The following is a 57,671-nucleotide window of genomic DNA, read 5'->3' as shown; positions in this document are numbered from 1 at the left end:
GTTGCGGCGAGCGACGGAGAACAGGTAGGTGACCCCGACGATGGTGACGAAAAGGTCCACCGGGAAGCCCTTGAAGATCTCGTCCTCGGTGAGGCCGAGCGAGACGGTGCCGACGGCGAAGGTGGCGACGAAGGCGAGGATGCCCAGGTTGATCGGCAGAATGGTGCCGACCACGAACATGACCAGCAGCGCGCCTATGGAGATCACTTCAGTAGACATCATTGTCCTTGGTGCGGTGGGGACAGGATGGCGCGCCCCGAGGGCGCGAGGTTACCCCGGGGCGGAGGAGTACGAACAGGCCCCGGGTGCGGAAGCCGTTCCGGTTCAGGCTGCTTGCGGTCGTCCTGGTTCCGGTACGTAGATACGGGCATCGGCGAGCAGGCGTGCCGCCCGCTGTACGGTGACCCGGCCGGGCAGGCCGTCCTTCAGGTCCGAGCAGCGGACCGCGATCACGCCGGCGGGGGTGCCCAGGCGAAGCCACTCGCCGGTCGGGCCGCCCGCGGCCCGGGAGACCACGGAGTCCTCCAGCAGACTCGCGGCCGCGACCGCGACGGCGGAAGTCAGGCCGATCGCGGAGTGCGGGGCGTTCATGGTGAGCATGCGCACCGAGATGTCGTACTCCTGGGCGGCGATGCGTTCGCCGAGCGTTGTGGTGTACGGCACCGGCCGGCCGACCAGTCCCACCTTGGGGACCGCGTCGCCAGGTTCCTCGCCCGGGTTGAGCAGGCCCATCAGCGGTGCGGCGGCATGGCGGACGGTGCGCAGCCATGGTGCGTCCGCACGCATCCGCTCCAGGGTCTCGGAGCCGGTGCGTGCCGCACTGGTGGCATCGACGAGGACGACCGGTGCCCCGGCGTCCACCATGCTCACCAGAACCGGGTTCGCGGCACCGACCCGCAGCTCCTGCGCGGCCGACCCGGCGGGCAGCAGGGAGCCGGTGGTGCGGCCGGCCGGGTCGCGGAAGGTGAGCCCGACCGCGACCCCACCGGCCCGGGTGCCCGGTACGGTCTGCTCGCCGAAGTCGTGCGCCACACCACCGGTCGTGTCCACGAGCCCTTCGAGCACCGCGCCGGTGTTCAAATTGCGCATCACCACACGCGTCCGGTCCCCGGTGATCGGTACCAGGCCCTTCGCGACCGCATACAGGGCGACGCCGGTGGCGCAGTTGCCGCAGTTGCTCGTCCACTCCACCGACCCGGTGCCGATGCCGACTTGGGCGAAGAGGTAATCGATGTCCGTGCCGGGCTCGGGCGAGGCGCTGACGATCGCGGCCTTGGAGGTGGTGGGGGTGGCCCCGCCGACCCCGTCGAGTTCCACCGGGTCGGTGGCACCGTAGGCGGCGACCAGCAGTTTCTCCAGTTCGCCGAGCTCGGCGGGGACATGGACCTGGTGGAACAGCCAGCACTTACTGGTGCCGCCGCGGACCAGGGTCGCGGGAGTGTGCACGTCTGAGGCTCTTTCTCGATCAACGCGGGGAAAAAGGGCCGGAGAACGGTTGCGGGCGTGTTGCCAAACGGTGAACCGCTCCGGCGAATGCGAAGACCTTCGCAGAGGTGTGACTTGGGCACAATGGCAGTCAACTTCACTCAGGTTTAGCTGAGCTAAAGTCAGTGCCATGTTGAACGTGCGCCATCTCCTCCTGCTCACCGAGGCTGCCGAACGCGGCTCTCTCACCGCCGCGGCGGAGGCGATGGGCATGACCACCTCCGCGGCCTCCCAGCAGATGTCCCTGCTGGAGCGGGCGGCCGGGCAGCCACTGATAGAGCGGCTGTCCCGTGGTATCCGTCCCACCCCGGCCGGCGCCGCACTGGCCGAACGCGGGCAGGCCATCCGCCGCGAGCTGCGCGCCGCCCAGGCCGATCTGGAATCGTTCGCCGACCTCGACCAGGGCACACTGCGGCTCGGTTCGTTCCCCACCGCGAGTGCTTCGCTCCTGCCGCTCGCACTCACCCGTTTCCGCCGCAGTCATTCCGGGGTCCGCATCGAGGTGCGCGCGGGGGTCCTGGCCGAGCTGTGCGAGATGCTGCACACCGGCGAGGTGGAGCAGGCGCTGCTGTGGGACTACGGCTGGAACCGCATCGAAGACCCGGCGCTGGCCCTCACCCATCTGCTCGACGACCCCACGGTGCTGGTCGTCCCGGCGGACTCACCCCTGCGCGCCCATCCTTCCGTGCGCCTGAGCGACCTCGCCGACCAGGAATGGATCATCCGAGCCGACAACCACCCTGTCGCCGACGTACTGCGCCGCAGTTGCCGCCAGGCCGGGTTCGAGCCGCGCATCGCCTACGCTTCGCACGACTACCAAGAGGCTCAGGCCATGGTGGCCGCCGGGCTCGGCATCGCGCTCGCGCCCCGGCTCGCCCTCACCAGCCGCCGCAGCGACGTCCGCCTGCTGCCCTTCGCGTCCGACGTGCCGGCGCCCACGCGCCGCATCCTGCTCGCTCACGCCCAGGCCAGGCCCATCACTCCGCCCGCCCAGGCGATGGTCCGCGTCCTGCGTGTCGTGGCGCAGCGGTTCGCCTCCTCGGGCCTGCACCGCGCGCAGCTCGGAGCGGTCCGCCGGGGCTGAAGGGGTCCACACCGCGGTCGTGGTAACTGCGGACGACGAGGTCGGCTTCGTCAGGGATCAGCCGGCCCTTGTGCTCTCCCTTGCGGCCCAGCCGTAGGCGATGCGGCTCTGGGCAATGCCGTTCTGCGTCTCCGATCATTGCCCTCGCGCTGACGCCCCTCCGCCTGACCTTCGGCAGCGTGAGGCTCATGCGGCGCCCGTTTCGGCAATCGCCTGGGGCCTCTGTCACGGCGGAGACCGGCGAGCAGCCGAAGGTGTCGGTACGCACGGCCACCCCGGCCGGCTCAGGCGTTCCCGGACCACCTCCTACTCCTACGAACGGTGGCCGAAGAGACGGGCGCCACGCTCTGAGCGGTGCCCGCTCAGTCCTGGTGCGGCATGCGTGCTCCGACCCGGGCGGCGGTCTCGCGCAGCCAGATGTGGGCAGCGTCATGGGTGTGAACGGGGTGCCACCACAGTGCTTCCCGCAGGGGTACGGCTTCGTAGGGCGGCTCCACCACCCGGACGGCGGCGACCGAGGCGAGCAGGCAGGCCAGGCGGGCCTGGACCATGGCGATCCGCCGGGTGCCGGCGACGAGGAGGGGCAGCAGCTGGAAGCTGTCGACGGAGACCTCGACGCGTGGTTCGATGCCGAGCATGCCGAGCTGGCGGACCGCGGGTGCGTCATACGTCCGCTGGTATGTCACCCAGGGCAGCCGGGCCAGGTCCTGCTGGGTGAGCCGGTCGTCGATGCTCGGGTGGTCCGTCGCCACCAGGAACACCCAGCGATCGTCGTAGAGGTCGGTGACGGGGAAGTCGCTGATGACGCCGTGCGGCATGAACAGGCCGTCGGTGGCACTCAGCAGTGTGGCGGTGTCGTCCACCACGGCCGGCGGGGTCTGGGTGAAGCGCAGCCGGATGCCGGGGGCCTCCTCGTGCACCACACGGGCCAGCTCGGTGCCGAAGACCGCCACGGCGTAGTCGGACGCCACCAGCTTGAACTCGCGGCTTTCCTTTGCCGGGTCGAAGTCGGCCTGGCTGGCGAAGAGGCGTTCGAGCACGTCGTAGGCGGTGGACGTGCGGTCCAGAAGGACCTGACCGAGGGCCGTGAGCTCGTAGTGACCGCCGACCCGGGCCAGCAGGTCGTCGTCGAAGTGGCGACGCAGCCGGGCCAGGGCGGCACTCATGGCGGGCTGGCTGAGGCCGACGCGCTGCCCGGCGTACGTAACGTTGCGCTCCTCCAGCAGGGCGCGGAGCGCGACGACGAGGTTGAGGTCGAGGCGGGCCAGGTTCACGGGACTCCTCTTGCAGTACGGCGCAGATCCAGTATCAGTACGGCGCAAGCCCAGTTTCGGTACGGCGCACATCCAGGTGCTATTCGCGGGGTGGATGACTCTCATCCATGGAATCAATTTCCATGATCGCGGACGCGGAGTCCAGAGTAGTCACACCGCAAGCAGGAGGACATGTCCGTGAAACCTGAACCCACGTCCGCGCTCTTCGCCGGACCCTTCGCCCTCGCGACTCTCTCGGCCCCGGACGGGCCTGCCTTCCCCGCCCTCGTCACGCCCGACAGCCAGGCTCTCGATCTCCGGGCCGCCTTCGGCGACGACCGGCTGACCGTCCGCGGCCTGCTGGACCACTGGGAGACGACCCTGCCCCGGCTGCGCATGCTGGCGGCCGACGCCGGCCTCGGCCGCACGCCGCTCACGGAACTTCGCGTGCACGCACCGGTCCAGCCCCGCCAGGTATTCCAGTCGGGCGCCAACTACCGCCAGCACGTCATCGACCTGCATGTGGCCCACCGCGCCCCCGGCGACGACCGGCCCGAGGAGGAGCGGCGCGCCGAGGCCGCCGAGATCATGGACCGGCGGGCGGCCGAGGATCTGCCCTACGTGTTCATCGGGCTGCCGAGCGCGATCACGGGTCCGTACGACGACGTGACCCTGCCCGCCTGGGCCGAAAAGCCGGACTGGGAGCTGGAGTTGGCGGTGGTGATCGGCCGGACCGCCCATCGGATATCGGCGGAGGAGGCTCCGGAGTACATCGCCGGATACACGATCGCCAACGACCTCACCGACCGGGCGACCGTCTTCCGCCGGGACATGCCGCAGATCGGCACCGACTGGCTGCGCAGCAAGAACGCGCCGGGCTTCACCCCGCTCGGCCCCTGGATCGTGCCCACCGAGTCCATCCCGAACCCCGATGACCTGCACCTCACGCTCAAGCTCAACGGCGAGACCATGCAGGACGAGTCCACCAAGGACATGATCTTCAAGGCCGCGCGCATGGTGTCGTACGCCTCGCAGACAGCCCAACTGCTGCCCGGTGACCTGGTGTTGACCGGAAGCCCCGCGGGCAACGGCATGCACTGGGGGCGCCTGCTGCGCGACGGCGACGTCATGGACGGGTCGATCACCGGGCTCGGTGCGCAGCGCACTCGCTGTGTGGCGGAGGCGGCGTCGTGACCGCCCTGGACCGCACCGACCCGGAAGGCTCGATCGCCCGGGCCGCCAAGGCGTACTCCAACTGGGGCCGTTGGGGCGAGGGCGACGTTCTGGGCACTCTGAACTTCCTCGACGAGGCCAAGCGCAGGGAGGGGGCCGCGCTCGTACGACGAGGCGTCAGCTTCTCCCTCTCCCAGCGGTTCGACATGGACGGTCCGCAGCAGGGCTGGCGGCGGCGCACCAATCCGGTGCACACCATGCTGGACACCGGTACGGACGCCGCACTCGGCAACCAGGGCTTCCCGCACGGCCTCGGTGGCGCCGACGACGTGATCGCCATGCCGTTGCAGTGCTCGACGCAGTGGGACGGGCTCGGGCACATCTTCGACCACGGCAGGGCCTGGAACGGACGGTCCGCCGAGAAGGTCGTCACCTCCGAAGGCGACCTGGTCACCGGCATCGAGCACATGGCCCCGCACGTCGCCGGGCGCGGGGTGCTGCTGGATGTCGGCCGGATCGTGGGGGAGAACGGCGAACTCCCCGACGCGTTCGCCATCACCGAGGAACACCTGGCCGCGACGATCGAGGCGCACGGCGTGCGCATCGGACGCGGGGACATCGTCGTGGTCCGCACCGGGCAGCTGACGCGCGCCCGGCGCGAGGGCTGGGGCGATTACGCGGGCGGCCCCGCGCCCGGACTCTCCTTCACCTCGGCCGGATGGCTGCACCGCACCGAGATCGCCGCGATCGCCACCGACACCTGGGGCTTCGAAGTGCGGCCCAACGAGTTCGAGCACGCCTTCCAGCCCCTGCACCAGGTCGCCATCCCCAACATGGGCCTGCTCATCGGCGAGATGTGGGACCTCGACGCACTCGCCGCCGACTGCGCGGCCGACGGCAGGTACGAGTTCTGGCTCACCGCCGCGCCCCTCCCCATCACCGGTGCCGTCGGCTCTCCCGTCAATCCGATCGCCGTCAAGTAGCCCGAGGAACAAGGGAGTTGAGTTACCCCATGACACATGCCCCTACCGTCCTCGTCGTCGGCGGCGGCGCGGCCGGCAACGCCGTCACGGTCCTGCTGCGCCGCGCCGGCCTCGCAGTGGATCTGATCGAGGCGAAGGACGACTGGAACGCCACGGCCGGGTCCGGCATCACCCTCCAGGGCAACGCCCTGCGCGTACTGCGCGAACTCGGCGTGTGGGAGCAGGTGGAGGCATCCGGCTACGGCTTCGGCTCCGTCGGCATCACCGCGCCCGACGGCACCGTCCTGCACGTCGCCGAGGACCTGCGTACCGGCGGCGACGACCTGCCCGCCACCGTCGGCATGCAGCGCCCGCAGCTCCAGCGCATCCTGATCGACGCGGTCCGCGCGAGCGGGGCCCGGGTACGTCTGGGCACCCGGGCCGAGTCCTTGGAGCAGGACGCCGACGGTGTGACCGTGCGCTTCAGCGACGGCACCGAGGGGCGCTACGACCTGGTGATCGCCGCCGACGGCCTCGGCTCCACCACCCGGGCCGCGATCGGCATCACCACCAAGCCCGAGCCGACCGGCATGGCCATCTGGCGCATCGCCGCCCCTCGTCCGGCCGGTGTGACCCGCACCGACCTCTCCTACGGCGGCCCGGCGTACATCGCCGGCTACTGCCCCACCAGCGAGACCACGGTGTACGCGTACGTCGTCGAGGCCAACCGCGACCGCGCGTCGATCCCACCGGACACGTACGCCGACGAGATGCGGCGCCTCGCCGCCGCCTACGGTGGCTTCTGGCCGGAGATCACCACGCACATCACCGACCCGGCGGAGGTCAACTACACCTGGTTCGACCGGATGCTGGTGGAGGGCTCCTGGCACCGCGGCCGGGTTGTCCTCGTCGGCGACGCCGCCCACTGCTGTCCGCCCACCCTGGCCCAGGGCGCCGCCCTGTCCCTGGAGGACGCGTGGGTGCTCGCGCAGTTGCTGACCGGTACCGAGGTCTGGGACGACGCCCTCTTCGAGACGTACTACGAGCGGCGGATCGCCCGCGTCCGCCCGGTCGTGGAGGCGTCCGTGCGGATCGGGCAGTGGCAGCTCGACGGAGTGCGCGACGCCGACGTGCCCGGCCTGATGGGGCGCACGATGACGATGCTGCGGGAGCTGCCGTGAGTACGCCCACCACCTCCACCACGCCCACGATCGACGTGCACGCGCACGTGCTGCTGCCCGAGGTGGAGGCGCTGGTGGACGGCCTGCCGGGGCTGGCCGAGGCGCGGGCGCTCGACGCCCGGCGCAACGGGCCCGCGGCTCTCGCCGTCAACGGCGCCATGGTGCGCGAGCGCATTCCCCGGCTCACCGACACCGGCGTGCGTCTCGCCGCGATGGACGCCCAGGGCGTCGACATCCAGCTGGTCAGCCCGTCCCCGTCGCACTACCACTACTGGGCGGACGAGGAGACGGCCGAGAAGCTGTACCGACTGGCCAACGAGGCGACCGCCGCGCACTGTTCGGCCGCTCCCGACCGGCTTCGCGGCTTGGGATTCGTCCCGCTCCAGCACCCCGGGCAGACGGTACGCGCCCTCGAACACGCCCTGGCGCAGGGCCTGATCGGGGTCGAGGTCTCCAGCCACGCCCCGGACCGGGAACTGTCCGACCCCGCCTACGAGCCCTTCTGGACGCGGGCCGAGGCCACAGGCGCGCTCGTCTTCCTGCACCCCTTCGGCTGCACCCTGGACGAGCGCCTCGACCAGTGGTACCTGTCCAACACCGTCGGCCAGCCCACCGAGAACGCCGTCGCGCTCTCGCATCTCATCTTCTCCGGGGTTCTCGACCGGCACCCCGGGCTGAAGGTGATCGCGGCGCACGGCGGCGGCTATCTGCCCACCCACATCGGCCGCTCCGACCACGCCTGGTCCACCCGCTCCGACGCGGGCGCCGGCTGCGCGCACCTGCCCAGCAGCTACCTCAAGCGGCTGTACTTCGACTCGCTGGTCCACGACCCGTATGTACTACGGGAGTTGGTGCGGGTCGCGGGCGCGGACCGGGTGCTGCTCGGCTCCGACTTTCCCTTCGACATGGGCGCCGAGGACCCGCTCGGCGCGCTGCGCGCCGCGCGCCTGCCCGAGGCCGACTTCGACGCCGTACGCGGCGGCAACGCGGCCGCCCTCCTGAGGAAGGACTGATCCACCATGAGCGGACGCCTGCTCACCCACCTCCGGCACGTCGACCTGGCCGTGCCCGACTACGACAAGCAACTCGACTTCTACTCCGGCGTCTGGGGCCTCACCAAGGTCGCCGAGGACTCCGGCATCTCCTTCCTGGCCGCCGAGGGCTCCCCGGAGCAGTACGTCGTACGGCTGCGCAAGGCCGACGAGAAGCGCCTCGACCTCGTCTCGTACGGCGCCGCGTCCCCCGCCGACGTGGACACGCTCGCCGAGCAACTCCTCGCGGGCGGAGTGCAGTTGATATCGCGGCCGGGGACGGTGGACACCCCCGGCGGCGGCTACGGCTTCCGTTTCTTCGATGTCGACGGCCGCACCATCGAGGTCTCCGCCGACGTCGAGGTCCGCCGGCACCGCAAGATCGAGGAGAAGGAGGCCATCCCGGTCAAGCTCTCCCACGTCGTCCTCAACTCCCCGGACCTGAACCGTACTCGGGAGTGGTACGAGCGCCACCTCGGCTTCGCCCTCTCCGACACCCTGTCCTCACCGCACATGGGCGAGGTCATGCACTTCATGCGGATCTCCAACCAGCACCACTCGATGGCGATCGCGCAGGGCCCGCACACCGCCCTGCACCACGTCTCCTTCGAGATGCGCGGCCTGGACGAGTACATGCGCGGCTCAGGGCGCGTCATGCGGGCCGGGTACCGCAAGATCTGGGGCCCGGGTCGCCACATGGCGGGCGACAACACCTTCACGTACTTCCTCGACCCGCACGGCAACACCATCGAGTACACCACCGAGCTGGAGGAGCTGGACGAGGACACCTGGCACCCGCACGTCTACGACTTCTCCCAGCCCGAGGTCACCGACCAGTGGGGCACCGCCAACCCCATGAACGAGCTGATCGCCAAGGAGTCCTTCAACGATCCGGACCGCGGCGTGTTCGTCGCCCCGCCGGTCTGACCCCCGCCCTGAGCTCCGGGGGCGCGGCGGCCCTGCCCATGCCCTGACGCAGCCATCCGCGCCCCCGGTCACCCTCCGTGCCAGGAGAACACACCCATGCGTTTCGCAGCCTACGAACACCAGCACCAGCCCCGCGTCGGCGTCGTCGAAGAGGACGGCACCCTCTACCCCGTACCGGGCGTCGGATCGCTCACCGAACTGATCGCCTCCGGCGACGGGCTGCGGTCACTGCTCGTCCGGGGTGCCGCCGCACTCGACGTACCGCCCGGCCCCCACGTCTCGCAGGTGCGGCTGCTGCCACCCCTGCGCCCCACATCCGTACGGGACTTCGTCACCTTCGAGGAACACGTCGAGGGCGTGCGCCGCTCCGTGGACGGCGCCGTCGGCGTACCCGAGCAGTGGTACGAGGCGCCGACCTTCTACTTCACCAACCCCCACGCGATCTACGGCCCGCACGACGGGATTCCCATGCCGCCCGGGTCGCAGGTGCTGGACTTCGAGCTCGAAGTGGGCGCGGTGATCGGCCGAGAGGGCCGCGACCTCACCCCCGAGCAGGCCCGTAACCACATCATCGGCTACACGATCTTCAACGACTGGTCCGCCCGCGACCTGCAGTCCGCGGAGATGAAGGTCGGCCTCGGCCCGTGCAAGGGCAAGGACACTGCCACCACGCTCGGCCCGTATCTCGTGACCGCCGACGAACTGGAGCCGTACCGGGACACCGACGGCTTCCTGCGCCTGGCCCTGACCGCCGAGATCAACGGCGAGGTGGTCGGCACGGACCTGCTGTCCAACATGAGCTGGACCTTCGAGGAGATGACCGCCTACGCCTCCCGAGGCACCCGCGTCGTCCCCGGCGACGTACTCGGCTCCGGCACCTGCGGCAACGGCGGCTGCCTCGCCGAACTCTGGGGCGTACACGGCGAGCAGACCCCGCCGCCGCTGAAGCCCGGCGACACCGTCACGCTCACCGTCGAGGGGATCGGCACCGTCTCCAGCACCGTGGTGCCCGGGCCGGAGCCGGTGAACATCCCCGCCGCCCGGCGGCGTTCCCGGGAGCGGCCATGAGTGAGCCGTCCCCCGAGCGGCTGCTCGGCAAGGTGATCGTGGTCACCGGCGCGGCCCGCGGCCAGGGCGCCGCCGAGGCCGAGGCACTGACCCGCCAGGGCGCCCGGGTGATCGCCACCGATGTGACCGAGGCGCCCGGCTGCCGGCCACTCGACGTCACCAGCGAGCGGGCCTGGGCGGAACTCGCCGACCACCTGCGAGACACCCACGGACACGTGCACGGGCTCGTCAACAACGCGGGCATCACCTGGCGGGCCCGGCTCGACGACGTGCGCGCCGAGGACATGGCCCGCGTCCACGCGGTCAACGTCATCGGCCCCCTCCTCGGCATCCAGCACCTCTCGCCCCTGATGCCCGCGGGCGCCTCGATCGTGAACATCGGTTCGTCCGCCGCGCTGACCGCCCACTATCCGGTCGCCTACACCGCCAGCAAATGGGCCCTGCGGGGCCTGGCGAAAACCGCATCGATGGAACTCGGGCCGCGCGGCATCCGCGTCAACACCATCCATCCCGGCTTCATCGAGACCGAGATGACCGCGTCGGCCGCCCCCGCCTTCCGGGAGGCCAACCTCCGCGAGACACCACTGGGCCGTACCGGAACCGTCGACGACATCACACCACTCGTCACCTTCCTGCTGAGCGACGACGCCTCCTTCATCACGGGAGCCGACATCCCGGTCGACGGCGGATACACCACGCACGCCGGCGCCAAATCCGTCTCCGACGCCCTCCGGCATCACACAACAGCGGAGGCCGCACCAGCACCGATGCCCGGCAGGCCGTCGTAGGCCGTAGGCCGCAGGCTGTCAGCTGCATCTGGCGTGGCATCGCCTCCTGACGCAAGCCGGTCTCTCGCCCCCAGCCCGGACGCCTCAAGCCTCCGCCGACTGGACGCGCGGCTGCGGCACCTCCGGCGTCCCTGTCGGCAAAGCCGCGCTCAGCCCCCACTTCTCGGTCCTGCGCGCCGTCGGCCTGGTCGAACAGCGCGATCAGGGACTCAAACGGAAAAGGGCAGTGCCTCCCCTCGGGGAAGGCATCGCCCTTGAACGTTGTGCAGCTCAGGCCGCTGCGACGCTGCGCTGCAGGAGGTCGGCGGCCCGGTACAGCCTCGACCAGCGACTGCAGCTCCCCCTCCACCGCCACCGACGCACCCGGTATCTCTGTGGCCCGGCCGCATCTGACCCGGAAGACCTTCAGGCTGCTCATGTTTCTCCCCGACTGCACCGCGCTCACTGGGAAGGGACAATCAACACCCGGAGGTGTTTATTCGGCCGGCTCCGCAGCCAACGAGTGCGACGCCGTCCTTGCTGCGACGGCCGTGATCTGGAGCGCCAGCAGGTACTGGGCCTCCGAGGTCGCCCAGAGGTCGCCCGCACCGGCTCACTTCCCCTCGCGCGGAGAGCACGGTGCGGGGCTTGGCTTTGTTCGTGAGTCGTGAAGTCAGTTGTTCATCGGCTTGGGAGGCACCCAGATCCACTGTCGGTCCGTGTTCACGAGTTTTGACGGCGGTGGGGTGCTTGCCAGGACAACGTCGCGGTGTTCTCGGGGGAAGGTCCTGGTCATGCCGCAGATGCCGAAGGTCGCGCCGCACGTGGCCGGCTTGGGTCGCCCCCGCCGTACTCATCTGGCGTTGCAGCCGTCCACGGCCCTGGCATGCGGCACGGCGGCGCCTGCGTGACCCTCTGAGCGCGCCCGCGCGCCTGGCCCCTCGCACAAGCGCCGCCCGCCCGGAGCGTTCAGCTGCCGACGCGCGTGTAGGTGAGGAACACCGCGCCGCTTTTGAGGACGGTGTGGTCTGCGAGTGTCCAGGTGCGTGGGTCGAAGGCGGCCTTGCGGGAGAACAGCGGGATCCCGTCGCCGATGGTCAGCGGGCCGACTTTGAGGATGAGCGTGTCGATCTCGGCGTACAGGGAGCCCGCGAGATCGGCGCCGCCCAGTAGCCAGATGTCCTTGCCGTCCTGTTGCTTGAGTTCGCGCACGGTCGCCACCGGGTCGTCGGCGACCAATTCGACGGCCGGGTCCGGGCTCTCGGTCAGGGTCCGGGAAAATACCAGGTGACGCAGGTGGGGATAGGCGTCGGTGATGCCGGCCGCAAGACCGATCTCGTAGCTGCGCCGCCCCTCCAGCACAGTGTCGAAGTGCGTGCCCTCCGCCGTGACGGACAGTGCCTGCCGGGCCTGGACGGGCAGCGTCTCCGGGTACTCGGCCACGAGGTGCTGGATGTAGTCCTCCGGTATGGGCCAGAAGCCGTTGGGACCGGTGGGGTCCCCGCCGTCCGGGCCCGCGATGAAGCCATCGAGGGTGGTAGCGATGTAGTGGACGAGTCTGCGCACGCCGGATCCCTTCCGTTGGTCACGCTGTCGCGGTGCGACCCGGGCCGCCGGGTGGTGTGCCAAGGTGCGAGGCCGCTGAGTGATCATGGCAGCCGTCCGACCGACGCGAGCACCGTACCGTCAAATTTCGTGAAACATTCGTCCGCGGGCCAGGGCTCACCTGCTGCCCGAACCAGCCGACAAACGCTGCCACTTGCAGTGGACAAAGCCAGGGGCAGGACGGCGGAGGCGGATCCGTTCGGCTCACCTCCGCTCAAACGGAGGTGAGCCGACGACTCATAGCGGCGCTTTCATCTTGGCGGGTGTCGACAAACGACCGAGGGGTTGCTGCGGCCCTGACCAGGTTGTTCGGAAGGGAGTTCGAGCTATATGAGGTCAGGGGGGAGAACTTCCATGTCTGCGACGGCACGGAGTTTTTGGAGCCCGAAGCATCGGAGGGAAAGGCGTGTGGATGCACAGGTCCGCTCTCCGGGCGGAAGGCGAAGGCGAAAGCCGGCCGTGGGCCACGGCCGGACGTTCTCCTGATGTTCTCGCTCTCTGACGCCCCCGAGTTAGGCGTATTTGCTCTAGCTTCCTCGTCGTGGGAGTTTGTCGCAGAATTGCCCTCCGTGCTGGCCGTGTTGCGTACGGGGGCAGCACGATTCACGCTTCGCATGGACCTGATCGAATTCGCTCCCTCTTCAGGAGTCGAAGTGAGCTATTGACGGCCTGCGATGCTGTTTCAGAAGGCTGTTGAAGCGCGTCGCGGACTGGATACCGTGCGTTCGAGGCTGCTCCGACAGCTGCCCCTCGGATGACGTCCGAGGGACAGTACGCCGGGATCGTCGGCTCACATCTGGAGAGGCAGACGCATCTGCGGCGGATTCTCCGGGCTAGCTTCTGTCCGCGGAGGGCGACACCTCCTTACACGGCTCTGCCCGAAGACCCTGGGCAAGGCAGCGACGGGCCCGCCTGTGGTGGTGTCGTAGCCTCTCGTGCGCCGGGCCGTTCACGCGCGCGCCGTACGGTGGCGGAGTGAACCTGTTCAAGGCCGGTGACAAAGACCTCGATCTGACCAACGGCGGCACCAAAGTATTCATCGACGTCCTGACGCTCGCTGTCTCCGACCTCGTCGAGGACCCGTGGGACTATCGCTTCGCGGGACTGCTATCACTCCAGGATCAGAACGTCATGGGTCGTGGGGGCGTCGGCTTCGACCTTCGGGACATCGACTGGGGAGCGACACCCCAGCAGCGCGCCCGGTCCAAGCAATTCGTCCTGCGCGCCGCCAACCTCGCACTGACCCGTCACCGGTGGTACGAGCTGGACTACGACCCGCCGTACGCGGAGGGCTACCTTCGGCGGTTCATCGACATGATGGCCTCGTTCACACCGCCTGCAGAACCTCGTCCGGACTCGCTGTTTCCCTGCGAGGACGACGACTGGCCGCACGCCGCGATCGCCTCGTGCGTGCGCCACAGAGTCCTGAGCGCGTTGCCCATGTGGAACGGCTGCATCTTCTGCAGCTGAACGAGAAGTATGCAAACTTTGTTGGGGCCCAACGGACCGGCCGGACCGGCATAGGAACGAGACAGCAGCTATCGAGCGCCTTCGCTTCACGCCCGGGGCATGGGGGTGCTGCCGATCCGGCGCCATGGTTTGTTGTACTGCCTGCCGCAGCTGCGGCACTCGGCCCGGAACAGGCCGGCGCCCGGACCCATCCGGTCGCTCGGTTCGGCAGGGTATGCGGCGTTGTGGATCTTCGCGACGAGCCGTGGGACGGCACAGGTGCAGGCACGGGCGGCCGGGGCCTCGACGAAGGCGGTCCGGTAGCCGTCGATCGGCCGGTGCCTCTTCTTCGTGTTCACCGCGTTCTCGAACCGCCGCTGGTCAGTCTTGCTGGGGAAGATCAGAAGGAGCCCGGCCAGGAGAAGGAATGCCTCGCCCTGGACGCGTTCCGGCGCCGGGTCAAAGACGGCGACTGGGACGCCGCTCTCGTCGACGTGGGGGACGCCGCCGGCATACCGGGGGTCGCCAGTGCTCCAGCCCACGGTCGCGGTGACATTGTGCTCGTCGGCCAGTTTCACCAGGGCCTGGTTGACACCGCGGCGGAACCCGATGGCGATCTCCCGCAGCCTGCCGGCCTGGAGGGCGCGGGCAGCGTGCTCGGCCTCGGTGGCCTCCTCCAGGGCCCTGGCTCGGGTGACGGCGTTCCTGGCCCTGATCTTCTCCCGCTTCTTCTCCTTCTCCCGTTCCAGCGCGGCCAGGCGGAGCTCGTCGAGGTGTCGCCGCTGTTCCTCCTCGGCGAGGTGGGTGTCTTCGGCCGTGATGTAATGCGGCGCCGTCCACACCACGGCCAGCGCACGTTGCGGGTACCGCAGCGGGGTCCGCGGCGTGTGGAGAACGATCCTGTGAGTGAACGCCCAGGTCAGGAACTGGGTCAGGGTAGCTGGGACTGCTTCCCAGCCGCGCTCGTCGAACCGCACCAGGCCCTCGGCGACGGCGAGGTGATCCGCGCCGTCCGGCCGGGTCAGACGCACAGAGGGGACGGCGCCGAGCCACGACGGGCGGGGCCGGTCGCTGAACCAGATCGAGGTGACGCCGTCGGCGCGCATCTTCTGGGCGCGGGCGGTGACGTCGGTGTCGGTGATCGGCGCGAGCTGGGCTTCGAGCGCCGTTTTCCACGTTCCGACGGGGGCGCTGGCCAGCACGTCCGCGCGCCAGGCGCCGTTGGGACCGCGGGCTTCGAGCTCGGCGTGTGCGCCGGCGTCTCTCGCGGCGTTCGCCAGCTCCAGCTTGAGCAGGTGGTGGGCGACCGACTCCAGAGCGAGCATGCAGGTCGGAGCGCCCGGTGCGTGGGCGAAAAACCGTAACCCCGTGCGGGAGGTCTTCGCGTGCATTGCGTGGCCGCACTCGTCGCATGTCAGCGGCGCGGGCGGCCGGGTCTTCCACACCGCTTCCCAGGTACGTCCGCAACCGAGATCGGGCAGATGCGCGAAAACGGTCCCCCACTGCGCGTGCACGGCCCGGAACGCCATCAGCCCCCCTGCTCCAACGGTGAGGTGCCCAGTGTGCCGCAGGCCCCTGACAACGCATCAGGCGGCGGTCGGTGGACCGGGCCGGGCGGGGGCAGCATCGGCCGGACGCCGTCCCGCCGCCAGCCGCGTTCAGGTCCGCCTACGCCGCGGTAGCGTCATCGAGCGCCCGCTCGTTCATCCACGACTGGGCGGCAGCAAGGTCGGCGTGCCGACGAACTGGTACGCGTCGCTGTCCCATTCCCCCAGCACGCGCCGGGAACGCCCCGAGGCCGCGCCGGGACGCCTACCTGCCGGACAACCGCCGTCTCCGTCACAAGCAGCATCCGTCTCGTGCTGGCCCCTGCATCATGTGGTTGGACACTTCACCCCACTGACAGGGAGAACCATGCTCGACTTTCATGAGTTGGCGCCGGACGGCGATCGCCACCACGTGGGGGTTGATGCCGAGGCGCTGGGACTCTCCAGCGTGGAGCCTCCCCGTACATGGCGCTATGCGGCTTGTCCAACCTGCGCCATGGCTCTTTCAGCACAGCGCCGACCAGTTCAGCCACCGTCGCCTTGAACGCCGCCCATGCCCGCTCCGAGAAGTCCACCCTCGCGCACGCCCGGCAAAGGCCCCGGTCCCGAGCGAAGTTGGCGGGGGTTGCTGCCACACCGGGTCCAGAACGGTTCCGCCGGCAGCTTCGATCCCTGGCCGAAACTGAACCCACGACCGCGCGCTTCTCGACGGCAACTCCTCACCACTCACACCCTGCATAACTGCTTATGGGGTCATGAAAGCGGGCAATGCGGGCGCGCTTGCGGCCGGTGCGCAGAACCACAACCGGCCGCACTGCTTGTGCCGGCACTTGCCACCACCCGGACTACCGCCAGTGCCAGGCCAATAGTCTGACCGGCATGAGTGACGGCATAGCGTGGATGGGCGCACACCATCACACCCCTTCATCGGCCGTGCCCGGCATGCTCGGCGGCATCTCGCTGACCCTGGCCCGAGGCGTGGAGACGGACGAGTTCCTCATCAACCTGGGCGCCGACCTCGACGCGCTAGCCGCGCGCACCCCGGGCAGGGAGCTGCGCGCACCGGCAGGGCAGCCGGGCCAGCCCTCCCCCCACCTCAACCGCTCCATGTACGGCACGTGCGGTGAGTGGACGTACGTGCTGGAGGACTGGGGCATGGCAACCTGGGCGACCGGCTACCAAGGCAAGGTCGAGTCGATGCTTCCCTGCGAGGGCGAAGAGATCCTCTGCCTGACCGCCAACCGTTTCAGCCCCCCGGCCCTGATCATCCATGCGTCCGATGCCTGCGCGTATCGGGCTGACTTCGGCACCGACACCGGGCAGGGCTCGGCCGTCGATGCCTCCCTCAGCGCCGCGGGCGCGGTGTTCCCGTCGATGCCTGAGGCCAGTGAGGGCGAAGTCGTCGCGTACTTCGAGGAGCATGGCGGGCGCCTGCCCGAGCTGGTGTTCACCGCAGTGGGCGCCTACACGGGCGTGGCCATCGACCAGGACGCCGTGAAGGCCGGTGACCTTCCCGGCGTCCTCATTGCCCCGGCCTGACCGTCTGCCGCGCACCCGAGACTGGCCCCGACCCTGATTGCAGGGTGGGGGCCAATGCCGTTGCGGCCAGGGGTGTTACTCCGCGGCTAGCTTGTAGAGCACCGGCTGACCGCCGCCGATGCCGTACGTGCAGATGCCGCCGTCATCCATCCGCGTGTCCAGTCAGTACGCATCCTTGTCCATGATCCGCATGTCCCGCATGAACGTCGCGAAGTGGTTGCCCATGGATTCCTGGTTGTGCATGCCGAAGATGGCCGACCGGCCGCACACCTCGCTGAACGTGGGGTCGGTGCCGTTCAAGGAGAACAGGTGGACCATGCTGTCGTGCTTCTTGGCGTAGGTGCCAATACACGCCGCACCCGTCGGCGTGGTCCCGCCCGGGAGGAGGGTGGGGTTCAGGCCGCCCTCAGCGGACGACATGCCGCCGCTGTTGTAGGAGGAGGCGAACGCGAACTCGTCACAGTTCAGCGTGTCGGCCGCGTCCACCAGGGCGGAGGCAGCGAGCAGTGGCCTGGATCGCGCCGTCCATGCGGATATAGATCGGCACCGACCTGACATCGCACTCGGTGAACCGGGTAGCGAGGATGCTCTCGAAGTCGGTGTTACACCACTCCACCCCGGCCGTCGCCGCCGGCCCCGCGGCCTTCGCCCCGCTCTTGGGCGCCTTGTGACTCGTCGCCGACCATCACGCTGGACCACTACGCGCACTTCATGCCGGAGGCAGGGAACAGGGGACGGGGTGCCATCGACATCCTGTTCGGTGGTGGGGAGGGCGGCGTGGTCGCCCGCAGCCGAAACTCCCCAGGAACTCCCCAGGAATTCCCCAGGGGGTTCAGGGCGGATCGCCAGGTCGGAGGGACTTGTCGGTCCGTCTTGATTCCTAAGGCCAGGTAGGCGTATAGCCTGGGGAAATGCTGACAGAAGTCATTGCGACTCGTTATGTGACTCCCTTGAGGGAGGGTGGGTCGCTCCCCGGGATCGTTGAAGGGGACGATCTTGGGACGTATGTTATGTGCTTCCCCGGGCAACGCCGCTGACCTGCGGTTCTGGCCGTTAGCAGCCCGCTGAGCTGCGGCAATGCCTCTTGCGGAGGCTTTCAGGTTCGTGCGCGTCTATGCGGCCGGAACTCCCCACGGACTCCCCAGAGGGGGCCGTTCTCCCCGGAAACTCTCCAAAGGGCCGGGGCCGTTGGGAGTGGCCCTCATCCGGGGGGCGCTGCAGAGACGGCCCCGCGTCCGGTTGGGCGAGAGGGGCGCGTGGCCATGGACCGCGGGGCAGTGAGGCGTGACCTACCCAGTGTCCGCGAGCAGGCAAGCCGTGGGGTTTGCGAACCGATTCGGCGAACCCTTGGCGCCTGCGAGCATGTCCTCGGTCACGTCGGTCTCCTGCACATAGGTGTCTGGTCGGTATCGCCGTCTTTTGATCACGAAGGGCCCATTCCGCTCTTCTCGTCGTCGGTGCTCCTTGGGTGGCTCGAGTTTTCGGCCGCCCGCCTCGAAGGAACCGGCTTGGTGCTGCACTGCGCGAAGTGAGGGGCCCTCGCATGGCGTGGTACGCCGGCCGGGGGAAGCCGGAAATTGTCGGGATGGGAGATCGTGGTACTCACGGCGCAGGCTTGATGCCAGTCCCTGGTGATTGAGTGCGACCGGGGCTTCGGGTGGTGTGCGTGAGCGAGATGGGGGTTCTTCCAGCCTCTGCGGTATGTCGGGCTTCGGCGCAGAAACCCGTCGCCGGGGTCGGCGCCGCGGTCGAGTCGACTGCGCCCATCAGCTTCGAGGCGTGAGTTTGCGGTTCCCGGAGGGTGGTGTCGGTCGCCGTTCTGTTGTGGCTGGTCGCAGCGTGAGGCCGCAGCGGTCGGGAGTGGACGGTGTTCCCGGGGATGGGTACTGCGCACGGTGTGGTGCTGGGTATGCAGTGAAACTCGCGTTCCCTGTACAGGGGTTGAAGGGTTGGGGTACAAGTAAACAAACTCCCGACTTGAATGAGGTCAGGCTGGTGGAAGCGCAGCGGGGCATTACGTCAGGGACAGGACGCCTAACGGAACGGGAGCTCGCGGAGGCTCTGGGGCGGCGGTTGGCCGAGGCGCGATGCGGCGGGATCTGCTTGATTCAGCAGTCTCTCGACGATGGGCCGACGGTGTTCGTCGAGTGCGCCCAGGGGGCGGCGGATGTCCCTCCTGTCTCTGTGGCCGGCATGCTGCGTACCGCACTTACCGAAGAGTCCCAGTCACCTCCTGAAGAGATCGTCTGTGTGGGGGCGTCGAGCCTGCCGCGTTCGCCGGAGGGGGAGCCGATGGCTCACGACGCTCTCCAGCTGTACCGACGCGGAGCGTTGGACGTCCTGCACGTGGAACGCCGCACGGAAGATGTGGTGGCCCCGGAGGATGAGTCGGCGGGGGGCCTCTTCGGCTCCTCCACGTTGTTCGAGTCCGCCGTTCTCTTCGAAGAGGGAGGGCAGGTGGAGCAGGCTGTCGAACTCGGCGACGGAGGGGGCGGCGAGCCGCTTTCCATGGAGCTGATGCGTCAGGACATCGCGGAGATCCTGGACGAGCCACTCGACAGGGTCCGTGACGACGCCGACCTCACCGCGCTCGGGCTCGACTCCATCATGATCATGACATTGGTCAACCGGTGGCAGGCGGACGGTGCGGGTATCACGTTCGGCGAGCTGTTCGCGCGCCCGGTGCTGAAGGACTGGTGGGACGCGGTGACCTCGGCGCGAGAAGCTGGGCAGGCCGGCGCGGAGCAGGGCCTGACGGCGGAGGAGATAGCCGCCCCGAGCGGGACGGAGCCGTTCGATCTGGCCCTGATGCAGCATGCGTACTGGATCGGCCGCGGCGACGAGCAGGTGCTGGGTGGCGTCGCCGCACACTTCTACAATGAGTTCACCGGCCGCGACGTGCAGCCCGACCGGCTGGAACAGGCTGTCCGTGCTCTCACGCAGCGCCATGCGATGCTGCGGGCGCACTTCACCGACGACGGCCGGCAGTGGATCGCCGAGCAGAGCGCTTGGCCCGGCCTGACAATCCATGACCTGCGGGAACACGGCATGGACGAGGCCGAGGAGCGATTGGCGCGGTTGCGCCGGGAGCTTTCGGGCCGACGCCTGGCGGTGGAACGCGGCGAGGTCTTCGACGTCCAGCTCTCACTGCTCCCGGACGGTGCTACCCGGGTGCACGTCAATGTCGACATGCTCGTGGCGGACGCGCTGAGCTTCCGCATCGTTCTGGCCGATCTGGCGTCGCTCTACGACGCACCGCACGCATCGCTGCCGCCCATCGACTACAGCTACCCGCAATACCTGGCCCACCGCACGCGTCGCCGCGAGCGAGGCCGCCAGGCGGACAGGGCGTACTGGCAGGAGCGCCTGCCGGAGCTGCCCGGCGGCCCGGAACTCCCGCTGGCAGTGGACCCGGAGCGCCTCACACGGCGTTCACCGAGCCGTCGGCACCACTGGCTCAGCGGCCCCGAGCGGGATCGGCTCGCGGCGCGCGCCAGGTCGCACGGCGTGACGCTTTCCACGGTGTTCGCCACCGCTTTCGCCGAAGTGCTGGCGGCGTGGAGCTCGCGCAAGCACTTCGTGCTGAACCTACCGCTGTTCGACAGGGAAGCAGTGCACCCGGATGTCTTCCGGCTCAGTGGGGACTTCACCAATCTTCTGCTGCTCGAAGTCGACCTCAGCGAGGCGGGCACTTTTCTGGAGCGGGCGCGGCAGCTGCATGGCCGATTGCAGGCCGACATGGCGCACACCGAATATTCCGGCGTCGACGTACTGCGCGACCTGACCCGGGCCAACAACGGCGATCCGGTGTATGCGCCAGTGGTGTTCACCAGTGGGCTCAGCTTGGGGGAGCTGTTCAGCGAGGAGGTGCGCCGATGTTTCGGCGCACCTTCCTGGATGATCTCGCAAGGACCGCAAGTATGGCTGGACCACCAGGTCACCGAGCATGACGGTGGTCTGCTGCTCAACTGGGATGCGGAACAGGAGTTGTTCGGCGAAGGTGTTCTGGATGCCATGTTCGGCGCCTACCGCAGGATCATCGAGTGGCTCGGCGGCCCCGATGACGACTGGGGCCGACAGCTGCCCGACCTGCTGCCGGATGACCAGCGTGCCGTACGCGCCGTCTGCAACGACACGCGCGCCGCGGGCAGTGGTTCGCTCCTGCACGAGGAGTTCTTCCACCAGGCCGCCGTGGCGCCCGGCCGTCCGGCGCTGTTGTGGGGAGACGACGAGCAGCAGACCTACGATGAACTGGCCGAGCGGGCGCTGCGGGTCGCGGGAGCGCTGCGGGCGCGCGGTGTCGTACCAGGAGACACCGTGGCCGTCACCCTGCCCAAGGGGCCAGGACAGGTCGCTGCCGTCCTGGGCGTACTGGCCGCCGGTGCCGCGTATGTACCGATCGGGACCGATCAGCCGTCGTCCCGCAGAGCGAAGATCTACCGACGGGCCGGCGTCCGGACCGTCCTGACCGACAAGGACGAGCGCGAGGACCCGAGTTGGCCCGAGGGCCTTGAGCCACTCCTGCTCGACGAGGCACTGCGGGCCGGTCCGCTCGCGGAGCCTGTGATGGTGGACGCGGAGGAGTTGGCGTACATCATCTTCACGTCGGGTTCGACGGGGGAGCCGAAGGGGGTGATGGTCAGTCATGCGGCGGCGGTGAACACGCTGGAGGATGTGAACGCGCGGTTCGCGGTGGGTCCGGAGGACCGGGTGCTGGCGGTGTCGGCGCTGGACTTCGACTTGTCGGTGTACGACATCTTCGGGCTGCTGTCGGCCGGCGGCGCCCTCGTCCTCGTCTCGGAGGACCAGCGACGCGATGCCCTGAGCTGGGTCGGTCTCGTGCGGCACAAGCAGGTGACGGTCTGGCAGTCCGTACCGGCCCTGCTGGACATGCTCCTCATCGCGGCGGAGGAGAGCGGACAGCACGTGCCGCTCCGTGTCGCCCTGCTCGGCGGTGACTGGGTCACGGTGGACCTCTGGGGCCGCTTGCAAAGGTGGGCGCCCGGCAGTCGACTCGCCGGCCTCGGCGGCACCACCGAGGCCGCCATCCACTCCACGGTGTGCGAGGTGACCGGCATCCCTGGGCACTGGCGCTCCGTGCCCTACGGGACGCCGCTCGCCAATGTCACCTGCCGGGTGGTGGATGAGCTGGGGCGGGACTGTCCTGACTGGGTGCCGGGTGAGTTGTGGATCGGTGGTGCGGGGGTCGCGCTGGGATATTGCGGTGATGCCGAGCGGACGGCGCGGCAGTTCGTGGAGTGTGAGGGGGTGCGGTGGTACCGGACCGGGGATCTGGGGCGGTACTGGCCGGATGGCACGCTGGAGTTCTTGGGGCGGGCTGATCATCAGGTGAAGGTGCGCGGGCACCGCATCGAGCTGGGTGAGGTGGAAACCGCACTCGACAAGCAGCCAGATGTCGCCCGAGCGGTGGTCCTGGTGACGGGCGGCACCTCGCCGCAGCTGGCCGCGGCCGTGCAGCCCGCACGGCGCGTACCGGACCCGGACGAGCTGCGCGACCGGCTCGCCGGACACCTCCCCTCGTACATGATCCCCGAGCGGATCCTGGTACTCGAACAACTGCCGCTGAACGCCAACGGGAAGATCGACCGCAGGCGGATATCGGCCCTGCTGGACGCCTCGCGCACCGGCGGCACGCCGGGCGAACCGCCGCGGGCCGGAGCCGAGCAGCAGGTGGCCGAGGTCTGGAAGGAGCTGCTGGGCGTCGACCGGGTCACGCGTGACGACGGCTTCTTCGCCCTGGGCGGTGACAGCCTGCTCGCCACCAGGGCAGCGGGGCGGCTGCGTGCCGCGGGCCTGTCCGGCGTGGAGCTCCGGACCCTGCTCTCCCGTCCGGTGCTGAAGGATTTCGCGGCCTCCCTGAGCACGAACACGACAGCGGAAGCCCCGGCCGCCACGATCGTCGAGGATCTTGAGGGCCGTTACGAGCCGTTCCCGCTGACCGACGTGCAGCGGGCGTACTGGTTCGGCAGGACGGAGGACTTCGCCCTCGGTGGAGTGGCGTCCCACTGGTACTGGGAGTTCGAGGACGACAACCTCGACGTGCGCCGGCTGGAGGACGCCTGGAACCGCGTGGTGGCACGACACGAGATGCTGCGGGCGGTGTTCGGCGAGGACGGAACGCAGCGCATCCTGCCCGCCGTCCCCGAGTACCGCATCGATGTCACCGACGTGTCCGCGGGGGAGCGGGAGGCCGCCCTCACGAGGATGCGCGACAGCCTCTCCCACCAGGTGCTCGACTCGACGCGCTGGCCGCTCTTCGACATCCGGGCGGTCCGGGTGGCAGGCGGGCCGACCCGCATCGCGTTCAGCCTCGACCTGCTCGTGCTGGACGCGCTGAGCATCATGATCGTCTTCTCGGAGCTGGGGACCCGCTACCGGGACCCGGGCGCCGAGCCGGCGCCGCTGACCCTGTCGTTCCGGGACTACCTGCTGAACGTCCGGCCGGACCCGGAGCGCCGCGAGGCCGACCGGCAGTACTGGCGCGAGCGCGCCGCCCAGCTGCCGCCCGCGCCCGAGCTTCCGCTGCGCACCGACCCCGAGCTGGTCACAGCGCCGCGCTTCACACGGCGCGAGGCCGTCGTCCCCCCGGAGCAGTGGGAGAAGATCCGCGACAAGGCGCGCGCCCACGGCCTGACGCCGGCGGCCCTGTTGGCGACCTGCTACGCCGAGGTGCTGGGCCGGTGGTCCAGCCGGGCGGACGTGACCTTGAATCTCACCCTCTTCGACAGGCAGGAGGTGCACCCGGAGATCCGGTCCGTCGTCGGTGACTTCACCTCACTGCTGTTGGCCGGGTACCGGCCGCGACGCGGTGAGTCGCTCCTGGAGCGTGCCCGGAGGTTCCAGGACGGCCTCTGGGAGGACCTCGACCACGGTACGGTCTCGGCGATCGAGGTGCTGCGGGACATGGCGCGGTCGGACGACCGGGCCACGGGGGCGATGCCGGTGGTGTTCACCAGTGCGCTCGGTGTGGGCGCGGAGCTGGCGGCGCCGCCGTTCGCGGAGCAGGTCTGGGGCCTCTCCCAGACGCCGCAGGTGTGGTTGGACTACCAGGTCATGGACTTCGCGGGCGGCGTCCGCTTCAACTGGGACGCCGTGGAGGAACTGTTCGCGGAGGGCGTGCTGGACGCGATGTTCGACGCCCACCGTGAGCTGGTGCTCTCCCTCGCCGACGTGGACTGGACCCGGCCGCTGCCGGACGCGCTGCCCGCAGCCCAGCGCAGCGTCCGGGCCGAGGCCAACGCGACCACCGCCGAGGTACGGCGGGCACCGCTGCACCAGGCTTTCTTCGCACGCGCCGGGACCGATCCCGAGGCACCCGCACTGATCTGCGGTGACGGCACGATCTGGTCCTACGGCCGGCTCGCGGAGCGGGCGCTGCGGGTGGCAGGCCATCTGACCGCGTCCGGTGTCCGGCCGGGCGACGCGGTGGCGATCCGCCTGCCGAAGGGCCCCGGCCAGATCGCGGCTGTCATGGGGGTCCTCGCGGCCGGTGGCGTGTACGTCCCGATCGGGGTGGACCAGCCGGAGCGCCGCGCGGAGCGCATCCTCGCCCGGGCGGAAGTCTCCGTCGTGCTCACCGAGGCGGTGCTGGACGAGGCGTGGGGTGCGGAGCCGTTGGCGGAGCCGGTGGCGGTGGACGCGGAGGAGTTGGCGTACATCATCTTCACGTCGGGTTCGACGGGGGAGCCGAAGGGGGTGATGGTCAGTCATGCGGCGGCGGTGAACACGTTGGAGGATGTGAACGCGCGGTTCGCGGTGGGTCCGGAGGACCGGGTGCTGGCGGTGTCGGCGCTGGACTTCGACCTGTCGGTGTACGACATCTTCGGGCTGCTGTCGGCCGGCGGCGCCCTCGTCCTCATCGAGGAGGGCGAACGCAGGGAGGCCCGGCGCTGGGCGGAACTGGTACGACGCCGGGACGTCACGGTCTGGAACACCGTGCCCGCGCTGCTGGACATGCTGCTCGTCGCTGCGGACGACGGCCCGCCCCTGATCTCCCTGGACGTGGCGTTGGTCTCCGGTGACTGGGTCGGCCTCGACCTGCGCGGCCGGCTCGCGCGGGAGGCTCCCGGCTGCCGCCTCGTCGCGCTCGGTGGAGCCACGGAAGCCGCGGTGTGGTCGAACTTCTTCGAGGTCGACCGGGTCGACCCTGGCTGGTCCGCCGTTCCGTACGGCAGGCCCCTCACCAACCAGCGCTTCCGGGTGGTGGATGAGCTGGGGCGGGACTGTCCTGACTGGGTGCCGGGTGAGTTGTGGATCGGTGGTGCGGGGGTCGCGCTGGGGTATTGCGGTGATGCCGAGCGGACGGCGCGGCAGTTCGTGGAGTGCGAGGGGGTGCGGTGGTACCGGACCGGGGATCTGGGGCGGTACTGGCCGGATGGCACGCTGGAGTTCTTGGGGCGCGCTGATCATCAGGTGAAGGTGCGCGGGCACCGCATCGAACTGGGCGAGGTGGAGACCGCACTCACCGCTCACCCGGACATCGCCCAGTGCGTGGTGGCGACCGTCGGGGAGCCGGCGACCGGGCTCGCCGCGATGGTGGTGCCCGAGTCGGGCCGACCGGGGCCTGCCGGCGGTCCGGCCCCGGATGCGTGGCGTACCTGGCTCGCGGACCGGCTGCCGGGTTACATGATCCCCGAGCTGCTGGTCGAGGTGGCGGCGCTCCCCCTGACCGCGAACGGCAAGGTCGACCGTGCCGAGGTCGTCCGGCAGCTGCGCGGCGCGCGCCCGCAGGAGCAGACCCTCGAAGCACCGAGGGGAGAGACGGAGCTCGCCCTCGCGGCGGAGTGGCGGGAGCTGCTGGGCGTCGACCGGCTGGGCCGGGATCAGAGCTTCTTTGTCCTCGGCGGGGACAGCCTGCTCGCGACCCGACTCGCCGAGTCCGTCCGCAAGTCCTCCGGCGTGGTGGTGACATTGCGCGAATTCCTCGCGGCACCGACCGTGCGGCAGCTCGCCGAGCTGATCGTGTCCCGACGCCCGTCGGCTTCGGAGCCGATGGACGAGGGCAGCATCTGATGGGGCGGGGTACAGTATGTGTACGTGTACACGAACGTCGGGTGTATGAGGAGACGCGCATGAGTGCGGAGCAGAACAGGTCGCTCTACAGGAAATGGATCGACGAGCTCTGGCATGCCGATCCGGAGAAGATGGACGATCTCGCGGAGCAGCTCGCGGCGCCGGACTTTGTTGCCCACTGGCCGGGCGAGGACGTGTCCGGCCCCGTTCAGCTGGCCGAAATGGTCCGCCGCGGGGTCTCGCTCTTTTCCGAGGTGCACGTCGACGTCGTCGTCGGCCCGCTCGCGGAAAACGACCTGGTGTCCGGCAGGTGGATTTTCCGGGGAAAGTACAACGGTGAACTTCCCGGTTCGTCGGCCGTCGTGGGAACCGAGGTTTCCTTCGCGGGTATGGATATCTTCCGCTGCCGTGACGGAAAGTTCACCGAGTATTGGGTGAGTTCCGACGGTCTCCAGTTCATGGAGCAGCTGGGATTCACGCCGAAACCCTGACGGTGCGCCGGCACGCACGAGAGGGGCCTCGGGTCCGCGAACCCGAGGCCCCTCTCGTCATGGGGGCGAGTCAGCCCTCCTGGGGCGCCGGGGCACCCGCGGGGCGGGCGGCGGGCCCGGTGCGGAGGGTGCACGCGGCGATCACGGCCGAGCACCCGGCGAGTACCACGCTTCCCCAGGCCACTGCGGTCAGGCCATGGGTGAAGGCGTCCTGCAGAGCGCGGAACGGGACGCCGGGCACGGTCTCCAGGCGCCCCGCCGAGACGGCGTGGATGATTCCCTCGGCGCGGCCGGTACCGACGTGCGCCGCCGAGAGCGGCCCCTCCAGGGCGCTGCGGACCTGCGTGGCCAGGACGGTGCCGAGCGCCGCGACGCCCACCACGATGCCCAGCGGGCGCACGCTGTTGGCGAGGCCGCTGGCCAGCCCCGCGCGCTCGACGGGGACCGCGCCGAGGGCCGCGGCCATGACGGGGGCCTGGACGACTCCGCCACCCGCGCCCAGGACCACCAGGGCCGGCGCGAGGTGCAGCCAGCTGCTGTCCGTGTTCAGCATGGTCAGGGGGAGCAGGCCGACGGCCGTGACGGCGCTGCCGACCGCCGTCACGGTCGCCGTACCGAACTTCTTCAGCAGCTTGGCGCCCATGGGAGCCGTCACCATGAACGGCAGGATGATGGGGAGCAGGGCGGCCCCCGCCTGCAATGCGGAGTAGCCCCGCACCTGCTGGAACCAGATGGCCAGGAACATCATGAGGCCGAAGAACGACGCCACGATGGTGAAGAGGGTGAGCAGCGCGCCGCTGTAGGCGGGGGCGCGCAGGAGGCTCAGGTCGAGCAGGGGGTGACGGCCACGCCGCTCGGCCACGACGAACAGCGCGAGGAGAAGGAGGCCGGCGACGAGGCAGCCGAGGGTCGTCGTGCCGGCCCAGCCGTGTTCCGGTGCCGCGATCACCGCGTACGTCACCGCGATCAGGCCGGCGGCGGAGAGGAGCAGGCCGGCGGGGTCCAGCGGCCGGTCGGCGGACCGGTGGCCGCCGGGCAGGCCGCGGGAGCCGGCCACGACCGCCAGACACAGCGGCAGGTTGATCAGGAACGCCCAGCGCCATCCGGCCGAGTCGACGAGCACTCCGCCCAGCAGCGGGCCGACGACGAACGACAAGGACGCCACGGTGGTGTAGAGGCCCAGTGCGCGGGCCCTGGCCCGGCCGGGGAAGCCGGCGGTCAGCTGGGCCAGTCCCGCGGAGGTCAGGGCGGCCGCCGAGACCCCCTGCGCGGCGCGCGCCGCGATCAGCACTTCCGACCCTTGCGAAACGGCGATCACCGTGGAGGTCAGTGCGAACGCGAGCACGCCGAGGACGAACATCCGGCGGTGCCCCCAGCGGTCGGCCAGTACGCCGGCGGTCAGCAGGAAGGCCCCGTACAGCAGGCTGTAGGCGTCCACGACCCACTGGAGTCCGGCCAGGGAGATCGTCAGGTCGGTCCCGATGTGCGGCAGCGCCACATTGACGATGGTGGTGTCGATTCCGGAGATTCCCGCTGCGGCCGCGACGACGATCAGCAGCCGTTTCTGAGCCTGTGTCCAGCGTTCTGGTTGCGCTGCCGCCTCGCGATGGTCAGTCGTCGGGCTTTCCGTCATCGGCGCGTTCCTCGTCTCCTCGTAGCGGATCATGTATACGCGTAATCAAACCAGGTGCCGCTCTACCACGGAAGAGGGTTGTGGCCGAAGTTGACCGGGTGTTAGCTTCTAGGCCGTCCGGATTGATCAGTAGGTGGCGTACGACGTTTCTGCTGCGTGCCGACGTCTTTGACCAGGCGTATGACCGGTGTCCGCAGTTGGTTGTCGACGGGGGAGCGCGTTCTTTTGCGTGCCGGCCCCTCTTTCAGGAGGACTTCGGATGAATGCTGCTGAACTGCTCATCGCTGAACTCGAACGACGGGGCATTCAGCTTTGGGAAGAGGACGGCGGACTGCATTACCGGTCGCCGGCCGGAGCCCTGACCCAAGAGCTGCGCGAGGAGCTCCGGCGTCGCAAATCCGAGGTCCTTGAACGGCTGCGCCGGACCGCCGACGGGCGGACGGCCGAGCCGGACCCGGAGAGCCGTCACGACCCCTTCCCTCTCACGGACATGCAGTCCGCATACCTGCTCGGCCGCCGGGACGTCTTCGCCTATGGCGGAGTCTCCTGCCACGGTTACGGTGAGCTGGAGTTCGACGCGCTCGACCCGGCACGTCTGGAAGCCGCCTGGCAGAAGATGATCGAACGGCACGACATGCTGCGTGCCACCGTCGCCGACGACGGCACTCAGCAGGTGGCGCCGACCCGGCCCGCCTACCGCGTCGCCGTCGAGAACCTGGCCTCGGACAGCCCGGAAGAACGCGCGGCCCGGAGGGAGGAGATACGGGAGGAGATGGGCCACCGGGTCTACGACAGCACGGTGTGGCCCCTCTTCGACCTCCGAGTGACCCGCGGCCCCGGCAAGGACATCCTGCACTTCTCCGTCGACTTCCTCATCGCCGACTTCCTCAGCATCCAGCTTCTGCTGGACGAACTCCGCCAGCTGTACGAGTGTCCCGACGCCGAACTGCCGGAGCTGACCATCCAGTTCCGCGACTACCTCCGCGCCGAGCGCGAACTGCGTACAGGTCCCCGCTACGAGGAGGACCGGGCCTACTGGTGGCAGCGGATCGACGAACTGCCGCCCGCCCCCGAGCTTCCGATGGAGCGGGACGCCGGGGCCGAGGGGCAACCCCACTTCCGCCGGTACGCCTTCGGCCTCACCCCGCCGCAATGGTCCGCACTGCGGGAACGCGCGGGCCGGCACGGCGTCACCGCGTCGACCGCCGTGCTCGCCGCGTACACCGAGGTGATCGGCGCGTGGAGCAGACACCCGCGGTTCACCCTGAACCTCACCCTGCTGAACCGCCTGCCCCTGCACCCCGACGTCCCTCGCCTCATCGGTGACTTCACCTCCGTCGACCTGCTTGAGGTCACTCAGGACCACGGGGTCCCGCTCGCCGAGCGGGCTAGCACGCTCCAGGGCCGGCTCTGGGAGGACCTGGACCACCGCCTGTGCTCAGGCGTCGAGGTCATGCGTGAGCTGTCCCGGCGGCGCGGCCAGGAGGCCGCCCTGATGCCCGTCGTCTTCACCAGCGCCATCGGTGTCGGCGGTACCGATGACGGCCTCGGCGAGGAGGCCTGGGGACAGCTCGGCCACGGCATCAGCCAGACACCGCAGGTCTGGATCGACTGCCAGAACATCGAGCGGCGCGGCGGCCTCGCCACGAACTGGGACGTACGGGAAGGCGTGGTACCGGAGCGCGTCCTGGATGCCATGTTCGACGCCTATCGCACCCTGCTGCTGCGCCTCGCCGAAGGCGACGAAGCGTGGCGCGAACTCGCCCCCGTACCCCTGCCGGCCGACCAGCGTGACCGCCGCCGAGCGGTGAACGACACGGCCGCCCCGCTCCCCGAGGGGCTGTTGCACGAGGAGTTCGTCCGCCAGGCCGGGCGCACCCCCGAACGGCCCGCCGTCATCAGCGACCGCCGCACCCTGACCTACCGGGAGCTGCTGGACCACGCCCGGGCCGTGGCCGAGGCGGTGCGGGACCGCACCGACCCCGGCGAACTCGTCGCCGTGGTGATGGACAAGGGCTGGGAACAGCCCGCGGCCGTCCTCGGCATCCTCCTCGCCGGCCGCGCGTACCTGCCGGTCGACTCCCTCCAGCCGGAGCTGCGGCGCGACCGGATACTCCAGGACGCAGCCGTCCGCTGCGTCCTCACCCAGTCCTGGCTGGCCGACGCCGCTCACGGCACCAGCATCCCTCGTGTCCCCGTCGACACCCTGGCCCCCGTCACCACGGCCCCCACCCCCGACGAACCGTCGGCCGCCCCCGACGACCTTGCGTACGTCATCTACACCTCGGGCTCCACAGGGCGGCCCAAGGGGGTGATGATCAGCCACCGCAGTGCCCTGAACACCATCGAGGACATCAACCGGCGGTTCGCCGTCACCGCGGACGACCGCGTCCTGGGACTCGCCAACCTGGGCTTCGATCTGTCCGTTTACGACGTCTTCGGCCCGCTGTCCGTCGGTGGCGCCCTTGTGCTGCCCGGACACGAAGGCCGGTCCGACCCCTCCCACTGGGCTCGCACCGCCGCCGACCACGGCGTGACCCTCTGGAACTCCGTACCGGCCCAGATGCAGATGCTCGCGCACTACCTCAACGCGGAACGCGACCGCATACCCGCCGGGGCGCTCTCCGCACTGCGGCTGGCGCTGCTGTCCGGGGACTGGATACCCGTGACGCTCCCGGGAGAGCTGGCCGAACTGCTCCCCGGGCTCAGGGCTGTGAGCCTCGGCGGAGCGACCGAAGCCGCGATCTGGTCGATCCACCACCCACTGGACGATGTGGCGGAGGACCTGCGCAGCATTCCGTACGGCACCCCGCTGGCCAACCAGACTTTCGCCGTCCTCGACCAGGACCTGCGCGACCGCCCCGAACTGGTCGCGGGCGAGCTGTACATCGGCGGCGCGGGCGTGGCCCAGGGATACCTCGGCGACGACGCGCTCACCGCCGCCAAGTTCATCCGGCACCCCGCCACCGGCGAGCGGCTGTACCGCACCGGTGACCTCGGGCGCTACCTGCCGGACGGCACGATCGAATTCCTGGGCCGCGAGGACGCCCAGGTCAAGATCAGAGGGCACCGGATCGAGCTGGCCGAGGTCGAGGAAGGACTGTGCTCCGCCCCCTCGGTCGGAGCGGCCGCCGCCGTCGTCACGGGGGAGAGTGCTGCCGACCGGAAGCTGTGCGCGTTCGTCACAGGCAAGACACTCGACACGGACCCCGAGCCCGCCGACGACGTGGTACGCGCCCTGACCACCGCCGCGGCTGCGGTCCGCGCCGACCTCGAAGGCGACATCGACGGCGAGGGCATCGCCGACTTCGTCCGTGAGCTGGACGCCGCCCTGCTGACCTCCATGGCCCAGACGCTCGGCAAGACCGGCCTGTTCGCGGACGGTGGTGCGGCGACGGCAGCGGACCTCGCCACCGCGCTCGGCGCGCTGCCCGAACACCATTCCCTCGTACGGCGCTGGCTCCGCGAACTGGCGGCAGCCGGAATGGTGCGCCGCGACGACGACGGACGCCACCACGGCCTGCGGCCGGCCGATGTCGCGGACCGCACCCGGGCCTGGGAACGCGCCGAGGCGGCCCGGACCGAACGGATCTGCCCCACCGCCCTCATGGCGTACTTCCGGGGCAGCGCGGAGAGCCTCCGGGCACTGCTGCGCGGCGAGGCCAACCCCTCCCGGATGTTCTTCCCCGAAGGGCGCCAGGACGTCGCCGAGGCGACCTACAGCCACAACGTGGCGGCCGAACACAACAACCGCATCGCGGCACAGGCCCTGCGCTGCATCGCCGAGGCCCGTACGGCCGCCGACGGGCCGTTGCGCGTGCTGGAGGTCGGCGGCGGCATCGCCAGCACCACCCGGCATGCCGTGGACGCCCTGGCGCCCTACGACGTCCACTACACCTTCACCGACGTCTCGCAGTACTTCCTGCAGGGAGCCCGCGCCCGCTTCGCCGACCGTACGAACATGGAGTACCAGCTCTACGACCTCAACGCGGACTACCGGCCCCAGGGTCTCGCCGCGAACTCCTACGACGTGGTGCTGTGCGGCGGAGTGCTGAACAACGCCCGGCACACCGAACGCACGCTGCGCCACCTCAAGGAACTCCTCGTACCGGGCGGCTGGCTGATTTTCATCGAGGCGACCCGCGAGCACCTGGAGATCAGCGTCTCGCAGGCGTTCATGATGGAGGAGTTCAAGGACTTCCGTGCGGAGCAGGACACCACGTTCGTCACCCGGCGGCAGTGGCTGGACCTGACAGCCGGGCTGGGCGCCGACGCGGTCGTCTGCCTGCCGGAGGAGGACGACGCACTCTCCGGTATGGGACAGCACGTCTTCGCGGTACGGCTGCGGCCCGAGCACGCGCGCGTCCACGGCCCGGCGCTGACCGAGCACCTCCGGCGGCGCCTGCCCGAGCACATGATCCCCGCGGAGATCGAGGTCCTCGACGCGCTGCCGCTCACCGACAACGGAAAGGTCGACCGCAAGGCGCTCCGGGAGCGGCTGCGGTGCACCACACGGTCCGAGGACAGCGTGGTGCACGAAGAAGTCACCGACGCCCTCGAAGAGACACTGGCGGCCCTCGCCGCCGACGTCCTCGGTGTGCCGTCCGTGGGCCGGCGGCAGAACTTCTTCGACCTCGGCGGTGACTCGCTGCTGGTCGCCCAGTTCGTCGGCCGCATTCGCGAACAGGTCCCCGAATGCGCCGAGCTCTACTTCGACGGTCTGCTGCGGCGGCTGCTCAACCAGCCGACCGTCGCCGAACTCGCCGACTACATCCGGCAGTACCGGCCCGCCGAACAGGCCGCCGGCAGCGCTCCCGCGCTCTCGCCCCTCGTTCCGCTCAACGACGAGTCCGAGGGACCCTTGCGGGTGCTGGTGCACGAAGGCATCGGGACGATGGCGCCGTACCGGAAGCTGGCCAGGGAACTGGCCGAGCACGGCCCGCTCGCCGGTCTCGCCGTCAACGACATGCGCGGCTACCTGGCCCTGGACGCCGAGCACCTCATCTCACGGCTCGCCGGCGACTACGCCGAAGAACTGCTCGCCCAGGGCCACCGGCGGTTCCACGTCGTCGGGTACTGCCTCGGCGGCCTGCTGGCGACCGAGATGGCCGGCCGGCTCACCGAAGCCGGCGCCGACGTTGCCTCCCTCACCGTGGTGAGCAGCTACCGCGTCCCGTACCGGATCGAGGACGAGCTGCTCTACGAGTACGCCTTCGGCCGCGTTCTCTCGGCCGATCTGGGCGCGATGGGTTACCACAAGGACGAGGAGCTGATGGGCCGGGCACTGCGCACCGTGCTCGCCGCGACCCCCGGCACGGTCGGCGAAGAGGCCTTCGACGCCCTCGACGGCGATCCGGGCCTGGCCGAGGTCGCCGAGCGCTTCAAGGCGTTGCGCGCACGCGACCCCCAGGAACGGCTGGACACGTTGAGCGCACACCTCCTCGACCGGGGCTCTCCCATCGGTTCGGCCCAGCAGGTGACCGAGCTCTACGGCGTTTTCCGGCAGAGCTTCGCGGCGGCGACCTCGCACCGGCCCGACCTGTACGCCGGCGACATGACGTTCCTGAACCCGCGGGGCACGCTCCAGTTCCTGCCGGGGCTGCAGGCGGACATGACCGCCTACTGGCGCGAGACGTGTCTCGGTGACCTCACGGTGACGGAGGTGCCCGGCGACCACTTCAGCTGCCTGGAAGCCCCACATGTCGGGACCACGGCGAAGGAGATCCTGGCCGCCGCACAGCGCGGCGGAGCGGCCAGGTGACCGCGTACGTACCGCTGACAGCTGCGGACAGAGAACGGGGAAGGGATTTTTCATGGTGAGGCCGCTGGACACCGGACGCCGGCCGAAGGTCGTGGTGTGCGGTACACGGTGGGGACGGGTCTACCTCCAGGCGTTCCTGGAGCCGGACTTCCCCTTCGAGCTCGTCGGCATCGTGGGACAGGGCAGCGACCGCAGCAAGGCGTGCGCACGGTATTACGACGTACCGCTGTACACCGACGTGCGGCAGGTCCCCGACGACGTGGACATCGCCTGTGTGGTCATCAGCGCGGGAGTGCAGGGGGGCAGGGGGGCCGAGATCGCCCAGGCGTTCATGGACCGTGGCATGCACGTGCTCCAGGAACACGCGCTGCACCACGACGAGCTCGCCGCCTGCCTGCGGGCCGCCCGCAGGAACGGTGTGCAGTACCGGCTCAACACCCACTACCCGCACATCGAGCCGGTGCGCAGATTCATCGCAGCTGCCCGTGAGTTGTTCACCAAGCAGCGTCCCCAGTTCATCGACGCCACCTGTGCCATCCAGGTCGCCTACACCCTCTTCGACATCCTCGGCCGGGCCCTCGGCGGGGCGCGCCCGTGGGGATTCGCCGACATCCCGGCGATCCCGGACGAGCTGCGCTCGCTCACGGGGCTGGACTTCCCCTACCGCTCCGTGAACGGTGTCTTCGCCGGTGTGCCGATGACACTGCGCATGCAGAACCAGATGAAGTCGAGCGATCCGGACAACTACACCCATCTCTTCCACCGCATCACGGTGGGCACCGACGGCGGGCACCTCACACTCGTCAACACTCAGGGCCCCGTGCTGTGGAGCCCCCGGCCGCACGGGCCGGAAGAGGCCTGGCACACGGTCCGCCTCTTCGACACGGATGCCGTGCACCTCACCTACCCCAGTGCTTCGGTGCTCGGCCCGGTCACGGGCCCCGACTACCGGGAGATCGTCGGCTCGGTCTGGCCAGGGGGCGTACGCACCGCCCTGGGGGCCCTGCGCCGGGCGGCGGTGGCCGGGGACGACCCGCTCAAGGAAGGGCAGTACTACCTCACGCTCTGCCGGCTGTGGCAGGACCTCACGACCCGGCTCGGTTACCCGACGCAGCTCACGCGGTCGGACGCCCCCGATGTACTCCCGGCGGACGACCTGGAGAAGGCCGCTCTGGCCGTGGGCCCGAAGGACGGTTGGCGTGACTGACACAATGAACCGCACCCCCGGTGCCGACTGGCTGCGATGTTTCCGGCCCGCTCCGGGCAGCAAGGCCAGCCTGGTGTGCTTCCCCCACGCGGGCGGCGCGGCCAGCGCGTTCCGTACCTGGCCCCGCCGGCTGGGCGACGGCATCGAGCTGTACGCGGTCCAGTACCCGGGACGCCAGGACCGCTCGGCAGAACCGCACATCGACGACATGGAGGTCATGGCGGATGCCGTGGCGGCTGCGCTGCGTCCCCTCCTGGACCGGCCGCTGGCCCTGCTCGGGCACAGCATGGGGGCGGCCATCGCGTACGAGGTGGCACAGCGGCTGGCCGACGAGCCGTTCGCCACGTGCGCCCACCTGTTCGTCTCCGGCCATCCCGCACCGGACATGCAGCGTCCCGGCACTCTTCACGAGAGCAGCGACACCGGCCTCATCGAGGACGTACGCCGCCTCGGTGGCATCGCACCCGAGGCCCTGGACAACCCCACGCTGCGTGAACTGTTCCTGCCCACACTGCGCGCCGACTACCGCCTGATCGAACGGTACGCACCGACACCTGGTACGCCGCTGCGTACCCCGGTCACCGTCCTGTGCGGTGCGGACGACCCGGAGATGACCCACGCCGAAGCGCTCGCCTGGTCCCGTACCACCAGTGGCGCCTTCGCCGTGCGGACCTTTCCCGGCGGCCATTTCTACCTCGCCGACCAAGAGGCGCGGGTGGTGGACGCGGTGACCGGGGCGCTCGACGACGTGACCGGCCGGGACCCGGCTCCACTGCACGGGGGAAGGGGGCTCGCGCGATGAACCCGGAACAGGAACGGGAGAACGCGGCGCGAGGGTTCGCCATCCGCCTCTTCACCTCGGCGGTCGCCGCCCAGGAGCTGTTCACCTGCTACCTCGGCCTGAAGCTCGGCCTGTACCACGCCCTGACGGACGGGCCCGCGGCCTCGGCGGAACTCGCCGAACGCGCTGACACCGACGAGCGTTACACCCGTGAGTGGCTGGAGCAGCAGACGGCCGCCGGAATCCTCACCGTCGACGACGCCGGCCGCCCCGCGGCGGAACGCCGCTACTCCCTTCCCCCTGGCCACGCCGAGGTGCTGCTCGCGCCGGACAGCCCCTACATGGTGGCGCCCATCGCGGTCCTCCCGATGGGAGCCACCGGCCCCGTCCTGCCCGACCTGCTCACCGCCTTCCGCACCGGAGCCGGCATTCCCTACACCACGTACGGCGAGGACTCCCGGGACGGGCACGCGGGCTCCAATCGCGCGCTGTTCACCCGACACCTGGCCGATTGGGTGCGCACCGCGCTGCCGGACGTGCACAACCGTCTTCTGATCGGCGGCCGGGTTGCGGACGTCGGCTGCGGTGCCGGCTGGTCGAGCATCGCGCTGGCCACCGCGTACCCGGACATCCAGGTCGACGGTTACGACCTCGACGAGCAGTCGGTGGCCGACGCCCGCCGCAACGCCAAGGAACACGGTGTGGCCGACCGGGTCGACTTCCAGGTACGCGACTGCGCGGACTCCCCGCGGCCCGGCCGTTACCAACTGGTCTGCGTCTTCGACGCACTGCACGACATGGCCCGGCCGGTCGACGTCCTGCGCTCCTGCCGCTCCCTGCTCGCTCCGGGCGCGCCACTGCTCGTCATGGACGCGAAAGTCGCCGAGCGCTTCACCGCTCCTGCCGGAGAGGTGGAACGGTTCCTGTACGCCGCCAGTGTGCTGCACTGTCTGCCCGTGGGCCGGTCCCAGGAGCCGTCGGCAGCCACGGGAACGGCCATGCGCCCCGCGACGGTGGCCACCTACGCGAGGGAAGCAGGATTTGCCGGTACTCAGGTGCTGCCCGTGGAGGACATGTACCACCGCTTCTACCGACTGGCTGGTTGAGCAGCCATGCCGACGATTCCGACAGCATCCGGGGTGCGGCGCGCACCGCAACAGCCCGACTGGCCGTTGCCCGAGGCGGCGGCCGTCGTCCGGAGTGCGCTCGCCGCCAGAGCCGGGCTGGTCACGGAGGAGGAATGCCGGCACCTGACGGCCTCGCTCGGACAGGCCGGCAGGGGAGAAGCAGTGGTCCTCCAGGGAGGTGACTGCGCGGAACGGTTCGCCGACGCCGCTCCGTCCGTCGTATCGGCCAAGACCGATCAACTGCTGGCCCTGGCGGCAACCATCCGGTACACCAGCGGCCTGCCCACCCACCCCGTCGGACGCCTGGCGGGCCAGTACGCCAAACCCCGTTCCAGCGAAAGGGAGCGTCTCGCCGACGGCCGCAGCATCCCCGTGTACCGCGGCGACGCGGTCAACTCTGCGGCGTACCGCGAAACCGCCCGGACGGCGGATCCGGCACGGTTGCTGCTGGCTCATGACGCCGCCGCAACGGTGCTCGACACCGTCCGGCGCTCCTGGCCCGACGACCCGTCGCAGCCCCGTGTGTGGTGCTCGCACGAGGCACTGCTGCTCGACTACGAGGAACCGCTGATCAGGGCGGGGCGACGAGGGCCATACGGGTCGAGCGGCCACTTCCTGTGGATCGGGGACCGCACCCGCTCGCCGTACGGCGCTCACATTCGCCTCGCGGCCACTCTGACGAACCCCATCGGCGTGAAGCTCGGTCCGGGCGTTGCGCCGTCAGAGGCTGCGGAACTCTCCCGGCGCCTGAACCCCCATGGGGTGACGGGCCGGCTGACGTTCATCGTCCGGCTCGGTGCGGCCCACGTGGACGACCTGCTGCCGGGGCTGATCTCCGAGGTGGCCCGCCGGGGCGCCCCTGTGCTGTGGCTGTGCGACCCGCGGTCGGGGCAGCTCCCCGGTGGCCTGCATCTGGAGATGACGCCCGAAGACGTCGACGAATGCGTTGACGACGAGCGAGAGCTGGCCGGTGGCCGGTGGCCTCGCGGCTACCGGTCGGCGTGCGATCCGCGACTGAACCCCGAGCAGGCCCGGCATATCGTCCACACCTTCAGCAAGCACCTGTGACGGGTCGTCTCCCGGCACCAGGATCGGTGAAAGGCTCGGCATGCGTACGTTGATCATCGACAACTACGACTCCTTCACTCACAATCTCGCGCAGTACATCGGCGAGGTGAACGGCGAACCGTGTGAGGTCGTACGCAACGACGACTCCGGCTTCCGCATGGCGGACCTGTCGGAGTTCGACAACGTGGTGATCTCCCCGGGCCCGGGCAGCCCCGAGCGGCCGACGGATTTCGGTGTCTGCGCCGAGGTGATCAGGGACAGCGATCTCCCCCTCCTGGGGGTGTGCCTGGGGCACCAGGGGCTGTGCCAGGCGTACGGCGGAACGGTGGGCCCGGCTCCCGAGGTGCGGCACGGCCGGCTCTCGGCCGTCACGCACGACGGCCGGGACCTGTTCGCCGGGATTCCCACGCCGTTCGACGTGGTGCGGTACCACTCCCTGGCCGTGACGTCCCTGCCCGACGAACTCGAAGCGACGGCATGGGCCGGCGACGGCACCCTGATGGGCGTCCGGCACCGCCACCGTCCGCAGTGGGGCGTGCAGTTCCACCCTGAGTCGATATGCACCGAGTACGGCCGTCGGCTGCTGGCGAACTTCACCACGCTCACGGAGCACGAGCAGCGTCGCAGACCCCGCCTCCCTCGGCGCGCACCTCGCAACACCGGCGCGGTCCCGTCCTCGCCCGTGGCGACGTCCGACGGCTTCAGCCACCGGGTACTGGCACGGCGTATCCGCACCGAGGCGCCGGCTGAACAGGTGTTTGCGCACCTCTACGGCGCGAGCCGGACCGCCTTCTGGCTGGACAGCAGTCGCGCCGACTCCTCCCTCGGCCGTTTCTCCTTCATGGGCGACGCCTCCGGACCGCTCGCGCGCGTGGCGGAACATGACGTGTGGCGGGGCGTCACCACGGTACAGAGCGGCCCCTCCACCTCAACGGTCTCAGGGCCCTTCCTCCAGTGGCTGGACACGGACCTGCGCGGGCCGGCCGTCGAGACACCGGAACTGCCCTTCGACTTCGCCCTGGGCTGGGTGGGATACCTCGGCTACGAGCTCAAAGCCGAGTGCGGAGGTGCGTGCAGCCACCGCTCGGAACACCCCGACGCCGCCCTGCTCTTCGCCGACCGGGCCCTGGCTTTCGATCATCATTCCGGTGAGGTGCATCTGCTCGCACTGGCGGAAGTCGGCGCGGCCGCCAGTGCCGCGTCCGGTACCGAAGCCGCTCAGAGCTGGATGAACGAGACGGAGCAGCAGCTGCGTACGCTGCCGGCCACTCCGCTCCGGCCCGTCGGAATCCCGCACGGCGCCAATACCGCGAGCGGGCTGACGCTACGTCACCACCCCAAGGGTTACCTCGATCTCATCGATGCCGCACAGCGTCAGATCAGGGCGGGCGAGACCTATGAAGTCTGCCTGACCAACATGCTCACCGGTACCGCTGACCTCGATCCGTGGGAGAGCTATCGCTTTCTGAGGGAGACCAGCCCCGCTCCGTTCTCCGCGTTCTTGCGCTTCGGGGACCTGTCGGTGCTCAGTACCTCGCCCGAGCGCTTCCTGAAAGTGGGTGCCGACGGTGTGGCGGAGTCCAAGCCGATCAAGGGAACGCGGCCGAGGTCCGCCGATCCCCGCGAGGACCAGCAGCTCCACGATGAACTGTTGACCAGCGAGAAGGAGCGCGCCGAGAACCTGATGATCGTGGATCTGGTACGCAACGACCTCGGGTCGTGCGCGGCTCCCGGGGCGGTCTGGGTGCACAAGCTGTTCGACGTGGAGAGTTTCGCCACCGTCCATCAGCTGGTGAGCACCGTCCGGGCCAGGCTGGACGAAGGGGCCACGGCCATGTCCTGCTTCCGCGCGGCCTTCCCCGGCGGCTCCATGACCGGCGCCCCCAAGATCCGGACGATGCACATCATCGACGAACTGGAGAGCGGGCCACGCGGCATCTACTCCGGTGCGATCGGTTACTTCTCGCTGAACGGTGCCGCTGACCACAGCATTGTGATCCGCACGCTGGTCGCACAGCACGGAAGGGTGCAGATCGGAGTGGGCGGAGCCATCACTGCACTCTCCGACGCCCAGGAGGAGCTGACGGAGACGGAGGTCAAGGCAGCGGCGTTCCTGCGGCTGTTCGGTCAACCTTTCCCCGGCGGCGACACCGTGAGCCGATGAACGCGTACCCGAGCCGGCAGGTCGCACAGGACCGGCAGCGGGGCTACCGCGCACTCAGCCGGAGGTGCCGATGAACCCGTCGACCAGCGCGCCCAGGCCGACCGCGTAGGCGTCGGCCTTGCGGGCGGCCGTCCACTCGTTCGCCAGTTGGGCGAGGTGCGGCATGGTCTCCTGCTCCACCTCGGACACCATGACGATGGAGAGCGGCGAACGGTCGAGCTCCGCGGTACGGCGGTCCGTCGAGGTCCGCACGATGATTTCACCGACGGTGTAGTGCCAGACGGCGCGGTAGGCGGTGGCGGCCTTCTGGTGGTCGAAACCCGCGTCGACGAACGCGCCGAGGATGCTCTCGACCAGCCACAGGACCGAGGGCGCCATCAGGTCCCCGGCGGCCAGGACGTCCACGGCCCAGGGGTGGCGGCTGAGCTCGCCGTGCAGCAGGCACCACAGCACGATGAGCCGCTGCCGGGGGTCCTCGGGCAGCTCCGGCCGTTCGATCCGGGCCACGATCCGGTCGAGGACGAGCACCAGCAGCTGGTCCTTGTCGGCCACGTGCCGGTACATGGCCATCGGAGAGGTGTCGAGCTCCTTGGCCAGGCGTCGCATGGTCAGTGCCTGGACACCCTCGTGCGTCACGATGTTCTCGCTGACAGTGACGATGTCGTTCAAGGCCAGACGCGGTGGCCGGCCCCCGCGATTGCGTTGCACATCCTGCGGGCTCATGGCAGAAGTTTCGCATCCCTCGGCTGGTGTGTGACCACGGTGGTCCTACGGCCGGCCGGTGCGCAGCAGGAACCGCTGCAGCTTACCGGTGGCGGTACGGGGCAGGGCCGGAACGAACTCCACCGACCGAGGTACTTTGAAGGGCGCCAGCCGCTGCCGCGCCTCGGCGAGCAGCTCCCGGGCCACCACGTCATGGTCGCTCCGGTCCAGTGCGACGACGAACGCCCGCAGCTTGGTCGCACCGCGTTGGTCCGGCACTGCGGCCACGGCGGACTCGCGTACGGCGGCGTGGTCGTCCAGCACCCGCTCGATCTCCAACGGGGACACGGTGATGCCGCCGACCATCTCAAGGTCGTCGGCCCGTCCGGCGTGCAGGACGTTCCCGTGCTCGTCCAGCGCCGCCCGGTCCCCCGTGCGCAGCCAGCCGTCCCGCAGCACATCGGCCGTGCGCGCGGGCTGCTGGAGATAGCCCGCCATGAGCGTCGGCCCGGATGCCCACAGGTCACCCTCGACACCGGGGGTGGTGACTCGCCGGTTCTGGGCGTCCCTCACTTCCACCCGGAAGCCGGGGAGTGCCTTTCCCACGGTGCCGGGCACGGCGTGTGCGAGCGTCTGGGCGCAGAATGCGCCGCCGACCTCCGTGGACCCCAGCTCGTCCAGTACCGGCGCGCCGAGCAGTCGACGGGCCTTGTCGGCCAGAGAGGAGCGCAGCGGCTCCCCGGCCGAGACGGCGACCCGGACCCGGTCGAACGCCTCGGGGGAGGCCTCGGCCGTCAGATGCGCCAGCGCGGAGGGCACGGCATGCAGCACGGTGACCGCGAACCGGTCGGCCAGCTCCTCGATGCGGGCGGGCGAGGGACGGTCCGCGAGCAGCACCGCTGCCGAGCCGGTGTACAGCGGGTACACGAGGGAGTTGCCCAGGCCGTAGGCGAAGAAGAGTTTCGAGACGGACAGGCTGACGTCGGTCGCCCGGATGCGGAGCATGTGGCGGGCCACCGCACGGTGGTGGTGTGCGAGATCGCCATGGCGGTGCACCACGCCGGCGGGCCTGCCGGTCGTGCCGGAGGTGTACTGGATGTACAACGGTGCGTCCGGCGGAACGGGGTGCGCGCGCGCCACGGAGGCCGTCGCCGCCCGCGCCATGAGATGTCCGGCCTCGATCGTCGTCCGGCCGGCGAATCGCGACAGCACAGGTTCCTCCGCCACGATCAGCGCCACCTCGCACTCCTGGACCAGGTGGGCGTGGTCCGCGGCGGGCAGAGCGGGGTTGGTGAGGACCGGAACCGCCCCCAGGCGGGCGGCCGCGAGGAAAGTGATGATCCATTCGGGCCCGTCAGGCATGGCCAGCAGCACGCGTCGGCCTGGTTCCACTCCGAGCCCGGCGAGGACCTGGGCGGCACGGGCGGCGAGGTCGTGCACCTGGCCATGGCTGACGCGGTCGGATGCGGTGAGGTACGCCGGCCTGTCACGCCAGCCATGACGTGTGGCGCGGACTGCGAGCTCGGTGGCGATGTTCATGGCGGTTCCTTCCAGCGCGTGGGGGAGTGCGGCGGGTCAACGGCCCTGGGCCGGAAGGAACTCGACGAGCTGGTAGTGGATCCGCTCGCCGAACGGCGAGTCGTAACCGACGGCACGCAGCAGTCGCGGGCGCCAGCCGTACTGCTGGGCCAACTCCGTCAGCTTGGCCGTGTTGCCGAGGCTGGTGAACCCCAGCAGCAGTCGGCCACCGGGTGCGAGCCTCGCGGGGGCGTCGCGCAGATAGGCGTCGTGCGCACGGTAGTCGGGATCGTAGAAGGCGAGTCGCAGATCGCCGCCCGCGGGGGCGCTCGGCCCTTCGCCCGGGTCCTCCACGAAGTTGGAGTTCCAGAAGACGACGTCGTAGCGCTCGCCCGCCGGCAGTGCTGCGAACAGGTCGCCCCGATGGACCGAGAGCCGGTCGGCAACACCGTGGCGCCGCGCGTTGAGGGCCATGTTCTCGGCCGCGGCAGAGGTGATGTCGGTGGCGTGCACCAGGCGGCAGCCACGCAGTGCGGCGGTCACCGCCAGATAGCCGGTGCCGGACCCGATCTCGCAGAAGGAGCCGCCGACGGGGTAGGGGATCCACTCGGCGTACAGCGCGGCGGAGCGGGTCAGGTGGGGTGCGTAAACGCCGGGCAGCAGGTCCCAGTCCCGGCCGAGCAGCCGGAACGTGGTTCTACCGGATATCCCTTCGTGCTGGTTCAGCAATTGCCGGGCCACCTGGGACGCTGTCGAGTCCATGGACAAGAATTCCCTTCCCCGTGCTGGAAGTCATGGAGAACTGCTGGGGCGCTGGCCAGAGAATGTACCGTACGGTCGCCATAGGGCAACACCCCGAACCGATAAGATCCCAGGAGTCGTTGTGTGTGTCATACCGCTTTTCGCTGTTTCACGGGTTGACGAGGTGATGTGATGAGCGCGCCGGGTGGTCTTGCGGGAAACCGGTCCAGAGGTGTGCCGATAATCGATGAAGAGCTGCCCAGGGACCCCTTCGAGCTCTATTCTTCCTGGTACGCAGAAATTCCTCGTGACCGAGGAGTACAGGGCGTGCGTGCCGTGTTGGCCACCGCGGGGGGCGGCGCCCGACCGGCGGTGTGGTGCACCCGCGTGGTGCCGCTGCCCGGCGGGTTCGCCTGCTTCCTGCACCACCGTGGCAGGATCGGAGCCGCGCTCGCCGCCTGCCCCGAGGTGACATTGGCCTTCGACTGGTCGGAGCGCCGACGCAGCGTGCTGGCCGCCGGCCGCTGTGCCCGCCTGCCCGCAGTCGACTCGGATGCGTTCTTCGGGCGGCTCACGGAGCGGGAGCAGTTGGCCGTTTGGGCGGAGGGAATGCAGGAAGAAGGGCACTCCCGGGCCGCCGCCGTCACGGCCGCAGCGGATTTCGCCGACCGGTTCAGCGGCCAGTTGATACCCCGCCCGGGTTACTGGGGAGGCTATCGGATCACTGTCGAGGAAATGCTGTTCCAGCAGGGCAGTGGCGACGGCGTGACAGACTGCTTCCGATTCGGGAAATCTCCCGGAGAGGAGGCGTGGAGCGTCGTGCGCAGCACGCCATGACGGCACCGGAAAAATCCCTTTCCGGTGCTGGCGAAAGTGCATCGGGGTGTCCCTGAGAAGAGGAGAGTCAGTGCTTGCGGGTTGTGTGGAATGGCCAGACGAATTCGTCTCTCGATACGTTGCCAAGGGGTATTGGGAAGCCCGGAGTCTGGGTGGACTGCTGCGCGACTGGGCGCGGCAGCACGACAAGCGGACCGCCCTGGTGGACGGCGAGCAGCGGTGGACGTACCGGGAGTTGGACGAGCGCGCCGACCGCTTGGCCGCAGGCTTCCGCAACCTCGGCTTGGGGCCGGGCGACCGCGTCGTCGTCCACCTTCCCAACACGGCCGAGTTCGTCGCGGTGGTCTTCGCGCTCTTCCGGCTCGGCGCCCTGCCGGTCTTCGCGCTCCCCGCACACCGCCACTCCGAGATCAGTTATCTGTGCACATACGCTGAGGCCACCGCGTACGTCATCCCCGATGAGCACCAGGGGACGGATTTCCGGAAGATCGCCGAGCGGGTTCTGGCCGAGGTGCCTTCCCTGCGTGAGGTGGTGGTGGCAGGCCGGCCGGGCCGCTTCACGGGACTCGGCGAGCTGTACGTCGAACCGTGCCGACTGCCCGAACCCGAACCCGAACCCGGCGACGTCGCGTTCTTCCTCCTCTCCGGTGGCACCACCGGTCTGCCGAAGCTGATCCCGCGCACTCACCGCGACTACGCTTACAACGTCCGGCTGAGCGCCGACAACGCCCGCTTCACCCAGGACACGTCGTACCTGGCCGTGCTGCCGGCGGCACACAACTACGCCTTCGGCTGCCCCGGCATCCTCGGCGCACTGCGCGCCGGCGGGAAGGTGGTGCTCGCCGACAGCGGCAACCCCGACCTCGCCTTCCCCCTCATCGAGCGGGAGCGGATCACGGTTTCCGCTCTGGTGCCGCCACTGGCACTGGTGTGGACGGATGCCGCGGCGACCACCCGGTACGACCTGTCCAGCCTGGAACTGCTCCAGGTCGGCGGAGCGCGCTTCGAAGCAGTCGCGGCCCGCCGCATGCTGGAGCGGTTCGGCTGTGTTCTGCAGCAGTCCTTCGGCATGGCGGAGGGGCTCCTCGCCCAGACGGCCCCCGGCGACTCCGAAGACATCGTCACCCGTACCCAGGGCCGTCCGCTGTCCCCCGATGACGAGGTGCGGCTGGTCGACAGCGCGGGCCGAGACGTAGCGGAGGGCGAGACCGGGCTGCTCCTGGTACGCGGCCCCTACACCCTCCGGGGGTACTACCGTGCCGACGAACACAACGCACGCGACTTCACCCAGGACGGCTTCTTCATCACCGGAGACCTCGCCAGCCGCACGCCGACCGGTCACCTCATCGTCCGGGGCAGGGTGAAGGACGTCATCAACCGCGGCGGCGAGAAGGTGTCGGCCGATGAGGTGGAGGGCCACCTGCTGGCACATCCCGATGTGCGCGATGTCGGCGTGGTCGCCGCCCCGGATGCGCTGCTCGGCGAACGCACCTGCGCCTTCGTGGTGTTCCGCGGGCGACAACGGGAGGGCGCCTTCGGGGAACTGGCCGGCTTCCTGCACGAGCGCGGCGTCGCCGACTACAAAATACCCGACCGCTGGGAAGCACTGGAGGAACTGCCGAGGACCGGCGTGGGCAAGGCCGCCAAGGCACAGCTGCGCGCTCGCGCCGCGCGTGTGGCGGCCCGTCGGCCCACCCGGCTTTCCCGCAGCGGCCGAGGAGGCACCCGATGAACCTGGACGAACAGTCGCCCCCTGCCACCCGTGACACCCCCGTCCTCGTGGTCGGGGCCGGCCCGGTCGGCCTCGCCGCCGCACTGGCGCTCCGCGCGCTGGACATTCCGGTGACGGTGCTGGAGGCCCGGCCTCGCGACGCCCAGCGCCCGGGCAGCCGTGCCCTGTACATGCACCGCACGTCACTGCGGTTGCTGGAGCAGGCCCACCCCGGCCTCGGGCGCGAAGTGGCAGACTACGGAACGGTCTGGCACGCCCGCCGTACCCTCTACCGGGGGCGCGAGGTCTACGCACGCACCTACCCACCGGCTTCGGGTCCCGGCCTGCCGCCGTTCACCAGTCTGCGGCAGATCGACACCGAGCGCTTCCTCCGCGATGCCGCGGAATCCGCGGGCGCCCGCATCGAGTGGAACGCCGAAGTCCGTGCTGTCGCCGCCTCCTCGGAGGCCGTGCAGGTCACTGCCACCGACGGACGACAGTGGACGGCACGGTACGTCGTTGCCGCCGACGGTGCGCGGTCCGCGGTCCGGCGTTGCGCCGGCATCGAGTTCGGCGGCAGCCGGGCCGAAGGCTTCCACGTCGTCATCGATGTGGCCGACGGTTCACGAAAGCGGCCGGCGGTCCGCGAGTTGCACTATGCACACCCGCGAGCGGGCGGCCGCCATGTGCTGACGGTGCCTTTCACGGGCGGATTCCAGGTCGACCTGCAGTGCAAGGAGGACGACCCGGTCGAGAAGTTCACCGACCGGGATGTGCTCCAGCGGTGGCTGCCCAGGATGATCGGCTGCCCGGAGGTGATCGGCGACCTGATGTGGGTCTCCCAGTACCGCTTCCTGCAGGTACTGGCCGACCGGTTCACCGACGGCACCGGCCGTGTCCTGCTGGCCGGCGAAGCGGCGCACCTTTTCCCTCCGTTCGGAGCGCGAGGGATGAACAGCGGCATCGCCGACGCCGACGCTGCGGCCACGGCGCTCGCGCTCGCTCTGTCGGCGGTATCCGCGGAACGGGGGCGCGCCGCTGTGGAAGCGTACGCGCGTGACCGTCGTGCCGCCGCTGTCGACAACAGTGCGGCGGTCGGTGCGGCCCTCTCACACCTGCGGCCTGCCGGGAAACTCGCCCGGGCGAAACTCGAAACCGCCGGACGCCTGGCGCCCTGGGTCCCGCGCCTCGGTGAGTGGCTGGAGCGCGCCCCGTACGGGCCGCGCACGACCGACCGGAGACGCTCCGGCCCTGGCTACTGAGCACCGGGTCCGCGTCCGGCCCGGCCTCCTCCGGTGTCAGACGCGGTCTCCCGGAATCTTCTCGTACCGCTGCCTCAGGTCGGCGAGTACGGGATGCTTCGCGTCCAGCGGGACGTCACCGATGGCGGAGAGGGGGCGGACGCCGACCGACGTGTTGGCGGCGAATGCTGCGCGCATCTGCGGCACGTCGTCGGGAGTGACAGGACGGCTCACCGATGCGTGCACCTCCTGCAGCAAATGCATGGTCACGCCCGGCAGCACGCGGGCTTCGGGCCACACCACACGTTCCTGGTCATCGACGAAGCCGACGTTCCACGTTCCGCCCTCGGAGATGACCCCGGTCTTCGGATCGGTGAACAGTACATCGTCGTAGCCCGCCCGTTGCGCGGCACGCCGGACAGCCAACTGACCGAAAAGACCGGTGTGTTTCACCTCCGGCATGTCCCGCTGATATGCCCTCGTCGAAACGCGCAGAGGAGGCTGACTGTGCGCCACCGGTCGGCAGGTGACCAGGACCTGTGGCCGAGCGTCGGCGCCGGGGTGCGCCATCCCCAACGCCGGGTCGAAGACCGTCACGCGGACGATGAATGTTCCCTCCTGTCGCGCCGCGGCGTGTCTCACATACGAGAGGACGCGGGCACGGTCCAACTCCACGTCGAACACCGTCCGGCAGTCACGGACGAGGCGGTCGAGGTGCAGGGACAGGCCTTTGACCAGCCCGTCGTCGACGCGCAGCGAGGTGAAGTGCCCGAAGTTGGTGAGTGCGAGCGCCTTCAGGCTGTCGGCTTCGACCGGGTTGCCATCGAGGAGGTCCATCACGGCAGTCTGACATCGACCGGCCCTGCCTCCGGCAATGCGCCGCTCGACGCACCTGCGGCTGCGGGGACGCTTGGCGGCCCATCGTGGTTCCAAAGTCACTGGGGAGGCGGGAAGGCCCGATAGCCTGGGCAAATGCTTACAGAAGTCATTGCGACTCGTTATGTGACTCCCTTGAGGGAGGGTGGGTCGCTCCCCGGGATCGTTGAAGGGGACGACCTCGGTACTTATGTCATGAAGTTCACCGGTGCTGGGCAGGGGCGGAAGACGCTTGTTGCCGAGGTTGTCTGCGGGCAGTTGGGGCGGCGGCTGGGGCTGCGGGTGCCGGAGCTGGTGCGGATGCAGCTGGATCCCGTGATCGGGCTGGGTGAGCCCGATCAGGAGGTGCAGGAGCTGCTGAAGGCCAGTGGGGGGCTGAACCTGGGCATGGATTACCTGCCCGGGTCGCTGGGGTTCGATCCGCTCGCCTTTGAGGTGAGTGCACGCGAGGCCGGGCGCGTGGTGTGGTTCGACGCGCTGATCAACAACGTCGACCGGTCCTGGCGCAATCCGAACCTGCTCGTGTGGCACGGGGAGCTGTGGCTCATCGACCACGGTGCGACGATGATCTGGCAGCACAACTGGGCGGGCGCGGAGAAGGCGGCGCTGAAGCCGTACGACGCCTCCGATCACGTGCTGGCGACGTTCGGGCCGGACGTGGCGGCCGCGGCCGAGGAGTTCGCGCCCCGGGTGACCGAGGAGCTGCTGACCGAGGTCGTCGCGGATGTGCCGGACGAGTGGCTGGTGGACGAGCCGGGGTTCGATTCGGCCGAGGAAGTACGGCGGGCGTACGTGAAGACGCTGCTGGCACGGGCCGGAGTGATCAGTGACCACATCAGGATCGGTGAGCGCACGGAGGACAAGCCTTCGCAGGCGCCGGGCTGGCTGGCCGGCAGGCTTTCGCGGAGGGCAGTGAAGTGAGCGGACTGCACAACGGACGGGACGTCTTCGAGTACGCGCTGCTGCGGGTCGTGCCCCGGGTCGAGCGCGGCGAGATGATCAACGCGGGCGTGGTCGTCTACTGCCACGCGCGGCGCTTCGTGGAGGCGCGTACGCATCTGGACGAGGCGCGGCTGCGGGCCCTGGACCCTTCGGTGGACGTGGAGGGCGTACGGGCGGCGCTGAGCGCCGTCGAGGGAATCTGCCATGGCGGCGAGCGGGCCGGGCAGGCGGCGGGGGACGACGTGGGCCGGCGTTTCCGCTGGCTGATCGCGCCGCGCAGCACGATCGTGCAGCCGGGACCCGTGCACACCGGGCTGACGGCCGACCCCGCCAAGGAGGCGGAGCGACTGCTGGACCTGTTGGTGCGGTGATGACGGTGATGCGCACACGGGGGCGGCGGTGATGCGCATAAGGGGGCGATGGCGGCGCGCATACGGGGGAGTGCGGGCGGGCGCGGGGCTGTGCGTGTTCGCCCGTGGGCGTTCGATGCCGCAGGTGAGGTGTGTAACGGCGGGCTGTGGGGCGTTGACACGGAGTGCCCCGGCTTCTAGCGTCAGCTCTGCTGAAGCGACTAAGCGGTTGCTCACCCGCCTTCCGGAAGCGGTGAGCCGCTTTCGAGGTGAGGAGAACCCCGCATGTCCACCACCGAGCAGCGCGTAGCCATCGTGACCGGCGCCGCCCGCGGCATCGGCGCCGCCACCGCCGTGCGCCTGGCCGCCGAGGGCCGCGCCGTCGCCGTACTCGACCTGGACGAGGCGGCCTGCAAGGACACCGTCGAGAAGATCACCGCGGCCGGCGGCAAGGCCATCGCCGTGGGCTGCGACGTGTCGGACTCGGCGCAGGTGGAGGCCGCCGTCGCGCGCGTCGCCGACGAGCTGGGTGCGCCGACCGTGCTGGTCAACAACGCCGGCGTGCTCCGCGACAACCTGCTGTTCAAGATGAGCGACAGCGACTGGGACACGGTCATGAATGTGCACCTGCGCGGCGCGTTCCTGATGTCCCGCGCCTGCCAGAAGCACATGGTGGACGCCAAGTTCGGCCGGATCGTCAACCTCTCCTCCAGCTCCGCGCTCGGCAACCGCGGCCAGGTCAACTACTCGGCCGCCAAGGCCGGCCTGCAGGGCTTCACCAAGACCCTCGCCAAGGAGCTCGGCAAGTTCGGCATCACCGCCAACTCGGTCGCCCCCGGCTTCATCGTCACCGACATGACCGCGGCGACCGCCGAGCGGGTCGGCATGGGCTTCGAGGACTTCCAGGCCGCGGCCGCCACCCAGATCCCCGTCCAGCGCGTCGGCAGGCCCGAGGACATCGCCAACGCCATCGCCTTCTTCACCGGCGAGCAGGCCGGCTTCGTCTCCGGCCAGGTCATGTACGTGGCCGGCGGCCCGCTCAACTGACGCGGCGCCGGCCGACCGGTACCGCCCACCGCCGCCATCGACGCCACCGACGCCAAGGATCGGGAAACCACACATGACTGAGCAGGACAACGCCAACGCCAAGGTCACCCTCATCACGGGCGCCAGCCGCGGCATTGGGTACGGCGTCGCCGAGGCCGTGCTCGCGCGCGGCCACCGCGCCGTGATCACCGGCCGCAACGAGGAAGCCCTCAAGGAGGCCGTCGAGAAGCTCGGCGCCGACCGGGTGATCGGCGTGGCCGGGAAGGCGCACGACGAGGCCCACCAGGCGGCCGCCGTCGAGCAGGCCATGGAAGCCTTCGGCCGGGTCGACTACCTCGTCAACAACGCCGGTACGAACCCGGTGTTCGGGCCGATGGCCGAGATGGACCTCGCGGTCGCCCGCAAGGTCTACGAGACCAACGTGGTCTCCGCGCTCGGCTTCGCCCAGCAGACGTGGAAGGCGTGGCAGAAGGACAACGGCGGGGCGATCGTCAACATCGCCTCCATCGCGGGCGTCTCGGCCTCGCCGTTCATCGGCGCGTACGGCATGAGCAAGGCCGCGATGATCAACCTCACGCAGCAGCTCGCGCACGAGTTCGCGCCCGTCGTGCGGGTGAACTCCATCTCGCCCGCCGTGATCAAGACGAAGTTCGCGGCCGCGCTGTACGAGGACCGCGAGGCGGAGGCGGCGGCGCAGTACCCGATGGCGCGGCTGGGCGTACCGCAGGACATCGGCGGCGCCGCGGCGTTCCTGCTGTCCGACGACGCCGGCTGGATCACCGGGCAGAACCTCGTCATCGACGGCGGGCGCTTCCTGAACGCCGGGGTCTGAACGTCGGGGTCTGAACGTCGGGGTCTGAGGGCCCGTACGTTGCGCTCCGCCGGGCGCGGAGTGAGTTCTGCTGCCGGTGGCGGTGGTCCGAGGGGCCGCCGCCACCGGCAGTTCTGTTCCCGGCTTTGGCGGGTTATCCACAGGCCGGGGGCCCGGCGGGGGGCGTTGTCAGTGGTCGCCGGTAGGTTCTCCAGTGAGAGATGCGGAACCCACCCGGAGGTCGTTGACGTGATGCCCGACATGCTGCCCGAGTCCTGGCGCGGCGTACTCGGCGAGGAGCTGACCAAGCCCTATTTCCAGGAGCTGACGGCCTTCGTCGAGGAGGAGCGCGCCCGGGGGCCCGTCTACCCGCCGCGCGAGGAGGTCTTCGCCGCGCTGGACGCCACGCCGTACGACCAGGTGAAGGTGCTCGTCCTCGGCCAGGATCCGTACCACGGCGCGGGCCAGGGCCACGGCCTGTGCTTCTCGGTGCGCCCCGGCGTCAGGACCCCGCCCTCCCTGCGCAACATCTTCAAGGAGATGCACGACGAGCTCGGCACTCCGATCCCCGACAACGGCTATCTGATGCCCTGGGCCCAGCAGGGCGTGCTCCTGTTGAACGCCGTACTGACCGTGCGGGCCGGTGAGGCCAACTCCCACAAGGGCAAGGGCTGGGAGAAGTTCACCGACGCGGTGATCAGGGCGGTGGCGAGCCGGCCCGACCCGGCGGTGTTCGTGCTGTGGGGGAACTACGCGAAGAAGAAGCTGCCGCTGATCGACGGGCAGCGGCACGTGGTCGTGCAGGGTGCGCACCCGTCGCCGCTGTCCGCGAAGAAGTTCTTCGGCTCGCGCCCCTTCACGCAGATAAACGACGCGGTCGCGGCCCAGGGGCACACGCCGATCGACTGGCGCATTCCCGACCTGGGCTGAGTCGGGCCTGTACCGGGTGACCGGGGGCGGTCCTGGCTGAGCCGGGCCTGTACCGGGTGACCAGGGGCGGTGCTGGCCGAGCCAGGGCCCGTATCGGGGGCGGCCTTGGCTGAGCCGGGGAATGTACTGGATGCGGGCTCGGCCGAGCCGGGGCCCGTAGCGGGTGCGGTCTTGGGTGAGCCGGCGCCCGTACTGGGTGCGAGCTCGGCCGAGTCGGGGTCCGTACCGGGTGCGAGCTCGGCCGAGCTGAGGCCCGTACCGAGTAAGGCCTCGGCTGAGCGGGGCCTCGCCGGTCGTGGGTGCGGTTCCGGCGGGTCGCGGGCGGCTCGGGGCCGTCCGGGCGGCTCGCCGTGCCGGGTGCCGCGGGCGCGGTTAGCGTCGGGGGAGCAGGCGGTGAGGCGGCGTACGGACGCGGGAGAGCGCAGTGGCACAGAGGCGGCACGGGGCGACGGCCGGGCACGGCGTCCTGACCAGGATCGGACAGGCCGTCATGCTGCACCGCGGCGGCGACCGCGAGGAGGCCCGCCGGCGGATGACCGCCCTGTGGCAGGAGCTCGGCCCGCGCGCCGACGCCTATCACCGCTGCACGCTCGCGCACTATCTGGCCGACACCCAGGACAGCCCTTTGGAGGAACTGCGCTGGGACCTGCGGGCGCTGAGTGCGGCTCAGGGCAGCCGGGGCCACGCGGAGGCCGGCCGGACCGAGCTGCGGGCGCTGCTGCCCGCGCTCCATCTCGACCTCGCCGCCGATTACGCCCGGCTCGCCCGGCACTCCGAGGCCCGCTGGGAGCTGGGCCGGGCCCGTACGGCATTGGACGCCCTGGAGGACGACCCGCACCGCCAGGGCATCCGGGCCGACATCGAACGCCTCCAGCGACGCCTGGACCGCGCGGGCGGCCACCGCTCCTAGGGGGCGGTCACCGCGCTCAGCGGGCGGCCACCGCTCCTGACGGGCGACGTGGCGCGTCGGACGCCCGTGTCGGACGTGGCGCGTCAGGCGCTCGTGCCGGACGTGGCGCGTCAGGCGCCCGTGTCGCCGTCCAGGCGCTCGCGCAGGAAGTCCGCGTGGCCGTTGTGCCGGGCGTACTCCTCGATCATGTGCAGGTAGATCCAGCGCAGCGTCAGTTCCTTGCCCGGCAGCCGCCCCGGCGCAGGCTCGTCCAGCGTGCGGCCCTCGGCGGCCTTGACGGCCAGCTCCGTCTCCGCCTGCCAGGTGGCCAGCGCCTCTGCCGCGGTGTCCTCCTCGCCGAAGTGCCAGTCGCGGTCCCAGTCCTCCTCGTCGCAGTAGATCCACGGGAGGTCCTCGCCGGTCATGATCCGCCGGAACCAGTGCCGCTCGACCTCCGCCATGTGGCGCAGCAGGCCGAGCAGGGTCAGCTCGGAGGGCGGTACGGAGGCGGTGCGCAGCTCTTCTTCGGTGAGGCCCGCGCACTTGGTCGCCAGGGTCGCGCGGTGGTAGTCCAGCCAGCGCACCATTTGCGTGAGTTCGTCGCCGGTGCCGGAGGGGATGGTGCGTGCTGGATCGGATGTTGTCATGCCGCCAAGCATGGCCGTTGCGGCGCGTGCCGACCCGGTTTTTCCCGGTTCGGTGTGCATGGCCCGCAATTTTGCGCCATAGCGCGCGGGCGCGGGTTCTAGGGGCGCTGGGCGGCGCCCGGGCCCAGCATGCCGCCGAGCAGTTCGGCACAGCCCGTCCGCAGCTCCGCGCGGCTGGGGGCGGCGGCCTGCAACTGGCCCGCCGTACCGGAGAACAGCACCCCGTCGCACCACGCCACCAGCGAGCGCGCGTGCCGCTGCGGATCGGCCGAACCGGCCGCCGTGAGCAGGCCGGCCAGCGCCTCGCGGAAGGCGCTGCCCGCCCGGTCGTAGACGGCCCGCAGCTCCGGCCGCCGGGTGGCCTCCAGCGCCAGTTCGTACCGGGCGATCAGCAGCTCGCGGTGGCGGGTCAGCGAGCGGTGCAGGGCGAGCGCGAGCAGTTCGGCCAACGCGTCCGGGGTCGACGTACCGGGGGCAGGCTCGGCCGGGGAGAGCAGTGCGGCCTCCCGCTCCGCCAGCCGGCCGACCGCCGTCTCCAGCAGCGCCGCGCGGGTGCGGGCCAGGTTCGACGTGGAGCCCTGCGGCAGCCCGGCCGTCTCGTCGACGGCGCGGTGCGTCAGCCCGCGCATGCCGCGCTCGGCGAGCAGGGCGAGCGCGGTATCGGCGATCAGCTCGCGACGGCGGGCGGCGGCGGGGCGGGAGGAGCGGTCCGGAGTGCGGTCGTTCATGGGAGGTGAGCCTACCGGCCGGACTACGGGTGTGGTAGCTTGTGAGGAGTACGCCACTACAGGTGTAGTGCAGGGGTAGTCAGGCGGTAGGTCGGCAGGAGTAGGCATGAGCAGCAGCGATACGAGTGATCAATCCACCGCCCTCGTCATCGGCGGCGGCATCGGCGGGCTCACCGCGGCCGTCGCGCTGCATCAGGCCGGGTGGCGGGTCACCGTCCTGGAGCGCGCCCCCGCGCTCGAACCCGTCGGCGCGGGCATCGCCCTGGCCCCCAACGCGCAGCGTGCGCTCGACGCGATCGGGGTGGGCGACGCGGTACGGGCCATGGCCGCCTGGCAGTCCGAGGGGGCGTTGCGGCTCCCGGGCGGCCGTGTCCTGGCTCGTACGGACGATCGCGCGGCCGTGCGGCGCTTCGGCGGCCCCGTCGTGGTCGCCCACCGCGCCGATCTGATCGGCCTGCTCGCTGCCCGGCTGCCGGCCGGGGCCGTCCGCACCGCGACCGCCGCCACCGTGACCGACCCGGGCGACCCGGCCGACCCGGACCGCCCCGCGCGCGTACGCCTGATCGGTTCGGAAGATCACCCGGCCGAGCTGGCCACGGACCTGACCGACGACCTGACCACCAACCTGACCACCGACCTCGTCATCGCCGCCGACGGCATCCACTCCGCCGCCCGCCGCGCCCTCTTCCCCGGTCACCCCGCGCCCCGTTACGTCGGCCTCACCACCTGGCGCTTCGTCGTGCCCGCGCCCTGCGGCGTCGACCCGCACGAGACGTGGGGGCCGGGAGCGCTGTGGGGGAGTCAGCCGCTGCACGACGGGCGGGTGTACGCGTACGCGGCCGCCGTCGCGCCGGCCGGCGGCCGGGCGCCCGACGACGAACGCGCCGAGCTGCTGCGCCGTTTCGGCGGCTGGCACCGTCCCGTGCCCGACCTGCTCGCCGCCGTGGCCCCCGCCGACGTGCTGCGCAACGACGTGTACGCGGTGGACCGCCCGCTGCCCGCTTATCACCGCGGCCGGGTTGCGCTGCTCGGCGACGCCGTGCATCCGATGGCGCCCCATCTGGGCCAGGGCGGCGGCCAGGCCATCGAGGACGCCATCGTGCTCGGGCTGCTCGCCGGGCCGGATGCCGACCTGGCGGCGGCGCTAGCCGAGTACACCCGGGTACGGCTGCCCCGTACGACGGAGGTCGTACGCCGCTCCGCCCGCATCGCCCGCCTCACGACCTGGCGTTCGGCCCCCGCCCGCGCGCTGCGGGCCGCGCTCCTCGCCGGCACCGCCCGCCTCGCTCCCGACCTGGCGCTGCGCGCCCTGGACGGCATCGCCGACTGGTCCCCGCCCGGCCGCCCGTAACCCCGAAGGGCCACGTACGCTCCTTTCGTACACACCCGCCCGCTGCCGCCCGACGGGCCGGAACGGGGCATTGGATCAACACACCAGAGGTGACACCCGTGAAGGTAGGCTGCATCGGCCTCGGCGACATCGCGCGGAAGGCGTACCTCCCCGTGCTCGGGGTGCAGCCCGGAGTCGAACTGCACGTGCAGACCCGTACTCCGGCCACCCTCGACCGGGTCGCCGACACCCTCCACCTGCCCGCGCGGCAGCGCCACGCCGACCTGGACTCGCTGCTCGCGGCGGGGCTGGACGCGGCGTTCGTGCACGCGCCGACCGTCGCCCACCCCGAGATCGTCGGCCGCCTGATAGAAGCCGGCGTGCCGACCTATGTCGACAAGCCGATTTCTTACCACTACGCCGAGAGCGAGCGGCTCGTGCGGCGGGCGGCGGACCGCGGGGTCGGCCTGGCCGTCGGGTTCAACCGCCGCTACGCGCCCGGGTACGCGCAGTGCCTGGAGCACCCGCGCGAGCTGATCCTGCTGCAGAAGAACCGGGTCGGGCTGCCCGAGGACCCGCGCACCCTCGTGCTGGACGACTTCATCCACGTCGTCGACACGCTGCGCTTCCTGGCGCCGGGGACCATCGAGGACGTGCATGTACGGGCGCGGATGCGGGACGGGCTGCTGCACCATGTCGTCCTGCATCTGTCCGGCGACGGGTTCTCCGCGATCGGCACGATGAACCGGCTCAGCGGCTCGGCCGAGGAGATCCTCGACGTCTCCGGGCAGGACACCAAGCGCCAGGTGGTCAACCTCTCCGAGGTGATCGACCACAAGGGGCAGCCGAGCGTGCGGCGGCGCGGTGACTGGGTGCCGGTCGCCCGGCAGCGCGGCATCGAGCAGGCGGTGCTGGCCTTCCTGGACGCGGTACGGGCCGGGACGTTGCTGACCGCCGAGGACGCGCTGCTTACGCACGAGCTGTGCGAGCGGGTGCTCACCGAGGTGCTGGGCGGGGCCGCCTGAGGAACCGGACCGTGCGCGTGACGGGCTGGTGGGCGGGCAGCTCGGTGCTCCGGTCGTCCGGCGCCTGCGCCGACGGCGGCCGCAGCGCCCGTACGCCGGTCCGCAGGCAGTACGCGGCGAGCGCGAGGAGGGCCGCGTAGAGCGGCCAGTCACCGAAGCGGACGTACGGGCTGGTGCCGTGCGCCAGCGGCAGCTCGTAGACCGCGGCGGTGGCCCGGTCGGTGGCCAGCTGCCCGCCGATCGGTGCGCCGTCCGGCCCGTACACCGCGCTGACCCCGGTCAGCGTCGCGTGCACCATCGGGCGCCAGGTCTCCGCCGCGCGCAGTGCGGCCAGCGACGCGTGCTGCCCGGGCGCCCAGCTGTCCTGGAAGGTCGAGGTCGAGGACTGCGCGACCAGCAGCCCCGCGCCGTCGCGGACCAGCCGTCGGCTCATGTCGGGGAACGCCGTCTCGAAGCAGACCAGCGGGCCGAACCGCAGGCCCGGTGACGACTCCGAGGCCGTCTCCATCACGACCTGGCGGGTACCGCGCCGACGGTCCTCGGTGGCGGCCTTGCCGACGCTGGTGGCCCAGCCGAGCAGCGCGCGGGCCGGTACGTACTCGCCGAACGGCACCAGCCGCATCTTGTCGTAGCGGTCGCCGGTCGGGCCGTCCGGGCCGATCAGTACGGACGACTTGTAGATGCCGGGGCGGCCGGTGCGCCGCGCGTCGACGTTCACCAGCAGGTCGGCGCCCACCTCGCGGGAGAGCGCGGCCAGCCGGGCGCGCAGGTCGGCGCGCCGGGTCAGGTCCGTGCCGACGCTGCTCTCACCCCAGACCACCAGGTCGACGCCGCGGCCCTTGAGGGTGCGGGTCAGCCGCTCGCCCCGCGCGAACCGGGCGTCGGGACCGGCCACCACGCCCGCCTGTACCACCGCGATCCGGGCCGTGCCGGCGGGCTCGGGGCGCGGCGCCCACGCCCAGGCGGCGCCCGCGACCACGGCGATCGCCAGCAGCCCGCCGAGCGCGGCC

The 57,671-nt window shown here is 70.3% G+C and carries 44 protein-coding genes and 2 pseudogenes (1 of these 46 running past the window's edge); 32 read left to right on the top strand and 14 right to left on the bottom strand.

Annotation, left to right across the window (positions count from 1 at the left end; all coding sequences use genetic code 11):
* Together ABT381_RS03140 and ABT381_RS03135 are read right to left on the bottom strand one after the other, a co-directional pair.
* On the bottom strand, window positions 1-219 hold the start of the coding sequence (locus ABT381_RS03140; protein ID WP_351587007.1) for an SLC13 family permease. Its footprint begins 1,038 nt before the window's first position; only the first 219 of its 1,257 coding nucleotides appear in the window; the start codon lies at window positions 217-219; its stop codon lies off the left edge, out of view.
* A gap of 105 nt (window positions 220-324) precedes the next feature.
* A complete protein-coding gene (locus ABT381_RS03135; protein WP_351587005.1) occupies window positions 325-1,446 on the bottom strand; it encodes a PrpF domain-containing protein in 1,122 nt (373 codons plus the stop codon).
* 169 nt (window positions 1,447-1,615) lie between these two features.
* On the opposite strand from ABT381_RS03135, the gene ABT381_RS03130 reads away from it, so the two are divergent.
* Window positions 1,616-2,569 carry a LysR family transcriptional regulator gene (locus tag ABT381_RS03130; RefSeq protein ID WP_351587003.1) on the top strand — a complete coding sequence of 318 codons (954 nt, stop codon included), beginning with the start codon at window positions 1,616-1,618 and terminating at the stop codon, window positions 2,567-2,569.
* A 362-nt stretch (window positions 2,570-2,931) separates the two neighbouring features.
* Here ABT381_RS03130 and ABT381_RS03125 read toward each other — a convergent pair whose 3' ends face one another.
* The gene (locus ABT381_RS03125; RefSeq protein ID WP_351587001.1) at window positions 2,932-3,843 is read right to left on the bottom strand and encodes a LysR family transcriptional regulator; all 912 of its coding nucleotides are present in this window, start codon (window positions 3,841-3,843) and stop codon (window positions 2,932-2,934) included.
* Window positions 3,844-4,014: 171 nt separating this feature from the next.
* Between ABT381_RS03125 and ABT381_RS03120 the strand changes: the two genes are divergently transcribed.
* The 7 genes from ABT381_RS03120 to ABT381_RS03090 all read left to right on the top strand — a co-directional run bounded on the left by ABT381_RS03120 (window position 4,015) and on the right by ABT381_RS03090 (window position 10,952).
* Window positions 4,015-5,016: a fumarylacetoacetate hydrolase family protein gene (locus tag ABT381_RS03120; protein ID WP_351586999.1), complete on the top strand. Its 1,002-nt coding sequence runs from the start codon at window positions 4,015-4,017 to the stop codon at window positions 5,014-5,016.
* A 5-nt stretch (window positions 5,017-5,021) separates the two neighbouring features.
* Window positions 5,022-5,978, top strand: coding sequence for a cyclase family protein (locus ABT381_RS03115; protein ID WP_351587108.1), 957 nt, complete (start codon window positions 5,022-5,024; stop codon window positions 5,976-5,978).
* A gap of 29 nt (window positions 5,979-6,007) precedes the next feature.
* A complete protein-coding gene (locus tag ABT381_RS03110; RefSeq protein ID WP_351586997.1) occupies window positions 6,008-7,138 on the top strand; it encodes an FAD-dependent oxidoreductase in 1,131 nt (376 codons plus the stop codon).
* Window positions 7,135-8,151, top strand: a complete 1,017-nt coding sequence (locus ABT381_RS03105) for an amidohydrolase family protein (RefSeq protein ID WP_351586995.1) — start codon at window positions 7,135-7,137, stop codon at window positions 8,149-8,151. Before ABT381_RS03110 ends, ABT381_RS03105 begins: the two co-directional genes overlap by 4 nt.
* 6 nt (window positions 8,152-8,157) lie before the next feature.
* Window positions 8,158-9,096 (top strand): VOC family protein, encoded by a 939-nt coding sequence (locus ABT381_RS03100; RefSeq protein ID WP_351586993.1) that lies wholly within the window; start codon window positions 8,158-8,160, stop codon window positions 9,094-9,096.
* Window positions 9,097-9,192: 96 nt separating this feature from the next.
* Window positions 9,193-10,164, top strand: coding sequence for a fumarylacetoacetate hydrolase family protein (locus ABT381_RS03095; protein ID WP_351586991.1), 972 nt, complete (start codon window positions 9,193-9,195; stop codon window positions 10,162-10,164).
* A complete protein-coding gene (locus ABT381_RS03090) occupies window positions 10,161-10,952 on the top strand; it encodes an SDR family NAD(P)-dependent oxidoreductase (protein WP_351586989.1) in 792 nt (263 codons plus the stop codon). Before ABT381_RS03095 ends, ABT381_RS03090 begins: the two co-directional genes overlap by 4 nt.
* A gap of 948 nt (window positions 10,953-11,900) precedes the next feature.
* Here ABT381_RS03090 and ABT381_RS03080 read toward each other — a convergent pair.
* On the bottom strand, window positions 11,901-12,497 hold the full coding sequence (locus tag ABT381_RS03080; RefSeq protein ID WP_351586985.1) for a dihydrofolate reductase family protein: 597 nt from the start codon (window positions 12,495-12,497) through the stop codon (window positions 11,901-11,903).
* 263 nt (window positions 12,498-12,760) lie between these two features.
* Between ABT381_RS03080 and ABT381_RS03075 the strand changes: the two genes are divergently transcribed.
* Window positions 12,761-13,201, top strand: a complete 441-nt coding sequence (locus ABT381_RS03075) for a recombination directionality factor (protein WP_351586983.1) — start codon at window positions 12,761-12,763, stop codon at window positions 13,199-13,201.
* Window positions 13,202-13,511: 310 nt separating this feature from the next.
* A complete protein-coding gene (locus ABT381_RS03070; RefSeq protein WP_351586981.1) occupies window positions 13,512-14,006 on the top strand; it encodes a hypothetical protein in 495 nt (164 codons plus the stop codon).
* Between the two features lie 86 nt (window positions 14,007-14,092).
* On the opposite strand, the gene ABT381_RS03065 is transcribed toward ABT381_RS03070, so the two are convergent.
* Window positions 14,093-15,310 carry a competence protein CoiA family protein gene (locus ABT381_RS03065; RefSeq protein WP_351586979.1) on the bottom strand — a complete coding sequence of 406 codons (1,218 nt, stop codon included), beginning with the start codon at window positions 15,308-15,310 and terminating at the stop codon, window positions 14,093-14,095.
* 1,101 nt (window positions 15,311-16,411) lie between these two features.
* Between ABT381_RS03065 and ABT381_RS03060 the strand changes: the two genes are divergently transcribed.
* A complete protein-coding gene (locus ABT381_RS03060; RefSeq protein WP_351586977.1) occupies window positions 16,412-17,071 on the top strand; it encodes a hypothetical protein in 660 nt (219 codons plus the stop codon).
* 162 nt (window positions 17,072-17,233) lie between these two features.
* On the opposite strand, the gene ABT381_RS03055 is transcribed toward ABT381_RS03060, so the two are convergent.
* The gene (locus ABT381_RS03055; RefSeq protein ID WP_351586975.1) at window positions 17,234-17,557 is read right to left on the bottom strand and encodes a hypothetical protein; all 324 of its coding nucleotides are present in this window, start codon (window positions 17,555-17,557) and stop codon (window positions 17,234-17,236) included.
* 425 nt (window positions 17,558-17,982) lie between these two features.
* On the opposite strand from ABT381_RS03055, the pseudogene ABT381_RS35865 reads away from it, so the two are divergent.
* From ABT381_RS35865 to ABT381_RS03040, 3 genes and pseudogenes are all read left to right on the top strand, one after another.
* Window positions 17,983-18,096: pseudogene (locus ABT381_RS35865) on the top strand (HipA family kinase); the annotation flags it as partial.
* A gap of 1,267 nt (window positions 18,097-19,363) precedes the next feature.
* Complete coding sequence (locus ABT381_RS03045; RefSeq protein WP_351586973.1) at window positions 19,364-26,104, top strand: non-ribosomal peptide synthetase; 6,741 nt, start codon at window positions 19,364-19,366, stop codon at window positions 26,102-26,104.
* 59 nt (window positions 26,105-26,163) lie between these two features.
* The gene (locus ABT381_RS03040) at window positions 26,164-26,595 is read left to right on the top strand and encodes an ester cyclase (RefSeq protein ID WP_351586971.1); all 432 of its coding nucleotides are present in this window, start codon (window positions 26,164-26,166) and stop codon (window positions 26,593-26,595) included.
* A 70-nt stretch (window positions 26,596-26,665) separates the two neighbouring features.
* On the opposite strand, the gene ABT381_RS03035 is transcribed toward ABT381_RS03040, so the two are convergent.
* Window positions 26,666-28,228, bottom strand: a complete 1,563-nt coding sequence (locus ABT381_RS03035) for an MFS transporter (RefSeq protein ID WP_351586969.1) — start codon at window positions 28,226-28,228, stop codon at window positions 26,666-26,668.
* Between the two features lie 259 nt (window positions 28,229-28,487).
* Here ABT381_RS03035 and ABT381_RS35860 point away from each other — a divergent pair.
* The 7 genes and pseudogenes from ABT381_RS35860 to pabB all read left to right on the top strand — a co-directional run.
* Window positions 28,488-28,589: pseudogene (locus tag ABT381_RS35860) on the top strand (TubC N-terminal docking domain-related protein); the annotation flags it as partial.
* A 129-nt stretch (window positions 28,590-28,718) separates the two neighbouring features.
* Window positions 28,719-33,989 (top strand): non-ribosomal peptide synthetase, encoded by a 5,271-nt coding sequence (locus ABT381_RS03030; protein ID WP_502965695.1) that lies wholly within the window; start codon window positions 28,719-28,721, stop codon window positions 33,987-33,989.
* A gap of 52 nt (window positions 33,990-34,041) precedes the next feature.
* Window positions 34,042-35,196 (top strand): Gfo/Idh/MocA family oxidoreductase, encoded by a 1,155-nt coding sequence (locus ABT381_RS03025; protein ID WP_351586965.1) that lies wholly within the window; start codon window positions 34,042-34,044, stop codon window positions 35,194-35,196.
* A complete protein-coding gene (locus ABT381_RS03020) occupies window positions 35,189-35,998 on the top strand; it encodes a thioesterase II family protein (RefSeq protein ID WP_351586963.1) in 810 nt (269 codons plus the stop codon). Before ABT381_RS03025 ends, ABT381_RS03020 begins: the two co-directional genes overlap by 8 nt.
* Window positions 35,995-37,083, top strand: coding sequence for a class I SAM-dependent methyltransferase (locus ABT381_RS03015; protein WP_351586961.1), 1,089 nt, complete (start codon window positions 35,995-35,997; stop codon window positions 37,081-37,083). Before ABT381_RS03020 ends, ABT381_RS03015 begins: the two co-directional genes overlap by 4 nt.
* Window positions 37,084-37,089: 6 nt before the next feature.
* On the top strand, window positions 37,090-38,172 hold the full coding sequence (locus tag ABT381_RS03010) for a 3-deoxy-7-phosphoheptulonate synthase (protein ID WP_351586959.1): 1,083 nt from the start codon (window positions 37,090-37,092) through the stop codon (window positions 38,170-38,172).
* A gap of 40 nt (window positions 38,173-38,212) precedes the next feature.
* Window positions 38,213-40,336, top strand: coding sequence for an aminodeoxychorismate synthase component I (gene pabB, locus ABT381_RS03005; RefSeq protein ID WP_351586957.1), 2,124 nt, complete (start codon window positions 38,213-38,215; stop codon window positions 40,334-40,336).
* A 54-nt stretch (window positions 40,337-40,390) separates the two neighbouring features.
* On the opposite strand, the gene ABT381_RS03000 is transcribed toward pabB, so the two are convergent.
* The 3 genes from ABT381_RS03000 to ABT381_RS02990 form a co-directional block, all read right to left on the bottom strand.
* The gene (locus ABT381_RS03000) at window positions 40,391-41,005 is read right to left on the bottom strand and encodes a TetR/AcrR family transcriptional regulator (protein WP_351586955.1); all 615 of its coding nucleotides are present in this window, start codon (window positions 41,003-41,005) and stop codon (window positions 40,391-40,393) included.
* 99 nt (window positions 41,006-41,104) lie between these two features.
* Window positions 41,105-42,577: an AMP-binding protein gene (locus ABT381_RS02995; RefSeq protein WP_351586953.1), complete on the bottom strand. Its 1,473-nt coding sequence runs from the start codon at window positions 42,575-42,577 to the stop codon at window positions 41,105-41,107.
* Between the two features lie 36 nt (window positions 42,578-42,613).
* Window positions 42,614-43,318, bottom strand: coding sequence for a methyltransferase (locus ABT381_RS02990; protein ID WP_351586951.1), 705 nt, complete (start codon window positions 43,316-43,318; stop codon window positions 42,614-42,616).
* Between the two features lie 366 nt (window positions 43,319-43,684).
* Here ABT381_RS02990 and ABT381_RS02985 point away from each other — a divergent pair, with 366 nt between their 5' ends.
* The 3 genes from ABT381_RS02985 (at window position 43,685) to ABT381_RS02975 (ending at window position 47,107) form a co-directional block, all read left to right on the top strand.
* Window positions 43,685-44,134, top strand: coding sequence for a hypothetical protein (locus ABT381_RS02985; RefSeq protein WP_351586949.1), 450 nt, complete (start codon window positions 43,685-43,687; stop codon window positions 44,132-44,134).
* A gap of 85 nt (window positions 44,135-44,219) precedes the next feature.
* Window positions 44,220-45,866, top strand: coding sequence for a (2,3-dihydroxybenzoyl)adenylate synthase (locus ABT381_RS02980; RefSeq protein WP_351586947.1), 1,647 nt, complete (start codon window positions 44,220-44,222; stop codon window positions 45,864-45,866).
* Window positions 45,863-47,107, top strand: a complete 1,245-nt coding sequence (locus tag ABT381_RS02975) for an FAD-dependent monooxygenase (RefSeq protein WP_351586945.1) — start codon at window positions 45,863-45,865, stop codon at window positions 47,105-47,107. Before ABT381_RS02980 ends, ABT381_RS02975 begins: the two co-directional genes overlap by 4 nt.
* 36 nt (window positions 47,108-47,143) lie before the next feature.
* On the opposite strand, the gene ABT381_RS02970 is transcribed toward ABT381_RS02975, so the two are convergent.
* A complete protein-coding gene (locus tag ABT381_RS02970; RefSeq protein WP_351586943.1) occupies window positions 47,144-47,923 on the bottom strand; it encodes an aminotransferase class IV family protein in 780 nt (259 codons plus the stop codon).
* Between the two features lie 135 nt (window positions 47,924-48,058).
* Here ABT381_RS02970 and ABT381_RS02965 point away from each other — a divergent pair, with 135 nt between their 5' ends.
* The 6 genes from ABT381_RS02965 to ABT381_RS02940 all read left to right on the top strand — a co-directional run bounded on the left by ABT381_RS02965 (window position 48,059) and on the right by ABT381_RS02940 (window position 52,952).
* Window positions 48,059-48,883 (top strand): HipA family kinase, encoded by an 825-nt coding sequence (locus ABT381_RS02965; protein WP_351586941.1) that lies wholly within the window; start codon window positions 48,059-48,061, stop codon window positions 48,881-48,883.
* Window positions 48,880-49,275 (top strand): DUF3037 domain-containing protein, encoded by a 396-nt coding sequence (locus ABT381_RS02960; protein WP_351586939.1) that lies wholly within the window; start codon window positions 48,880-48,882, stop codon window positions 49,273-49,275. Before ABT381_RS02965 ends, ABT381_RS02960 begins: the two co-directional genes overlap by 4 nt.
* A 264-nt stretch (window positions 49,276-49,539) precedes the next feature.
* Window positions 49,540-50,301 carry a 3-oxoacyl-ACP reductase FabG gene (gene fabG / locus ABT381_RS02955; RefSeq protein WP_351586937.1) on the top strand — a complete coding sequence of 254 codons (762 nt, stop codon included), beginning with the start codon at window positions 49,540-49,542 and terminating at the stop codon, window positions 50,299-50,301.
* Window positions 50,302-50,374: 73 nt separating this feature from the next.
* Window positions 50,375-51,133: an SDR family oxidoreductase gene (locus ABT381_RS02950; protein ID WP_351586935.1), complete on the top strand. Its 759-nt coding sequence runs from the start codon at window positions 50,375-50,377 to the stop codon at window positions 51,131-51,133.
* Window positions 51,134-51,364: 231 nt separating this feature from the next.
* A complete protein-coding gene (locus tag ABT381_RS02945; RefSeq protein ID WP_030263453.1) occupies window positions 51,365-52,042 on the top strand; it encodes a uracil-DNA glycosylase in 678 nt (225 codons plus the stop codon).
* Between the two features lie 424 nt (window positions 52,043-52,466).
* Entirely contained in the window at window positions 52,467-52,952 is a 486-nt protein-coding gene (locus ABT381_RS02940) for a hypothetical protein (RefSeq protein ID WP_351586933.1), read from the top strand.
* A gap of 110 nt (window positions 52,953-53,062) precedes the next feature.
* On the opposite strand, the gene ABT381_RS02935 is transcribed toward ABT381_RS02940, so the two are convergent.
* Window positions 53,063-53,578 carry a DinB family protein gene (locus ABT381_RS02935; protein WP_351586931.1) on the bottom strand — a complete coding sequence of 172 codons (516 nt, stop codon included), beginning with the start codon at window positions 53,576-53,578 and terminating at the stop codon, window positions 53,063-53,065.
* Between the two features lie 98 nt (window positions 53,579-53,676).
* Window positions 53,677-54,306: a TetR/AcrR family transcriptional regulator gene (locus tag ABT381_RS02930; protein ID WP_351586929.1), complete on the bottom strand. Its 630-nt coding sequence runs from the start codon at window positions 54,304-54,306 to the stop codon at window positions 53,677-53,679.
* A 106-nt stretch (window positions 54,307-54,412) separates the two neighbouring features.
* Between ABT381_RS02930 and ABT381_RS02925 the strand changes: the two genes are divergently transcribed.
* Window positions 54,413-55,657 carry an FAD-dependent monooxygenase gene (locus ABT381_RS02925; RefSeq protein WP_351586927.1) on the top strand — a complete coding sequence of 415 codons (1,245 nt, stop codon included), beginning with the start codon at window positions 54,413-54,415 and terminating at the stop codon, window positions 55,655-55,657.
* A gap of 98 nt (window positions 55,658-55,755) precedes the next feature.
* A complete protein-coding gene (locus tag ABT381_RS02920) occupies window positions 55,756-56,661 on the top strand; it encodes a Gfo/Idh/MocA family protein (RefSeq protein WP_351586925.1) in 906 nt (301 codons plus the stop codon).
* On the opposite strand, the gene lnt is transcribed toward ABT381_RS02920, so the two are convergent.
* Window positions 56,633-57,671: apolipoprotein N-acyltransferase (gene lnt / locus ABT381_RS02915; protein ID WP_351586923.1), on the bottom strand; the 1,039-nt coding region annotated here is incomplete at its 5' end. The two genes, ABT381_RS02920 and lnt, sit on opposite strands and share 29 nt — an antisense overlap.

The organism is Streptomyces sp. NPDC000151 (genome assembly GCF_040301705.1).
In the GTDB taxonomy this organism is placed as follows: domain Bacteria; phylum Actinomycetota; class Actinomycetes; order Streptomycetales; family Streptomycetaceae; genus Streptomyces.
This window is presented reverse-complemented; position numbering and strand designations above follow the sequence as displayed.

Bases quoted from the DNA above. Each gene is read 5' to 3' on its own strand.
- ABT381_RS02975 (WP_351586945.1), top strand. From the start codon at position 45,863: ATGAACCTGGACGAACAGTCGCCCCCTGCCACCCGTGACACCCCCGTC.
- ABT381_RS03120 (WP_351586999.1), top strand. From the start codon at position 4,015: ATGTCCGTGAAACCTGAACCCACGTCCGCGCTCTTCGCCGGACCCTTC.
- ABT381_RS03095 (WP_351586991.1), top strand. From the start codon at position 9,193: ATGCGTTTCGCAGCCTACGAACACCAGCACCAGCCCCGCGTCGGCGTC.
- ABT381_RS02930 (WP_351586929.1), bottom strand. From the start codon at position 54,306: ATGAACGACCGCACTCCGGACCGCTCCTCCCGCCCCGCCGCCGCCCGC.
- ABT381_RS03100 (WP_351586993.1), top strand. From the start codon at position 8,158: ATGAGCGGACGCCTGCTCACCCACCTCCGGCACGTCGACCTGGCCGTG.
- ABT381_RS02935 (WP_351586931.1), bottom strand. From the start codon at position 53,578: ATGACAACATCCGATCCAGCACGCACCATCCCCTCCGGCACCGGCGAC.
- ABT381_RS03010 (WP_351586959.1), top strand. From the start codon at position 37,090: ATGCCGACGATTCCGACAGCATCCGGGGTGCGGCGCGCACCGCAACAG.
- ABT381_RS03065 (WP_351586979.1), bottom strand. From the start codon at position 15,310: ATGCTCGCTCTGGAGTCGGTCGCCCACCACCTGCTCAAGCTGGAGCTG.
- ABT381_RS03015 (WP_351586961.1), top strand. From the start codon at position 35,995: ATGAACCCGGAACAGGAACGGGAGAACGCGGCGCGAGGGTTCGCCATC.
- ABT381_RS03025 (WP_351586965.1), top strand. From the start codon at position 34,042: ATGGTGAGGCCGCTGGACACCGGACGCCGGCCGAAGGTCGTGGTGTGC.
- ABT381_RS03040 (WP_351586971.1), top strand. From the start codon at position 26,164: ATGAGTGCGGAGCAGAACAGGTCGCTCTACAGGAAATGGATCGACGAG.
- ABT381_RS03045 (WP_351586973.1), top strand. From the start codon at position 19,364: ATGGCTCACGACGCTCTCCAGCTGTACCGACGCGGAGCGTTGGACGTC.
- ABT381_RS02925 (WP_351586927.1), top strand. From the start codon at position 54,413: ATGAGCAGCAGCGATACGAGTGATCAATCCACCGCCCTCGTCATCGGC.
- ABT381_RS02970 (WP_351586943.1), bottom strand. From the start codon at position 47,923: ATGGACCTCCTCGATGGCAACCCGGTCGAAGCCGACAGCCTGAAGGCG.
- ABT381_RS03035 (WP_351586969.1), bottom strand. From the start codon at position 28,228: ATGACGGAAAGCCCGACGACTGACCATCGCGAGGCGGCAGCGCAACCA.
- ABT381_RS02995 (WP_351586953.1), bottom strand. From the start codon at position 42,577: ATGAACATCGCCACCGAGCTCGCAGTCCGCGCCACACGTCATGGCTGG.
- ABT381_RS02990 (WP_351586951.1), bottom strand. From the start codon at position 43,318: ATGGACTCGACAGCGTCCCAGGTGGCCCGGCAATTGCTGAACCAGCAC.
- ABT381_RS03060 (WP_351586977.1), top strand. From the start codon at position 16,412: ATGAGTGACGGCATAGCGTGGATGGGCGCACACCATCACACCCCTTCA.
- fabG (WP_351586937.1), top strand. From the start codon at position 49,540: ATGTCCACCACCGAGCAGCGCGTAGCCATCGTGACCGGCGCCGCCCGC.
- ABT381_RS02945 (WP_030263453.1), top strand. From the start codon at position 51,365: ATGCCCGACATGCTGCCCGAGTCCTGGCGCGGCGTACTCGGCGAGGAG.
- ABT381_RS03110 (WP_351586997.1), top strand. From the start codon at position 6,008: ATGACACATGCCCCTACCGTCCTCGTCGTCGGCGGCGGCGCGGCCGGC.
- pabB (WP_351586957.1), top strand. From the start codon at position 38,213: ATGCGTACGTTGATCATCGACAACTACGACTCCTTCACTCACAATCTC.
- ABT381_RS02950 (WP_351586935.1), top strand. From the start codon at position 50,375: ATGACTGAGCAGGACAACGCCAACGCCAAGGTCACCCTCATCACGGGC.
- ABT381_RS03130 (WP_351587003.1), top strand. From the start codon at position 1,616: ATGTTGAACGTGCGCCATCTCCTCCTGCTCACCGAGGCTGCCGAACGC.
- ABT381_RS02965 (WP_351586941.1), top strand. From the start codon at position 48,059: ATGCTTACAGAAGTCATTGCGACTCGTTATGTGACTCCCTTGAGGGAG.
- ABT381_RS03090 (WP_351586989.1), top strand. From the start codon at position 10,161: ATGAGTGAGCCGTCCCCCGAGCGGCTGCTCGGCAAGGTGATCGTGGTC.
- ABT381_RS03030 (WP_502965695.1), top strand. From the start codon at position 28,719: ATGCAGTCCGCATACCTGCTCGGCCGCCGGGACGTCTTCGCCTATGGC.